Source organism: Tabrizicola thermarum, assembly GCF_003574395.1.
Lineage (GTDB): Bacteria > Pseudomonadota > Alphaproteobacteria > Rhodobacterales > Rhodobacteraceae > Tabrizicola > Tabrizicola thermarum.
The window spans coordinates 167,779-211,634 of sequence record NZ_QMJY01000082.1; the positions used below are offsets into that span (position 1 = coordinate 167,779).

A 43,856-nucleotide genomic window follows, 5' to 3' on the forward strand; every position below is an offset into this window, starting at 1 on the left:
CCCGCGCTGATGATCCTCGACATCTGGCTCAAGGACAGCCGGATGGACGGGATAGACATCCTCAAGACCGTCAAGCGCGACAATCCCGACATTCCGGTGGTGATTATCTCGGGCCACGGCAACATTGAAATCGCCGTCGCCGCCATCAAGCAGGGCGCCTACGATTTCATCGAAAAGCCGTTCAACATCGACCAGCTGATGGTCGTCGTCGCCCGCGCGATGGAAGCCAGCCGCCTGCGCCGCGAAAACCAGGAACTGCGCCGCCGCGATGTCACTTCGGCGGAAATGGTCGGCTCCTCGCTGGCCTTCAAGACGCTGAAGGCCAATCTCGACAAGGTGACGAAGTCGAACGCCCGGGTGATGCTGACCGGCGAGCCCGGCACCGGCAAGGAAATGGCCGCGCGCTACATCCACATGCATTCCAACCGCGCCGCCGCGCCCTTCATCACCGTCTCCTCCGCCTCGATCGAGCCCGAACGGATGGAAGAGGTGCTCTTCGGCCGCGAAACCCCCGAACGCGGGGTCGAGCCCGGCCTTCTGGAACAGGCGCATGGCGGCATCGTCTATTTCGACGAGGTCGCCGACATGCCCCTTGGCACGCAAGGCAAGATCCTGCGGGTGCTCACCGAACAGCAGTTCACCCGCGTCGGCGGCGCCGACAAGGTCCGCGTCGATCTGCGCGTCATCTCCTCCACCTGCCGCGACCTGCGGGCCGAGATCGGCCTGGGGCGCTTCCGTCAGGAACTCTACGACCGGCTGAACGTGGTGCCGATCGCCGTGCCCTCGCTGGCCGCGCGGCGCGAGGATGTGCCGGAACTCACCCGGCATTTCATCGACTGGTTCCACAGGACGCAGGGCCTGCCGAACCGCAGCCTGTCGGAAGAGGCCGAGACCGTCCTTCAGACCCTGCCCTGGCCGGGCAACATCCGCCAGCTGCGCAACGTGATCGAACGTATCCTGATCCTGGGCGACGGCACCGGCCCGATCGAGCCGTCCGAAATCCCCGGCACCGAGCCGAAGGTCGAAGCCGAAAGCCCGCTCTCGCTGTCCGGCACCATCGCCACGCTGCCCCTGCGCGAGGCGCGCGAGCTGTTCGAACGCGAATACCTGCTGACCCAGATCAACCGCTTCGGCGGCAACATCAGCCGCACGGCCAGTTTCGTCGGCATGGAGCGGTCCGCCCTGCACCGCAAGCTGAAGTCGCTTGGCGTGGTCGGCTCGACCCGCGGGGGCCGAGGGACGGGCGAATTCGAGGACTGACCGCGCCTCCCCCCGAACATTGACCCTTCCGCGCCGATCTGACATTCAGGCGCAGACGACGGGTCGCGGAGAATCTGATGAAGGTCATCATCTGCGGGGCGGGTCAGGTCGGCTGGCAGATCGCCCGCCACCTGTCCGGCGAAAAGAACGACGTCACCCTTGTCGACACGAACGCCGATCTTGTCCGCCGGGCGACCGATACGCTGGATGTGCAGGGCGTGGTAGGCTTTGCCAGCCACCCGGACGTGCTGGAAAAGGCAGGTGCCCGCGACGCCGACATGCTGATCGCCGCCACCCATTCCGACGAGGTGAACATGGTCACCTGCCAGGTGGCCCATACCGTCTTCGACATCACCCGCAAGATCGCCCGCATCCGCGCGCAGAACTACCTCGACCCGCTCTATGGCAAGCTGACCAACCAGGACGGCCTGGCGATCGACGTCGTCATCTCTCCCGAACGCGAGGTCGCCGAGGCCGCCTTGCAGCGCCTTGCCGCGCCTGCCACCTTCGACACCGAAAGTTTCATGGGCGGGCGCGCGCAGTTGCTGGGCCTTGCGTTGACCGAGGACTGTCCCGTCCTCAACACGCCGCTGCGGCAGCTGAACGACCTGTTCCACACCCTGCGCGCCATCGTCGTCGGCATCCGGCGCGAGGGTCGGCTGTTCGCTCCCGACCCCGGCGACCAGCTTTACGCCGAGGACCAGATCTATGTCTTCACCCATGTCGAGGACGTGAACCGCGCCCTGGAAATCTTTGGCAAGAAAACGAAAAAAAAGGAACGTGTCGTCATCATCGGGGGGGGCAACGTCGGGTTGGCGGTGGCGCGCGCGCTGGAAGCCCGCACCGACCGCATCCGCGCCAAGATCATCGAGAAGGACCGCGCCACCGCCGAGATCGCCGCCGATTCCCTGGAACGCACCATCGTGCTGCATGGCGACGGGATGGATGCCGACCTCCTGATGGAGGCCTCGGTCGACCGCGCCGATGCGATCCTCGCCGTGACCGACGACGACAAGACCAACCTCCTCGTCTCGGTGCGCGCCAAGCAGGCCGGCTGCCAGATGACCATCGCGCTGGTGAACGACCCCACGCTTGCACCCCTGATGGCGCCGCTCGACATCGACGCCTACATCAACCCGCGCGCCACCACCGTCTCGTCGATCCTGCGCCATATCCGTCACGGCCGGGTCCGCGCGGTCTATTCCATCGGCGATGCCGAGGCCGAGATGATCGAGGCCCAGGTCCTCTCCACCTCGCCGCTCTCCGGCCGCCTGATCCGCGACATCGAGTTTCCCGAGGGCGTGCTGGTCGGCGCGGTGATGAAGTGCGACAAGGTGCTGAAACCGACCGGCGATCTGCGGATCGAGACGGGCGACGTGATCGCGCTTTTCGCCATGGCCAAGGACGTGCCCGAGGTCGAACGCCTTCTGCAAGTCTCGATCGACTTCTTCTGATGCTGACGCGGCTTGCCGAACTGCCGCTGCTTGTCGTCCTTCTGGGCTTCTCCGGGCTCATGGCGCTGGTCCCGGCGCTGTTCGCGGTCGGGGCGAATGACCACGAACATGCCCGCAACTTTCTCTATTCCGCGCTGATCCTGCTGGTCATCACCGTGATGCTGGGCATCGCCACCGCCGCCTACAGCCCGCGCGACCCGGCGCGCAGTCACCTCGGGGCGCTGGTGATGGCCTATGCCGTCCTGCCCTTCGCCATGGCCCTGCCGCTGGCCGAGGCGCTGCCGGACACGACCCTCGTCAATGCCTGGTTCGAGATGGTGTCCTCCTTCACCACCACCGGGGCCAGCGTCTACCAACCCGACCGGCTGGCCGACTCGATCCATCTCTGGCGCGCCACGGTCGGCTGGTTCGGCGGCTTCCTCACGCTCCTGGCGGCCTATGCGATCCTCGCACCGCTGAACCTTGGCGGAACCGAGGTCATCTCGGGCCGGGTGCCCGGACGTGGCGCGGTCGGCACGGCGCAGGTCACGCGCACCGCCGACCCGGCGCAGCGCCTGACCCGCTTTGCGCTGACGCTGTTCCCGGTCTACACCGCCCTGACGGTCCTGCTCTGGGGCGTGCTGATGATCCTTGGCGAAACCGGCATCTCGGCCTTGATCCATGCGATGGGAACGCTCTCCACTTCCGGCATCAGCGGCCAGCAGGCCTTTCAGGCGTCACAGGCCGGGATCCCGGGTGAAGTGGCGGTCTTCCTTTTCCTGATCTTCGCCATCACCCGCCGCGCGCTGCCCGGTATCCGCCTGGCCGATAACCGGCGACCGCTCTTGCAGGATCATGAGCTTCGCCACGCCGCCTTCCTGCTTGTGTCGGTCACGACGCTGCTGTTCCTGCGGCACTGGTATGCCGAGGACCGGGTCGGCCTTCTGTCCGAAGCAGATGCCATCGGCTCGATCTGGGGCATCCTTTTCACCGCCGCCTCGTTCCTGACCACCACGGGCTATGTCTCGTCGGACTGGCAGGCTGCGGCCGACTGGTCCGGGGTCGGCTCCTCGGGCCTTGTGCTTCTGGGTCTGGCGATGATCGGCGGCGGCACGGCGACCACGGCGGGCGGGGTCAAGCTTTTGCGGGTCCACGCCCTTCTGCGCCACGGCGAGCGCGAGCTGGAAAAGATCATCCACCCGAACTCGATCGGGCGGGGCGGGGCCGAGGCGCGCCGGATGCGACGCGAAGGCGCACAACTGGCCTGGGTCTTCTTCATGCTCTTCGCCATCTCGATTGCGATCGTGATGGCCGCTCTGCTTCTGGCCGGGGTCGATTTCGAACCGGCGATGGTTCTGGCCATCGCCAGCCTCACCACAACCGGACAGCTGGCCGAAGTCGGCGCGCCCCAGCCGATTGCCTATGCGATCCTGTCCGACCCGGTGAAGCTCATCCTTGGCGTGGCCATGGTGGTCGGCCGTCTGGAAACCCTGGCGCTTCTGGCCCTGATCCTGCCGGGGAACCGGGGCCGCTAGGCCGCTACCCTTCGGGCAAGCCGCCGCATAACAGGCTGATTTTTGCGCTGGAAACTCCCGCGCCGCCACGACATACTTGACCTGCCGTGCAAGCCGGCAGCGACAGGGCTCAACGACAAACGACCACGACGCGACAGTGAAGCGCTAGAAAAACAAGGCACACCAACGATGGCCGCTGACAAGCAAAACCTGCAAGACGCCTTTCTCAACCATGTTCGCAAGGCCAAGGTTCCGGTGACGATCTTCCTGATCAACGGCGTCAAGCTGCAGGGTGTCATCACATGGTTCGACAATTTCTGCGTGCTTCTGCGCCGCGACGGGCAATCCCAGCTTGTCTACAAGCATGCCATCTCGACGATCATGCCCGGCGCGCCGATCAGCCTCTATGAAGGGGAAGACTGATCTCCAGCGACCCGCAGGATGACGCCGACCTCCTGTCCGAAAGGGCGGGGAACCGGCTGCGAGATACCGCCGCAGCGGCCACCCGCACCTGGGTGCTGCATCCGGCGCTGAAATCCGCCAACACCCGCCGCCTGCCCGAACACGGCCTGGCCGAGGCCGTGGCCCTTGCCGCCGCCTTGCCCGAGCTTGAGGTCCGCGGCGCCGAAGTCGTCCGGCTGTCGCGCACCCATCCCGGCACGCTTCTCGGTTCGGGCAAGGTCCGGGAGCTGGGGCAGAAGTTCAAGGCGGAAGACATCGGCCTTGTCCTGGTCGACGGCGCCGTCTCGCCCATCCAGCAGCGCAACCTGGAAAAGGAATGGGGCGTCAAGCTTCTGGATCGCACCTCGCTGATCCTGGAAATCTTCGCCGACCGCGCCCGCACCCGGGAAGGCGTGCTTCAGGTGGAACTCGCCGCACTCAGCTACCAGCGCACCCGCCTTGTCCGCGCCTGGACCCACCTCGAACGCCAGCGCGGCGGCTTCGGCTTTGTCGGCGGCCCGGGCGAGACGCAGATCGAAAGCGACCGCCGCGCCATCGACGATCAGGTGATCCGGCTGAAACGCCAGCTCGACCGCGTGGTCAGAACGCGCGAGCTGCATCGCGCCGCCCGCCGCAAGGTGCCGTTCCCGCTGGTGGCTCTGGTCGGCTATACCAACGCCGGGAAGTCCACCCTTTTCAACCGCATGACCGGGGCCGAGGTTCTGGCCAAGGACATGCTCTTCGCCACGCTCGACCCCACGATGCGCGGCGTCGTCCTGCCGTCAGGGCGCAAGATCATCGCCTCCGACACCGTGGGCTTCATCTCGGACCTGCCCACCCAACTCGTCGCCGCCTTCCGCGCCACGCTGGAAGAGGTGCTCGAGGCCGATCTCATCCTCCATGTCCGCGACATCAGCCACCCCGAGACGGTCGAACAGGCCGCCGATGTGACCGAAATCCTGACCAGCCTCGGCGTGCGGGAAGACACCCCGGTTTTCGAGGTCTGGAACAAGCTCGACCTCGTCGATGCCTCGCAGCGCAGCGCCCTTGTCGCCCAGGCCGCGCAGCGCCCGACGGTGCTGCCCGTCTCGGCGCTGACCGGCGAAGGCGTGGAGGCGCTGCTGGCGCTGGTCGCGGCCACGCTGGACAGCGAACGCACCGAGACGGTGCTGCACCTCGGCTTTGACCAGGGCCGCCGCCGCGCCTGGCTGCACGACCAGAACCTCGTGCAGCACGAGACCCAGGGCGAGGACGGCTGGCAGATCACCGTCCGCTGGACCGCGCGACAGGAACTGCGCTTCCGCTCGCTCTAGACCGCCGCCACCACGCCCGCCGCCACCAGCCGCCCGATCTGTCCCGTCGTCAGGCCCAGGACATCGGCCAGCACGGCCTCGGTGTGCTGCCCCAGGCGCGGTGCCGGGGCAGGGGGCGTGCGCGGGCAGGCGCCCCAGTTCACCGGCGAGCCGGGCGCCGGATAGGGTCCGATCCCCGGTTGGTCCAGCAGGGTGAACATCGGATTGTCCGGCGACAGGTCGGGGTCCTCGCGCACCGCCTCGGCAAAGCTGCGAAAGACCGACCAGGTCAGCCCCGTCGCATCGAACAGCGGTGCGACGTCCTCCAGCCGGCGCGCGGCGAACCAGGGGGCGAACAGCGCCGTGATCGCCTCGCGTCCGTGCCAGCGGTCGCCTTCGCGGGCGAAGTCCAGCCCCAGCCGCGCGGCCAGCTCGGCCAGCGGCGCCTCCATCCCCAGCACCCGCACCAGTTCGCGCCATTGGCGGTCGGTCAGGCCGACGACCATGACCCGCCGCCCGCAGGCCAGCAGGAAATCCTGCCCGTAGGCCCCGTAAAGCGCATTGCCGACCTTGGGTCGGTCCACGCCGTTGACCGCCACTTCGCCGATGATGCCCAGATGGCCCAGCAGGGCCGCCGCCACGTCCTTCAGCGCCAGTTCCGCCAGCTGGCCCCTGCCGTTGCGCAGCCGCAGCCGCTCGGCCGCCAGCAGCGTGCCCACCAGCATCTGCCCGGCGATGCAGTCGAAGGCGGGCAGCACATGCGCCACCGGCGCGCTGCCCGGACTGCCGGTCGCCATCGGAAAGCCGATGCCGGGGTTGACCGTGTAATCCACCGCCGGCTCGCCCCGGCGCGTGCCGGTCAGGCTGACCATGATCAGGTCGGGCCTCTGCGTGACCAGCGCCGGGTAATCCATCCAGCCGCGCACCCGCAGATTGGTCAGGAACAGCCCCGCATCGGGACCGGGCGCGGTGATGAGCGCAGTCACGATCTCGCGGCCCTCGGGGCGGGACAGGTCCACCGCCACCGACCGCTTGCCCTTGTTCAACCCGGCCCAGAACAGGCTTTCGCCGCTGGCCGTCACCGGCCACCGTCTTGCGTCAAGCCCGCCCTGGATCCGGTCGAAGCGGATCACGTCGGCGCCCATCTCGGCCAGGGTCATCCCGGCGAAGGGCACCGCCACGAAGGCAGAACCCTCGATCACCCGCAGTCCCGCCAGAGGCTTCATGCCGCCCACCCGATCTCGGCTTGCATGCAGACCCAGCCGTCCTCCGTGACCGTGCACAGCCGGTTGCCCGCGCCCTGCAGGCGCAGCCGGTCGTGCAGGAAGGCCGGCCGGACGCCGCGGAAGCGGTAGCTCTGCGGCAGGGTATGCTTCCGCGCCAGGGCCGCCTGCATCAGCAGCATCGCCTGCAACGGACCATGCACGACCAGACCCGGATAGCGTTCGACCTCCGTTGCATAGGGCAGGTCGAAATGAATCCGGTGCGCGTTGAAGGTCACGGCCGAAAAGCGGAACAGCCGCACCGTGTCGATGGCCACCGTCTCCTGCCAGTCGGGCGCTTCGGCCGCGACGGGCGTCGGCGGCACATAGGTCTCGGGAATGGCGACATAGACGATGTCCTGTTCCTCGCGGATCGCCAGCCCTGCCGCTCCGTGCACCTCGTGGCCCACCGTGACAAAGACCATGCGCCCGGTGCTGCCGGCCTTTTCGGCCACTTTCAGGATGGTCGAGCGCCGCCGCATCGTCTCGCCGACATGCAGGGGGGCGAGGAACTCCAGCCGCCCGCCCGCCCACATCCGCCGTTCCAGCGGCACCGGCGGCAGAAAGCCTCCGCGCGCCGGATGCCCGTCGCGGTCCATGCCCGACATCGGCGTCTCCGGCGTCCAGCCGATCCAGTGCCACAGGGGCGGCAGCGGATCGCCCGCTGCCACAGGCCGCGCCGCCTCCAGTGTTGCCGCCAGCTGCAAGGCCTGACGCGGCGTGACGCAGTCCTCGGCCTCTTCGGTGCGCCCCACCCAGTCGCCGTATGTGTCGGTCATTTTATTTCCACCCGCCGTCGCATTTTGAAATATGCTGTCGCGTATGGAATATCGATTGCGCCCCGGGTCAAGCGGCAATCAGGGGATGGGCGCTTCCGTCGCAGGGCTCAGCTCCATCACCCCCGCCGCCGCCGCGCGGGCAAGGTTGGGGTCCAGCGACATCGGGATGTACTCCCCCCGCCGCCACAACTCGCCCAGATCGTCATAGTGGCGGCTCAAGGGATGCCCCGACTGCCCCGTCGCCGTGATGAAGACCGAACTGTCGGGGTCCGCGAAATCATAGACCCCGCGATAGCCCGCCGAATGCACGTTCTGATAGGGCTCCGGCCCCTCGCCCCGCGTCACACCCCGCATCAACGTGTCATCCCCGCCGCTGGTCGATTGCCGGATGTTCACGAAATACTTGATGAAGGGCACATCCCCCAGCACCGGGTGGTCGTGCACCGCCTGGTGCGCATCCCCCCAGCGCCAGCTTTCCAGGTTCGGCCCGTACTTTTCCGTCAACTCCAGCAGCGCATCGTCCAGCGCCATCCGCGCGATGTCGGTGCAGGTCTCCACCGCCGCCGACTGGATCACATCGCACCACACGCTCGCGCCCCCCACGTTGCGATAGACCCGCTCGATGAACACCGGAGAGATATGGGTGAAGCTGTCCGCCATCGCCCCCAGCTCGTCGCGGATCAGCCGCTCCTGCACCGCGCGCAGCCAGGCCTCGGCGATAAGAGGCTCGGGCAGATGCTCGTTCATCTCGCCGTTCCATTCCGCCAGAAGGATCAGCGCCCGTTGCCGCAGCCGCTCGGGCGAGCCCTCCGCCGCCGCCTCGCCGGTGAACCACAGATCCGCCCCGATCAGCGGCAAGAGCGCCCGCGCGGTCGGGTTCACCGTATCCAGCTGCGCTTCGATGAAACTTTCCCGCGTATGCACCTCGCGTGCCTGCATCAGGGTCAGCCAGCGCTGGATGCGCTGCGTGTCGCCCCAGTCGAAACTCACATGCTTGGGGAAGGGCCGGTCCACCGTCTTGTTGTTGGTGTTGCCCAGCAGGCCCGAGCCCGGATTGCGGAACACCGGGTTGTCCTCATAGGGCAGCACGCCGCGAAAACCCACATGCGGGTCCGACCCCAGCGCCGGAAGCCGGCCTTTCGACGGATGCTCCGGGTCGCGCGCGGGGATCGCCCCCATCACCTGCATCGCGATCCCGGTCTTGTCCGCCAGCATCACGTTCTGCGCCGGGGCCACGACCAGCTTTCCCGCCTCCAGCGCCTGAGGAATGTCCTGCGCCCGCATCAGCGCCATCGCTCCGCTGATCGAGGTGTCGGCCCCCGACAGCGCGGTCCAGCTGATCGCCGCCACATGACCTGCGGGCGTGATCGTGCCCAGACTGTAGTGCCCGCCCGGCAGGATCGGCCCGTTCCGCGACCAGCGCAGCGTCAGGGTCACCGGCTCGGCCCCCTTGACCTTGATGATCGACTGTCGGCTCTCGAACCGGGCCCAGCCCTCGGGCGTCCGGTATTCTTCCGGGTTTGCCGGGTTGACCTCCTCGATCACCACGTCCTGATCGTCGACATAGGCCGTCGTCAGGCCCCAGCCCAGCTGATCGGACCGGCCGACCAGCACCACCGGCACCCCCGGGATCGTCCCGCCGATCACGCCGCCCGTCTGCAACTCCAGCCGCGCCAGATACCAGATCGTCGGCGCGGTCAGTCCAAGATGCGGATCGTTCGCCAGAAGGCTTCCGCCCGCCGCCGACCGTCCCGGCATCGCCGCCCAGGCGTTCGACGCTCCCGTCATGCCCGGTTCGGCCACCGGCGAGAAGGGACCCTCGGCAAAATCGACCGGCTCCATCAGGGGTGCCACCCCCGGCACCAGACTGGCATAGTCGGGCAGGGCCGCGACCCCCTGGCTCGGGTCGTCGGGCAGGATGTCGGCCAGCCGCGCGGGCGACAACAGAAGCGACACCCGCGCCCGCAACACCTCGGTCTGCAGGGACCCCGACAGCTGCAAGGCCATCAGCTTCAGGATCGCGATCGAATCCGCCGGGGCCCAGGCCGAAATCTCGGGCTCGAACAGGAAGAACTCGGGCGCCCCCCGGCCGCGCGCGCCCTTGTTCACCTCGCCGATCCAGGCATTGACCCCGGCGGCATAGGCCTCCAGCGCGCGGCGCGTCCGGGCGTCCTGCGCCTCGACCGATTGCAGCGCCAGACCGTAAAGATCATAGCGCCGCATCAGCTCGTCGACTTTCACCGTGGCGGGACCGAACAGCTCGGACAGCCGCCCCTGCGCGGTCCGGCGCAACATGGTCATCTGCCACAGCCGGTCCTGCGCATGGGCGAAGCCCAGGGCGAAGAACACATCCTCATCCGTCGCGCCGAAGATATGCGGCACATCGTCGTTGTTGCGCACGATCTCGACCGGGGCCGAGATGCCCGCGACCGTGAAATCCTCATTATAGTCGATCAGCGACCGCGACAGGATGTAATAGACCAGCAAAGCTGCCAGCACGCCCAGGGCGATCAGTCCGGTGGCGATCCGGATCAGCCAGCGAAAGACGGTCAGCATGTGGGCCTGTCCATGGGGGCCTGTCCTTGACGGCGGGGGGCGGATCGGTTCCTAGTCCATGCACCGGGCAAGGGCAACACGCGGGGGGCGCATATGGCGAAAGTGGCATTTCTTGGCTTGGGAGTCATGGGTTTCCCGATGGCAGGTCACCTGATGGCCAAGGGACACGAGGTGACGGTCTACAACCGCACGCCCGCCAAGGCCGAGGCCTGGGTTGCGCGCCACGGCGGCAGGTCCGCAGCCACTCCGGGCCTTGCCGCCAGCGGGGCCGAATTCGTGATGGCCTGCGTCGGCAACGACAATGACCTCGCCCAGGTCTGCACCGGCCCTGACGGCGCCTTTTCGACCATGGCGCCGGGGGCGGTCTTCGTCGACCACACCACGGTCTCCGCCACCATCACCCGCAAACTTGCCGCCGAGGCCGCAGCCCGCAAGCTCGGTTTCGTCGATGCGCCGGTCTCGGGCGGGCAGGCGGGGGCGGAAAACGGCCAGCTGTCGATCATGTGCGGCGGCGATCCGGCCGACTATGCAAGGGCCGAGCCGGTGATGGCGGCTTACGCCCGCATCTGCCGCCTGATCGGGGTCAGCGGGGCCGGGCAGCTGGCCAAGATGATGAACCAGATCTGCATCGCGGGTCTGTTGCAGGGCCTGTCCGAGGCGCTCGCCTTCGGCCAGAAGGCGGGCCTCGACGGCGAGAAGGTGGTCGAGGTCATCAGCCAGGGCGCTGCCGGCAGCTGGCAGATGGTCAACCGCCACAAGACCATGCTGGCGGACCAGTTCGACTTCGGCTTCGCGGTGGACTGGATGCGCAAGGACCTCGGCATCTGCCTGGCCGCCGCCGACGAGATCGGCGCCCGCCTGCCGGTGACGGCGCTGGTGGACCAGTTCTACAAGGATGTGCAGCTGATGGGCGGGGGGCGGAACGACACCTCCAGCCTGATCCGTCGGCTGAAATGAACCCGCGTCCAGTGCCCCTGCTCTTTTCGCAAATACTCCCGCCGGAGGCTTGAACCCTGTCCGCCTGGCGCCAGGCCGGAACCGAAGCGCCGGGGTAGGGTGGGCGAAGCGCCCACCTTCCCGTCACCGGGCAAAGATTGACAAATCCTGAACGTCCACAGCGAAGCCCTTGATTTCAAAGGGCTGCTCGAAGTGACCGCGCGCGGTCACCCCTCAGGGGATGATCCGGGTATACTTGACCCCGGCCAGCGAGGCCCCGGCGATCAACCCCTGCTGCCCGAAGACGAGCGCGATCACATCGTTCAGCTCGGTCGTTTCCTTGCCGATCGAGGCGCCATCCTCCGGGCTCGCATAGCGGATGTCCGCCCCCACCGCCCAACCCGAGGACCTGCGGAACTTCTCCAGCGCCTCGGGGGTCATGAAGAACAGGGCGTGGGCATATTGCTGCGCCCCGATCTGCAACCCGAAGGACCCCTTTGCCGCGGCATAGTAGTCCACTGTCGCCCCCTGGATCCGCAGCGCCCCGCGTCCGAAGGCCCCGCCGAACCCAGCGCCGACCTCGGTCATCAGCGGCATGTACAGCACCCCCGCCGCCCGCGAGGCCAGATCGCGGGTGCCGGGGTAGGTGTTGAACAGATAGTCCTGGGTCGCGGCGACGCGTGCCTCGATCTGAGCCGCCCCGTTCGAGCCGATCCCGTTGTTGCAGGCCGCCAGCCCGAACGCCCCCGCGCCAAGCATCAGCCCGCGCCGCGTCATCATCATCTCGGTCCTCATGTCCGCCCTTTCATGCCTCACGGGGTCTCGTCCGCCCCTTGGCGTGCAAACTATCCGCTTTCCGTCTGCCTGTCATGCCCGAAACCCCGACCCGGCAACCCTGCGCCTAAGGGCTCAGCGACCGATACAAAGCGAAATCCTCGGCCGCAAAGTCCCGCAAGAGCGCCGCCGTCTCTGCCGACAGTTCCGTTGCGCCGGGGGGGGAAACGTTCAGGCGGGGCAGGATGATCTCGCAGTCCAGCCGCTCTTCCAGAAAATGCACGAAGGTTCCGATTTCCTCGTAGCGGAACAGCCGGTCCACCCCCTGTCCCTGCCGCGGCCGCAGGAACCTGGCCTGGCTGCCGACATCGGCAAAGTCGGGCCGGTCGTCCCGGCACCAGGCGCGAACGAAGTCGTCGAAGGTCATCCCTCGCGTCGACTTGCCGGGCTCGGTCTCCTCGCGCTGGCGGAACCTATACCACGAGCCCAGCCAGTCCGTCGGCTCGCGCATCAGGGCCACCAGGGTGAATGTGTCCTTCGAAGCCGCTTCCAGATAGGGCCCGATGAAACGCCGATAGCGATGGACCGTGGTGTGCTTCAACAGGGGCGGCCGCTGTATCGACACCGCCGCCAGCGATTCGAGAGCGGCAGCAATCGCGGTCGAGCCGGTCTTCGGCGTGGCAAGAAAGGCGAGCCTCTGCTCGAAGAACACCAGCATTTCCCGTCTCCCGCCCCGATTTTCCTGGTCGCGAGCCGCTGATCCCGCAGCATCGTCAACATTCCCTTAACCAAACCGCGCTCAAACTGCCACTGCTAGAATTGAGTTGAATTGTTCTCACTTTGTACGCATAAGCGTGAGAACACTTGGGGAACATCAGGCAGGTTGCCGCTTTGAAGCGGCTATGAAATAAGGAGTACGACATGGCGGTGGCTAACCTTCTGGACCTCGGGGGCAAGCGGGATATGGACAAGGCGAAGGCTCTGGAATCGGCGCTCGCGCAGATCGAGCGGCAGTTCGGCAAGGGCTCGATCATGCGCCTGGGGGCAGACAGCCCGGCGATGGATATCGAGGCGACCTCGACAGGGTCGCTGGGCCTGGACATCGCGCTGGGGATCGGCGGGTTGCCGAAGGGCCGGATCATCGAGATCTACGGGCCGGAAAGTTCGGGCAAGACCACGCTTACCCTGCATGTGGTGGCCGAGGAGCAGAAGAAGGGCGGCGTCTGCGCCTTCGTCGATGCCGAACACGCGCTTGATCCGCAGTACGCCAAGAAACTGGGTGTGAATCTGGATGAGCTTCTGATCTCGCAGCCCGACACCGGCGAACAGGCGCTGGAGATCGTCGATACGCTTGTCCGTTCCGGCGCCGTGAGCCTGGTTGTCGTCGACTCCGTGGCCGCGCTGGTGCCGAAGTCGGAAATCGAAGGCGACATGGGCGACATGCAGATGGGGTCGCAGGCCCGGCTGATGAGCCAGGCGATGCGCAAGCTGACGGCCTCGATCGGGCGGTCGAACTGCATGGTGATCTTCATCAACCAGATCCGCCAGAAGATCGGCGTGATGTTCGGCAACCCCGAAACCACCACCGGCGGCAATGCGCTGAAGTTCTACGCCTCGGTCCGTCTTGACATCCGCCGCATCGGCGCGATCAAGGACCGCGAGGAGGTCGTCGGCAATACCACCCGCGTCAAGGTGGTGAAGAACAAGGTGGCCCCGCCCTTCAAGCAGGTGGAATTCGACATCATGTATGGCGAAGGCATCTCGAAGATGGGCGAACTCGTCGATATCGGCGTCAAGGCCGGGGTCGTGGAAAAGTCCGGGGCCTGGTATTCCTTCAAGGACGAACGCATCGGCCAGGGCCGCGAGAATGCCAAGGCCTTCCTGAAGCAGAACCCCTCGGTGGCGCTGGAGATCGAGGACAAGATCCGTGCCGCCAACGGACTCGACTTCACCATGGCCGGGGAAGAGTCCGGCGACGTCCTGGACGAGTGACCGGCCACGTCACATACGATGAGTTGATGGCTGCGCTGCCGGGGGTGCTCTCTGCGCCGAAGACCGGCAGCGCGGTTGAATTGTTGTGCCTGCGCCCCGACTTTGGCCAGCGCCGTTTCGTCGACGAGGTCACGGTGACGAAGGCGCAAGGCATCCCCGGCGAACGCTGGGGCAGCGCGCCCTGGCTGAAGCTGCCCGATGGCAGCGGCCACCCCGGCATTCAGGTTTCCATCCTGCCGCGCCGGGTGCTGGATCTGGTCTGGCGGAATCGGGAGGCCGTCGTCCACCCGGGCGACACCTTTGTCTGCGATCTCGACATGACCGAGGCGAACCTTCCCGCCGGGCAGTTGCTGCGGGTGGGAACAGCCGTTCTTCGGGTTTCCGAGGTCTGGAATGACGCCTGCGCCAAGTGGAAGGTGCGCCACGGTGAGGCCGCATTCGACTGGGTGCGTGCGCATCCCGAACTGCGGCTGCGGGGCGTGCTTTGCTCGGTCGATCAGGACGGCGTGATCCGCAACGGCGACGCCGTCGAAGTGCTGCGCTAGACGGCTTTTTTCCGTTGGACATGGCCCGCCTGTGGACAGGCCCCGTACGGGGGGCTACATGGGGGACCGAATTCACGCATCCGTCCCAAGGACCGCCCTCACATGGCCTCGCTGAACGACATCCGCTCCACCTTCCTCGACTTCTTCCGCCGCAACGACCACCGGGTGGTGGAGTCAAGCCCCCTGGTGCCGCGGAACGACCCGACGCTGATGTTCACCAATTCGGGCATGGTGCAGTTCAAGAACCTCTTCACCGGGGTCGAGACGCGGGACTACAAGCGCGCCACCACCGCGCAGAAATGCGTCCGCGCCGGTGGCAAGCACAACGACCTCGACAACGTGGGCTATACCGCGCGGCACCATACCTTCTTCGAAATGCTGGGGAATTTCAGCTTCGGCGACTATTTCAAGGACCAGGCCATCGCCTTCGCCTGGGAGCTTCTGACCAAGGACTTCGGTCTGTCCAGGGACAAGCTGCTGGTCACGGTCTACCACACGGACGACGAGGCGGCGGCGATCTGGAAGAAGGTTTCGGGCCTTTCGGACGACAGGATCATCCGCATCGCCAGTGACGACAACTTCTGGCGCATGGGCCCGACAGGCCCCTGCGGCCCCTGCACGGAGATCTTCTACGACCATGGCCCGCACATCTGGGGCGGGCCTCCGGGCAGTGCCGAGGAAGACGGCGATCGCTTCATCGAGATCTGGAACAACGTCTTCATGCAGAACGAACAGTTCGCCGACGGGCGGCTGGTTCCGTTGGAGATGCAGTCGATCGACACCGGCATGGGGCTGGAGCGGATCGGGGCGCTCTTGCAGGGCAAGCACGACAACTATGACACCGACCTCATGCGCAGCCTGATCGAGGCCAGCGCGAATGTCACCTCGCAAGACCCTGACGGGCCGGGGAAAATCCACCACCGGGTGATCGCCGACCACTTGCGCTCGACCTCGTTCCTGATCGCCGACGGCGTGATGCCCTCGAACGAGGGGCGCGGCTATGTGCTGCGCCGGATCATGCGGCGCGCGATGCGCCATGCCCATATGCTGGGTGCGCAGGACCCGGTGATGCACCGCCTGGTCCCGGCGCTGGTGCGGCAGATGGGCGGGGCCTATCCGGAGCTGTCGCGGGCGCAGGCGCTGATCGAAGAGACGCTGCGGACGGAGGAGACGAAGTTCAAGCAGACGCTCGACCGTGGGTTGCGGCTTCTGGACGACGAGCTTGCGGGCCTTCCCGAAGGCGCCGCGCTGCCGGGCGCTGCGGCGTTCAAGCTGTATGATACCTACGGCTTCCCGCTGGACCTGACGCAGGATGCGCTGCGCGAGAAGGGGAGGGAGGTTGACGTTCAGGGCTTCGATGCGGCGATGGCGGAACAGAAGGCCAAGGCGCGGGCGGCCTGGTCGGGGACGGGCGCTGCGGGCGACGCGAAGATCTGGTTTGATCTGGCAGAGGAGCACGGGGTCACCGAATTCCTGGGCTATGACACCGAGACCGCCGAGGGCGTCATCACCGCGCTGGTCCGCGACGGGTCTGTCGTGGGGCAGGCCGAGACGGGCCAGTCCGTGCAGATCGTGGTGAACCAGACCCCGTTCTATGCCGAAAGCGGTGGCCAGGTAGGGGATGCGGGCCTGATCCGCACCCAGACCGGCCTTGCAGAAGTGACCGATGTGAAGAAGGCCGCAGGGGTCTTCATTCACATTGCAAAGGTCACGGAAGGCACTGTCATCAAGGGACAACCTGCGAAGCTGGAGGTGGCGCATGCCCGCCGCGCGGCGATCCGCGCCAACCATTCGGCGACGCACCTGCTGCACGAGGCGCTGCGGCGCCGGCTGGGCGAGCATGTCGCGCAGCGCGGTTCGCTGAACGCTGCCGACCGTCTGCGCTTTGACTTCAGCCATTCCGCGGCCATCGCCCCGGAGGACCTTCACGCCATCGAATCCGAGGTCAACGCCTTCATCCGCCAGAACGCGCCCGTCGAGACCCGGATCATGACCCCGGACGACGCCCGCGCCATCGGGGCGCAGGCACTCTTCGGCGAGAAATACGGCGAGGAAGTCCGGGTCGTCTCGATGGGCGTGCTGGAGGGCTCGGGCAAGGGCACCGATGGCAAGACCTACAGCCTGGAACTGTGCGGCGGCACGCATGTGCAGCGCACGGGTGACATCGGCGCGATGGTGATCCTGTCGGAAAGCGCCTCCAGCGCGGGCGTCCGCCGGATCGAGGCGCTGACCGGTCAGGCGGCGCTGGACCATCTGCGTCAGCAGGACGCGCGGCTGAACGATATCGCGGCGATCCTCAAGGCCCCGCCGGCAGAGCTTGCCGAGAGAGTCCGCGCGCTGTTCGAGGAACGCAAGGCGCTGGCGAACGAGGTCGCGCAATTGCGTCGCGAGCTGGCGATGGGTGGCAAGGCCGCAGGTCCGGAGCCAAAGGAAATCAATGGGGTGAAGTTCCTTGCTCAGGTGATTTCCGGCGTCTCGGGCAAGGATCTTCCGGCACTGATCGACGAGATGAAGGCCCGCCTCGGTTCAGGCGCGGTCCTCCTCATCGCCGACACGGGCGCGAAACCTGCCGTGGCGGCGGGCGTGACAGCGGACCTTACCGCGAAGCTGTCTGCCGTAACGCTTGTGAAGGCCGCAGCCGAGGCGCTTGGCGGCAAGGGAGGCGGTGGCCGTCCCGACCTGGCACAGGCGGGCGGCGCCGACATCTCGCAAGCCGATGCGGCGATCAAGGCGGCCGAAGCTGCGATCGGGGCCTCGTGATGCCGACTGCGCTCTGGATTGCCCATGTCCATGTGACCGATGCCGAAGCCTATGGCCGCTATGCCAGGGAAGCCGGTCCCGCCATTGCCGCTCATGGCGGGGTATTCCTGGCCCGCGGCGGGCGCTATGTGCAGCTGGAAGGCAACGACCGCGCCCGAAACGTCGTCGCGCGGTTTCCAAGCCTTGAGGCGGCGGTGGCCTGCTACAACTCTCCCGAGTATCAGGCCGCCCTTGCCCATGCAAAGGGCGCGTCCGTCCGCGATCTTATGGTCGTGGAGGAGATCGAGTAAGGTTTACCTTGAATTGATTGGATTATCTTTCCAGACCCTGCCGTTTTCTGCTAGACTCGCCAGAAAAAGAGGAACCGGGCAGATGATCCTTTCCATGCTTGGGGCACGCTGATGTGTCGCTGGGCCGCTTACACGGGTGCGCCGATCTTCCTTGAGGAGATCGTCAGCCGCCCCGGGCATTCGCTGATCCACCAATCGCACTGTGCCACGCAATGCCACACGGCGATCAACGCCGACGGGTTCGGCATCGCCTGGTATGGCGCAAAGCCCGAGCCGGGGCTTTTCCGCGATGTCCTTCCGGCCTGGTCGGATCCGAACCTGAAAAGCCTGACCGCGCAAGTCCAGTCGCATCTGTTCCTTGCGCATGTCCGCGCCAGCACCGGCACGGCGACCAGCCGCAACAACTGTCACCCGTTCACCCATGGGCGGTGGAGCTTCATGCACAACGGGCAGGTCGGCGGCTACGAAGCCTTCCGCCGCGATGCCGACATGATGATCCCGGAAAGCCTCTACCCGCATCGCAAGGGTGCGACCGACAGCGAAGCCCTGTTTCTTGTCGCGCTGGCCGAAGGGCTGGATGACGATCCGCGTGGCGCGCTGGAAAGGGCAGCGGCGCGGTTCATCGGGTTGGCCCGCCGGAAAGGTGCGGCGCCCTATCTGCGGATGACGGCGGCGCTGTCGGACGGCAAAAGGCTATATGCCGTGCGCTATGCGACCGATGACGCGGCACCGTCGCTGTATCACCGCTGGTCAGACAGCCGGCAGGGCCAGGCGGTCGTCTCCGAGCCTTTGGAAGCCGAAGAAGGCGGGTGGGAGGAAGTGCCCCCGTCCAGCTTCTGCACCTTCGACGGGGCAGAGGTCAGCGTCGAGGACTTCTTCCCCTGTCGACTGGCCGCCGCGGCGTGATCACGGTCTGAGACCGGTCTGGCCCCGACTCCTTACGATCCTGACGCCGCTTTCGCGTCCAGTCGGTCCAGAAAGACGCGCTGGACTTCCTCCATCAGGGCATCGATGTCGGCCCGGAAGTCGGTCATCGCCGCTTCTGCATCGCTGCGCACATAGGGTCGGGCTCTGGCCGCCTCGACGACGGCCTTGCGCGACTGGAGAAGGTCGCGCAGCAGGGGCCGCAGGCGTGGCAGCTCGGCGCGGAGGGCCTGGCGAAGGTCCTGGCGAAGGTCGTCCGGCAGCCGTGCCGCCGCCGCCTCGGGCCCGAGAAGATCGGCCCGTGCGTCGCGCAGTCTGGCCCAGGCCCCAAGGGCCACCGCATTGCCGAAAAGCGACAGGATCAGCGCACAGACCAGGGCGATGCGTCCCCAGGAACGGCGCGGTGTGACAGGAGCGGGCGATGTCATCCTAGTTCCCCAGACCAAGCAACTCGGCAATGACAGAGATCTCGTCCGGGGCCGCAGGAGCCGCCAGATAGCCCGATAGCGCGGCCAGCCCGAGGAGAAAGAGGAAGAGCGCCGCAACCGGCAAAGGCTGGACCAGAACCTCGGAAAGCGGCAGTCGAACCGGCTTCGAGGGCTCCACCAGCCGGGTGAGAACGGCCCGTGACAGCGGGGCGATATCCTCGGCGCCGGCATACAGCGCACGGGCGAGGGCTGCATCCATCGCATCGTCATCCGGTTGTGTCATTCCAATTCCCCCGATGTGATGTCTCTGAGCGCGGCACGGGCGCGGACCAGAAGCTGTTCGACCGCCCCGGGGCTGATGCCCAGTGTGGCGGCAATTTCGGCAGTCGTCAGCCCGCCGGCGGCGCGCAACAGAAGCGCCTGTCGCTGTCGGCCCGGCAGGGTGCTCAATGCCTGATGGGTCCGGGCCAGAACCTGCCGGGCGGCAAGGTCCCGTTCCGCGCCGGGTTGCGGGTCCTGCGGGTCGGGGACCGCCTCAAGCCCGAGGAAGCGGCGAAATCCGGTCCGGCGGTTGCGGTCGATCGCAAGGCGCAGGGCGATCCGGTAGAGCCAGGTCGCGGGCGATGCAAGCGCCGGATCGTATCGGGATGCCGCCGACCAGACCCGGAGGAAGGTTTCCTGGGCCAGGTCCTCTGCCTCGTGCGGGGTGGTCAGGACCCCGGTCAGGAAACGGCGCAGGCCCGGCCCGTGGCGGCGTATCAGAAGGGCCATCGCCTGCCTGTCACCAGCCGCAAGCGCAGCCATCGTCTGCCGATCCTCGTCCGCCGCCACCCGTGTCCTCGCCCGCCTTCGGTCTCAGCTTGGTCAATCTGCCCGGGGAAACAAGACCCGGCCCGGATCGGTCTGCCTGTTGCCATCAGTCGCCCCGCGTGAGGCTGCGGTCGCGGGTGCGGGTGTTGCCTTGCGGGCCGGTGACGGTGACATTGATTGCAAGATAGCCACGTTCGGCCGTCCGGATCCGGGTCCTGGAGGCGGTCTTGCCGTCAGGCCCGGTCAGAAGCGTCTGCCGCGTGCAGGTCGACTGACCCTCGGCCCGCGCACAGTCGCGCGAGATGACGGCGCTGCCGCCACGGTCGCCGGTTACGGTCACGTCGGCAAAGGCCGGGCTCATCGGAACAGTCAGGACGGCGATGAGGAGGAAACGGCGCATGGGGTTATCCTTGTTCGGGGCGGTTGGGCCGGAAGTGGGGCGACGCAAGACCATCCCGCGTCGTATCAGGCTTTACGCAGCTGCGGGACTGTCCCTACGCTGAGGAATGCAGCAAAGTTGAACCAGATGCGCGACACGCCACGAAGTATGCTGTCGCATGCTGATAAAACCATGGATTTCCACGAAAAATCTGGCTATGCGCGAAATTGACCTGCCCGAGACCGGACCCGAAACATGCCGATTCCCGACCATCCGCTCCGCTATGCCACCGTCAACGAACTGCATGCGCGGCCGTTCCCGTCCCTGGAGGTGCCCTCGACCGCAGTCTATGTGGCGATCAAGGAGCCGGTGCAGGCCCAGAACCGGGACCGGGGGAAGGACCTTGCCCATCTTCTGGCTTTGCTGGACCGCAACGGGTCGGCCCATCCACAACCCGGCGCCACGCATTTCCAGGGCCCGATCGGCCGGGCCGAGCTGAAATGGGAAAGTCACACCGAGTTCGTGACCTATACGGCCTTCACCAAGGGGGTCTCGGCGCGTCCGTTCGATCCGACTGAAGCCGAGGTTCTGCCGGAAGACTGGCTGTCGCAAGCCCCCGGCAAACGGCTCGCGTCGGTTCTGATCCGGATCGAGGCGATGCCGCCAAGCGAAGAGGATCTGCTGAACCGGCTGGACGCATGGTTCGTGCCCGAAAGCCTGGCGGTCAGCCGTGTAGTGGACGGCGCGGCAGTGGTGGCGGGGGATTTCCGGATAGATCCGGCGGGACACATGCGGTTCGCGGTGTTTGTCGCCCCTGGCACCGGGCCGCGGCGGGTCGGGCGGATCGTGCAGCGGCTGTGCGAGATCGAGACCTACCGGGCGATGTCCATGCTGGGGCTGATGCGGTCGCGGGATCTCTCCGCGCGGCTGAATGCGCTTGACCCCAGGCTTTCGGCCCTTGTCTCCGGCCTCGACAATCCCGAACCGGCCCCCGAGGTGGCGCTGCACGATCTGCTGACCATCTCGGCCGAACTGGAAAGTCTGGCGGTGCAGTTTTCGTTCCGCTTTGGCGCGACGGCGGCCTATGAGGCCATCGTCAACCAGCGGATCGAGGTTCTGCGCGAGCAGCGCATTCACGGGCGCCAGACCTTTGCCGAGTTCATGATGCGCCGCTATGACCCGGCGATGCGGACGGTGAAGTCGTCGGAAAGCCGGTTGAAGGCCATGGCCGAACGGGCCGAGCGTGCGGCCGAGCTGCTTCGGACGCGGGTGGACGTGGAGCGGTCGGCGCAGAACCAGAAGCTTCTGGAAAGCATGGACCAGCGGGCCGACCTGCAACTTCGTTTGCAGCGGACGGTCGAGGGACTGTCGACTGTGGCGATCAGCTATTACGCAGTCAACCTCGCCGCCTATCTGCTGGAGCCGGCGGCTTATGCGCTGCACATCAGCCATGGCGTGCTTCTGGCGGGGCTGGTGCCGGTGGTTGTGCTGGCAGTCTGGCTGATGGTCCGGCGGATACGGAAGACGCTGCACTGAAGCGTCTCCCCTTGCGCTGTCGGCTTCTCCTCGCCGCTGACCGGGCGAGGAGCGCCAGGCGGCGATCAGCGTTATCTGCCGCGAATCCGCGGGTCGAGGGCGTCGCGCAAGCCGTCGCCGATGTAGTTCACCGACAACACGGTCAGCGAGATGGCAAGGCCCGGCCAGACCACGCGCTCGGGGTAGACCTGCATGTATTGCAGGCCGTCGAACAGCAGGCGCCCCCAGGTCGGGAAGTCGGGTGGAAAGCCAAGACCCAGGAATGACAGCACGGATTCGGTGATGATCGCCTCGGCCACACCCAGGGTCGCGGCGACCATCACGGGCGAGACCACATTGGGCAGGATGTGGCGCAGGATGATCCGGTTGGGCTTTGCGCCGATCGACCGCGCGGCCAGAACATACTCCCGCTCTTTCAGCGTCAGGACTTCGCCCCTGACGATGCGGGCCGTCGCCATCCAGGACGTGATGCCGATGGCGAAGACGATCAGCGTGAAGGCCCCTAGTTCCGGACCGATGACCCCGGCGATGCGGTCACGAAACAGCATGACCATGACAAGAAGCAGAGGGATCAGCGGCAGCGCCAGGAACATGTCGGTCAGCCGCATCAGGGGGCTGTCGAGACGGCGGAAGTAGCCCGCAAGGATCCCGATGAAGGTCCCGAAGACGATGGCGATGACCATGGCGACCAGGCCCACGGCCAGCGAGACGCGACCGGCCAGCAGCATCCGCGCCAGCATGTCTCGGCCAAGCTGATCGGTCCCAAGCGGGAAGCGCAGGGAAGGGCCCTGATTCTTCAGCTTGATCGCCTCGGCCACCGAGAGTTTTTCGGGAATCCAGAGGTAGGGACCGATCAGCACGGCCGCGATCAGGATCCCAAGGGTGACAAGACCGAACAGCGCGCCCTTGTGCGTGCGGAACTGGTTCCAGATGTCGCGCATCTGGCTGCTCGGCTTCGGTTGCGTGGTGCTGACGTCAGTCATAGCGGATCCTGGGATCGAGAAGGCCATACAGGATGTCGGCGATCAGGTTGAAAAGGACGATCAGGACCGCGAAGATGAAGGCGATCGTCTGCACCATCGGGATGTCGTTGCCCTGGATCGCCCCGATCAGCGCCGCGCCGATGCCGTTCACGCCAAAGAGGTTCTCGGTGACGATGGCGCCTCCGAAGATGGCGGGAATGCCCAGGGCGATCACGGTGACAACCGGGATCAGCGAGTTGCGCAGGACGTGTTTCAGGACCACGGTGCGTTCCGACAAGCCCTTGGCCCGGGCGGTGCGCACATAGTCCATCCCCATGTTGTCCAGCATCGAGGATCGCATGTAGCGGCTGATCGCAGCGGCGTTTGCCAGGCCCAGGGTCATCACCGGCATGGCCATCTGCCGGACCTGCTTGAGGAAACTTTCCCAGTCGTTGACCACAAGCTGCGTGTCGTACTTTGTCGGGAACCAGCCCAGCCAGACCGCGAAGATGATGATGAGAAGCGTGCCGGAAAAGAAGGTAGGCACGGAAAAGCCGATCATCGCGAACATCGTTCCGGCCTGGTCGAACCAGGAATACTGACGGTAGGCGGAATAGATGCCGATCGGGACCGCGATCAGGACGCCGACAAGATAGGCGGTCCCGATGACCGTCAGGGTCTGCGGCAGACGCTGGCCGATGATGGTGAAGACGGGGCTGCGCGACTGCCAGGACAGGATGCGCAGCTCGCCTTCGGACCAGGTGGTGCCGAACCAGCTGTCGAACAGGTAGGCGGGCTCGACCCAGAAGAACTGCCGGAGCCACAGGAAATAGCGGACAAAGACGGGTTGATCGGCGCCCATGGCCTCGATCATCTTCTGACGGACGTCAGGGGGCACGGTCAGAGGAATGTCGGACAGCGGCGATCCGGGCGCCAGATCGACCAGCAGGAAGATCACCAGGCTGATGACCAGAAGGGTCGGAATAGCCAGCATCAGCCTGCGAAGCGTGAAGGTAAGCATGCGCGGGGCGCCCCGGATCGAAGGAAGGAAAAGGTCGCGGGGCCGGATCGCTCCGGCCCCGCGGGATCAGGTCACTTGACGCGGAACCAGTCCGCGACGTTCCAGGTTTCCATGTCCCAGGCGTTGATCCGGACACCGCCAAGCGAGTTGGAGTGTGCCGACAACGTGCCACGATGGACCAGAGGAACGACGATCATGGAGTCCTTCGTCACCATGTCGTTCAGTTTCCGCGCGATTTCCTGACGCTTGGCCAGCTCGGTGGTTTTCGTCAGTTCCGCATAGAGGGCATCATAGGCCGGGTCGCAGAAGCGGTTGATGTTTTCGCCCTGCCACTGGGTTTCCGGGGTCGGCGCGTTCTTGCACTGGTACTGGCCCAGATAGCTTTCCGGGTCAGGGGTTTCCGAGTTGTTGGCATACATCTCGACATCGGCATAGAACTTCTGGAACGTGTCGGGCGAGCCCGGATCACCGCCGAAGAACACGCCCGGGTCGATGGCCTTCAGCTCGACCTCGACGCCCAGCTCGGTCCACCAATCCTTGATGAGAGCCTGGAAGTCCTGGCGGATCGGGTTGACGGTGGTCTGGTAGAGCAGCTTCAGCTTCTTGCCATCCTTGTCGCGGATGCCGTCGCCGTCCGAGTCCTTCCAACCGGCTTCATCCAGCAGCGCCTTGGCGCCTTCCATGTCCTGCGCGATGCAGCCGTCGTTGTCCGAGGCCCATTCCGCCGGTCCGGGGATCACGTTGCAGGTCGGCTTGCCGCCCGCGCCGTAGCCCACTTCGACCAGGATCGAACGGTCGATGGCTTTCGACAGCGCGGTGCGCACCCGGATGTCCGACAGGATCGGATGCGGATGCTTGGCCGTGGACCGCTCGCCTTCCGGCAGGGCCGGGTCGGGGTCGGTCGTGTTCATCTCAAGCCGCTCGACCAGCGTGCCGAAGGCGACGACGAACTGCCCCTTGCCGGCAGCCGACATCGCAGCCTGGCTGTCCGGCGGGATCTGGGTGTTCCAGGCGTAATCGAATTCGCCCGTTTCCATCACCGCGCGGGCCGAGCTTTCGGCATCGCCACCGCCCTTGATGATGGCCTTTGCGAAGGCGGGCTTGGCCGGATCGCGGTAATTCGGGTTGGCTTCCATCGTGACGGTATCGTTCACCGTGAAGCCGGTCACCTTGAAAGGTCCCGTGCCGATCGGCATGTTGTTCGCATCCGTGCAGGTCGGTGCGGCGGCGCCAAGGCAGTTGGCGAACTGCGCCTTTTGCAGGATCGGCGACAGGCCGCTGACGAAGGCCGTGTAGGGATTGGGCTTGGGTGCGGTGAAGGTCACCTTGATGGTCGAGGGATCGACCGCCTCGACCGAGGCCACGCCTTCGTATTTGGTCGCCTGGCTGCAGCCGCCTTCGGGATGGGTGCAGTACTGCCAGGTGAACACCGCGTCATCGGCGGTGACCGGCGTGCCATCCGACCACTTCAGGTCCGGCAGCAGCTTCCAGGTGATCGAGGTCAGGTCCGGCGACACGCCGCCGTTTTCCACCGTGGGAATTTCGACGGCGAGACGCGGGACGAGAACGCCGTCCGGATCCGTCACCGCAAGCGGCTCCAGCACCATTGCTGCGGCGAGAATGTCCTTGGTGCCCCCCGAAAGGTAGGGGTTCATGATCGACACGGCCTGCGGGAAGGTGAGCTTCACCTCACCATCGGTGCCGCGTTCGGCAAAGGCGGCGGGTGCCAGCCCTGCAACGGCCACTGCGCCCAGAAGGGCGGCTCTGAGTTTCATTGGGTCTCTCCTTGTTGGTTACGCTCGTACGCCTCGGACGCGCCGGTTGATCCGGCGGCGGGATATAGGTGGCAGGCGACCATGCGGCCCGGTTCAACCTCGACAAGGTCGGGCTTCACGGTCTTGCAGATGTCCATGACCTTGGGGCAGCGGGTGCAGAAGTTGCATCCCTGCGGCGGATTGGCCGGGGAGGGGACGTCGCCCTTCAGGATGATGCGCTTGCGCCGGGCAGCGAGCACCGGGTCGGGCTCGTTGACGGCAGAGAGGAGCGCCTCGGCATAGGGATGCAACGGGCGGGCATAAAGGTCCCGGGAGGGGGACAGTTCCGCGATCCGGCCCAGATACATGACGGCCACGCGCTGTGCGAGGTGGCGGACCATCGACAGGTCATGGCTGATGAACAGATAGGTCAGACCCAGCTTTTCCTGCAGGTCTTCCAGAAGGTTGACCACCTGCGCCTGGATCGAAACGTCGAGGGCCGCGATGGGTTCGTCGCAGACGATGAAACGCGGTTTCAGCGCCAAGGCGCGGGCGATGCCGATCCGCTGGCGCTGGCCACCGGAAAACTCGTGCGGGAAGCGGTTGACGAAGCGGCGGTTGAGGCCGACCTGATCCATCAGCTCGTAGACCCTCTCCAGCTTCTGGTCGCGGGTCCAGTCGGTGTGCTCATCCAGCGGTTCGCTGACGATTTCTGCCAGGGTCATCCGGGGGTTGAGACTGGCCTGCGGGTCCTGGAACACCATCTGCATGGTTGGCCGCTTTTTCCGCAGCGCCTCGGACGGCATACTGGCAACATCCTCGCCATCGATCACGACGCGCCCCGCGGTCGGCTCGTACAGGCGCAGCATCGCCCGACCGACCGTGGACTTGCCGCAACCGGATTCGCCGACCAGACCCAGCGTCTGTCCCGCCATGATCTGGAACGACACCCCGTCCACGGCCTTCACATCGCCGGTGTGCCTGCGGAAGATCCCGGTATAGATCGGGAAGTGCATCTTCAGGTTCTCGACCTGAACCAGCGGTCGGCCCGCGGCATCAAGCATGAGCGGCCTCCGCAGCGACGGGGGCGTTCCAATGGCAGGCGACGTCGTGGCCCTGACCCAGCGGCAGTCCGTCGATGGCCCGGCGCGACGGGTTGATCCTGTCGCAGGTGTCGTGGCGATATTCGCAGCGCGCCCGGAAGGGGCAGGCCGTCAGCGGGCCCGTCAGGATCGGCGGCTGGCCCTCGATCACCTTAAGCCGGGTTTCCCGCTCGCCGGTGATCCTCGGGATCGTCTGGAGCAGCGCGCGCGTGTAGGGATGCTGCGGGTTGGCGAACAGCTCGCGCACCGGCGCCTGCTCGACGATCTGGCCGCCATACATCACCATGACCCGGTCGGCGATCCCGGCAATGACGCCCAGATCATGCGTGATCCAGATGATCGCCATGCCCAGTTTCTGGCGAAGCTCTTTCACAAGTTCCAGGATCTGAGCCTGGATCGTGACGTCCAGCGCCGTTGTCGGCTCGTCCGCGATCAGCACGTCGGGATCGCAAGCCAGTGCAATCGCGATCATCACCCGCTGCCGCATCCCGCCGGAAAACTGGTGCGGGTACTGGTACAGGCGCTGCCTGGCACCCGGGATGCCGACCAGCTCCAGCAGTTCGAGGGCCCGCGCTTCGGCCTGGGCCTTCGACATCTTCAGGTGCTTGATCAGCGGCTCCATGATCTGGTTGCCCAGCGTGAAGACCGGGTTGAGGCTGGTCATCGGATCCTGAAACACGAAACCGACCTTGGCCCCCCGGACGGCGCGCAATTCGTCATCGCCCATCGCGATCAGATCGCGGCCGTTCAGGATGGCCTGCCCCCCCCGGATCTCGGCAGGCGGCATGGGCAGCAGGCGCAACAGCGACATCATCGTCACCGATTTGCCCGAGCCGCTTTCGCCCACGACACCCAGCAGCTCACCCCGACGAAGGTGAAAGCTGACATCGTTCACGGCATGAATTTCGCCGCCGCGGGTGCGGAAAACGGTCTTCAGGTCCCTGACTTCAAGGACGGACTCGGCCGGTTCGGCCATTCAGTACTCCCCGCGACGTTCTTTGGTCTTGTTATTGTTGGCCGTTTTCTCGGCCATGCAGCTTGTGGTTGCCGCCCTTCGATCAACTCTTTCCGATTCTCGGCCTTCTATCAATCCCGATTTGGCGCGCGATTCCAGACTGTTCATCGGGCAAAATGACTGGACCTTGCGTCACTTTGCCAGATATTGACTTGGGTCAGACAGGAAGACAGGCTGGCTACCAAATGTAGTCATGGCAAGGGAAATCTCGATGACCGTGCTGACGCCGCGTCAGATTCTGGATCAGTTGGTCAGGTTTCCGACGGTCAGCAGCGACTCGAATCTCGCCCTGGTGGATTGGCTTGAGACCTACCTGACCGGACACGGGGTTCGCTGTGCGCGTCACTGGAACGAGGACCGGCAGAAGGCGGCGCTGATGGCTCATGCCGGGCCGTGGATCGAGGGGGCGGTGGTGCTTTCGGGGCATTCCGATGTGGTGCCAGTCACCGGACAAAGCTGGACCTCGGACCCCTGGACAGTGGTGGAACGGGACGGGCGGCTTTACGGTCGCGGGACCTGCGACATGAAGGGCTATGTCGCTCTTGCGGTGTGGGCGGTGGTCGAAGCCCAACGCAGCGGGGTGTCGCGTCCGCTGCAACTGGCGCTGTCCTATGACGAGGAAGTGGGCTGCACCGGGGCGCCGCCGATGATCGAGACCCTTCGCCGGGTGTTTCCCCAAGGGTCAATTGCGCTGATCGGCGAGCCGTCGCGGATGAAGGTCATCACCGGGCACAAGGGCGGCACCGGCTTTGCCGTGCATGTGAAGGGCTACGAGGTGCATTCCTCGCTCTTGCCCGAAGGCGTCTCGGCGGTGATGGAGGCGGCAAGGCTGATCGACTGGATCAACACCCGTAACGACGAAATTCAGTCGCGTCCCCGCAGTGTGATTGCGGAACGGTTCCATCCACCTTTCACGACCTTGCATGTGGGGCGGATTGCCGGGGGGACTGCCGACAACATCACCGCCGCCGACTGCCGGTTCGCGGTCGAGATGCGTTGCGTGCCCGATGACGACGCGAACGCCCATGCCGATGCCTTCCGGGCCGAAGCGATGCGGCTGGATGCTGCGCTGAAGGCCCGGCGCCCCGAAGCGGGGGTCAGACTGACAAAGTTCTTCGACGTCTCGCCCCTTCGGCCCGAGATGGACGGTGCGGCCGAGGCGCTGGCCCGGGCGCTTACCGGGGACAACGCGACCGGCGTGGTGTCCTACGGCACCGAGGCCGGGCAATTCCAGGACGCAGGCTATTCGGCCATTGTCTGCGGCCCGGGCGACATTGCCCAGGCACACCAGCCGGACGAATACCTTGAGATCACCGAGTTCGCGGCGGGTCATCAGTTCATGCTAAGGTTGCTGGAGCGGCTGGCGTGAATTTTCCGATCTCCGAGCAGACGCCCGTCCGGTTCCGGGCAGACCTGCCTGGTCGCGCCGATGTCGTCGTGGTCGGCGGAGGCGTGATCGGCGTCATGACCGCCTGGTTCCTGAAGGATCGCGGGCTTTCCGTGGTGCTGTGCGAAAAGGGCCGGATCGCCGCGGAACAGTCGGGGCGCAACTGGGGCTGGGTGCGCCAGCAGGGCAGGGACCCCGCCGAACTGCCGATCATGGTGGAAAGCCTGTCGATCTGGAAAGACCTGGCGGCCCGCACCGGCAACGCCCTTGGTTTTCGGCAGACGGGCGTATTGTATCTGGCAAAGACCGAGGCCGAGATCGCGGGGTTCGAGGCCTGGACCGAACACGCCCGCGCACATCAGCTGGACACGCGGCTTCTGACTGCCGACGAGACCGCAGGCCTGCTCAAGGGCGCGGCGGCCCCGTGGAAGGGCGGGCTGTTCACCGCATCGGACGCGCGGGCCGAGCCCTGGGTTGCGGTTCCGACCCTGGCGGCGCTGGCCGAAGAGAAGGGCGTGATCCTGCGCGAGGCCTGCGCGGTGCGCGGGTTGGACCTGGCGGGCGGGAGGGTCGCGGGCGTGGTGACCGAGGCCGGGCGGATCGCGTGCGACCATGTCGTCGTCGCGGCGGGGGCCTGGTCGCGGCTGTTCCTGGGCCAGCACGGGATCGGTATTCCGCAGCTCTCCGTCCTCGCCTCCGTGGCCGCGACCGTGCCGATGCCCGAGGTGTTTGCCGGCAATGCGGCCGACGATGACTTTGCCTTCCGGCGGCGCGAGGATGGGGGTTATTCCATTGCCCCCGGCTCTCGGCACGACTTTTTCATCGGTCGCGACGCATTTGCCAGCCTTGGCGTCTATCTGCCTGTTTTGAAAAAGGATTTCCGGTCTACCAACTTCCGGCTCGCAGCCCCGAAAGGCTTCCCCGACGCCTGGACCACACCCCGCCGCTGGTCGATGGAGGCTCCCAGCCCCTTCGAACGGCAACGCGTGCTGACCCCCCCGCCGAACCTGGGCACGCTGTCCGAGGTGCAGGACAGCTTTGCGCGGGCCTTCCCCTCTCTGGGCCGACCGAAGCTCAAGGCCGCCTGGGCGGGCATGATCGACAGCCTGCCGGACGTGGTGCCGATCGTGGACCATGCGGGGCTTGCCGGTCTGACCATCGCCACCGGGATGAGCGGGCACGGCTTCGGCATCGGGCCGGGGATGGGGCGCGTTGTGGCCGACCTCGTGACGGGCCGACCCCTCGGCCACGACCTGAGCCGCTTTCGCCTGTCGCGGTTCAGCGACGGCAGCCGGATCGAGCCGGGACCGAGCCTCTAGACAACGGTGGCCGGGTAGCCTGCGGCTTCCAGCGCCTTCAAGAGGTCTGCCACGGGGGCGGTGCCGGTCACCTCGACCTTGCGCGCCTCAAGGTCGACCCGGACCTCGCCGGTCTGCGGCACGGCGCCAAGCGCGGATTCGATCGCAGCCTTGCAATGGCCGCAGCTCATGTCGGGAACAGATAGCGTGGTCATGAACGGATCCTCTTTCATCCTGATTGGGACCCAGCCTTGCAGCCGCGTCAAGAGGGTGCCTTGCAGGTGCGACATCTCTGCCGTCCTGCTGTCAAATTCAACGAATCATGTTCTCAAACCGCTTTAAATCACTTAGATGGATTTAATGTTTGCGGTAACAGAGGCTTTCTGCCCATAGCCCCGAAAGCCCGCTTGACCGCCGCCCCCCGGCGCTTAGGCTTTCTCAGGAGACGATCTTGCTGGACAGACCCGTGACCGATCTGAGCGTGACCCCGAACCTGTTGCAGGCCGACATCCTGCGCCACCTGACCTTTACGGTCGGCAAGGACGCCCCGCATGCATCGGTGCATGACTGGCGCCTGGCCTTGTCTCATGCCATCCGCGACCGGATCGTCGAACCGTGGTTCGCCTCGACCAAGCGCACCTGGGCCGAGGACAGGAAGCGGGTCTACTACCTGTCGATGGAATTCCTGATCGGCCGCATCCTTGAGGATGCCACGATCAACCTTGGCCTCTATGACGCCGCGAACGAGGCGATGGCAGCGGTGGGTGTCGACCTTCGCGCCGTGATCGACGACGAACCGGACGCGGCATTGGGCAACGGCGGCCTGGGACGGCTTGCGGCTTGTTTCATGGAGTCGATGGCGACGCTGGGCTGCCCGGCCTATGGCTATGGCATCCGCTATGAACACGGCCTGTTCCGGCAACACTTCGACCACGGCCGCCAGGTCGAGACGCCCGAGAACTGGCTGGCGCAGGCCCATCCCTGGGAATTCGCCCGGCCCGAAAGCGCCTACACCATCGGTTTCAAGGGCCATGTCGAAAGCCGCGACGGCAAGGACATCTGGTATCCGCAGGAAACCGTGACGGCCGAGGCCTATGACACTCCGGTCGTCGGCTGGCAGGGGAAATGGGCGAACACGCTGCGGCTCTGGGGCGCGAAGGGGACGACGAACTTCGACCTCGAACGCTTCAACCGGGGCGATTACACGGCCGCCGCAGAGCCGGAGACCCTGGCCCGGACCTTGTCACGGGTGCTCTACCCGGACGACACCACCTATCAGGGCAAGGAACTGCGGCTGAAGCAGGAATTCTTCCTGACCTCGGCAGCCCTGCAGGACATCCTGCGGCGGTATCTGTCGAACCACAGCGACCTGCGCGCCCTACCGCGGCATGTGGCGATCCAGATGAACGACACCCATCCGGCCATCGCCGGGCCGGAACTGATCCGGCTTCTGTCGGACGAACACGGGCTGCCCTTCGATGAGGCGTTGACCATCGCTCGGGCCTGCCTGGGCTACACCAATCACACCTTGTTGCCGGAAGCTCTTGAACGATGGGCGACCTTCACCTTCGGCAACGTCCTGCCGCGGCACATGCAGATCGTCGAGCGGATCGACAGCTGGCATCGCCGGACCTATCCGAGCCGGCCGCATTATGTGGGCATCGTCAAGCACCAGGAAGTGCGGATGGGCGAACTGGCCTTCATCATGTCGCACAAGGTGAACGGGGTATCCGCCCTGCATACCGACCTGGTCAGGAAGACGCTTTTCCCGGAGCTGAGCGCCCTTCATCCCGGGCGGATCATCAACCAGACCAATGGCGTGACCCCGCGCCGTTGGCTGCGGATGGCGAACCGGCCCTTGTCGAAGCTGATCACCGAGAGCATCGGCCCGGGCTGGGAGGCGGACCTTGACCGTCTGCGCGAGCTTGAGCCGCATGTGGCCGACGCGGGTTTCCGGGCGGACTTCGCGGCGGCCAAGCGCGCGAACAAGGTCGTGCTGTCGAACTGGATCGGGCGGGAAATGGGGGTGCCGGTTTCGCCCGATGCCTTGTTCGACGTGCAGATCAAGCGCATCCATGAATACAAGCGCCAGCTACTGAACATTCTTGAAACGATTGCCCATTGGCACAAGCTGCGGGCAGACCCGAAGGGACCCTGGGTGCCGCGTGTGAAGATCTTCGGCGGCAAGGCAGCGCCGGGCTATGCAGTAGCAAAGGAAATCATTCGCCTTATCAACGATGTGGCCGAGGTTGTTAACAACGACCCGGTGACCGGGGACCTGCTGAAGATCATCTACCCGCCGAATTACAACGTCACGATGGCCGAACGCGTGATCCCGGCCTCGGACCTGTCCGAACAGATATCGACCGCCGGGAAAGAGGCCTCGGGCACGGGCAACATGAAGTTCATGATGAACGGTGCGCCGACCATCGGGACCCTTGACGGGGCGAACGTCGAGATCCTTCAGGAAGTCGGGGCCGAGAACTTCTTTCTCTTCGGCCTGACCGCCGAAGAGGTGGCCAGGCGCCGCGAAGACCCCGATCATGCCAGGAAGGCGATCGAGGCCAGCCAGCCGCTGATGGATGTGCTGCAGATGATCGCCGAGGGGCGCTTTTCGCCCGAAGAACCGGAGCGGTACCATCAATCGGTGCACCGGGTCTGGCACCATGACTATTTTCTCGTGGCAAGCGACTTCGCCGCGTATCATGCCGCACAGGCCGAGGTGGACAGGGCCTATCTCGACCCGGACCGCTGGTGGAAGATGGCGGCGATGAACACGGCCCGAAGCGGCTTCTTCTCGTCCGACCGCACGATCCGCGGCTACATGGCAGAGATCTGGCAGGCGACGTCCGGGCTATAGGCGCTCCGGCAGGCTTTCGGGGAGGAGAGCATGGCTGAGACGACACTCGACAGGGGCGCAGCCGAGGCGATCGCCGGGGGCTGGCACGGCGATCCGTTCGGTGTGCTGGGGCCGCACAAGGTGGCGAAGGGCTGGGAAATCCGGGCCTTCGTGCCGGGGGCCGAGCGGCTTTGGCTGGTCACCGGCAGGACCGAGGTCGAGGCGGTGCCCTATCCGGGCCTGCCGGGCCTGTTCACCTGCGCCCTGGCGCGGAAGGCGACTTACAGGTTCCGCGCGGAAGGCCATGGAACTACGTGGGAATTCGACGATCCCTATCGCTTTGGCCCGGTCTTGGGTGAACTGGACGAATACCTGCTGGGCGAGGGCAGCCATCGGCGGTTGTGGCAGGCGCTTGGCGCGCATGTGATGACGCACGAAGGGGTGGACGGTGTGCATTTCGCGGTCTGGGCACCCAATGCCGAGCGGGTCAGCGTCGTCGGCGATTTCAACGTCTGGGACGGCCGCCGCAACCCGATGCGCCGCCGCGGCGCGACCGGTGTCTGGGAGATCTTCATGCCCGACCTCGCCGAGGGTGTCGCCTACAAATACGAGATCAGGGGGCCGGGTGGCGCGATCCTGCCGCTCAAGGCCGATCCGGTCGGTTTCGGATCTGAACATCCGCCCGCAACGGCCTCAGTTGTCAGGACAATCCGGGGTGACTGGCACGATGAGGGCTGGATGGACAGCCGGGCTGCCAGACACGGCATCGACGCGCCGATTTCCGTCTACGAGGTCCATCTCGGCTCGTGGCGGCGCGCGCCCGGAAACCGGATGCTGAGCTATCTGGAACTGGCCGACCAGCTGGTGGACTACGCCGCCGACATGGGCTTTACCCACATCGAATGCCTGCCGGTCAGCGAATACCCGTTCGACGGGTCCTGGGGCTATCAGCCGGTGGGACTCTATGCCCCCACCATCCGCCACGGCACACCGTCGGAATTCCGCGCCTTTGTCGACGCGGCGCACCGCAAGGGGCTGGGGGTGATCCTCGACTGGGTGCCAGGGCATTTCCCCACGGACCCCCATGGCCTGGGCCGGTTCGACGGCACCGCGCTTTATGAACACGAGGACCCGCGCGAGGGGTTCCATCAGGACTGGAACACGCTGATCTACAACTACGGCCGGGTCGAGGTGAAGAACTACCTCGTCAGCAACGCCTTGTATTGGCTTGAGGAATACCACATCGACGGGCTGCGGGTGGATGCGGTGGCGTCCATGCTCTACCGCGACTACAGCCGCAAGCCTGGCGAATGGATCCCGAACAAGGACGGCGGCCGCGAAAACTATGAGGCGATCGATGTGCTTCGCAGCATGAACATCACGGCCTATGGCGAAGTGCCGGGGATCATGACGATTGCCGAGGAATCGACGGCCTTTCCGGGCGTGTCCCGGCCCGCGAACTGGGGCGGGCTGGGCTTCGGGTTCAAGTGGAACATGGGGTGGATGAACGACACCCTCAGCTACATGCAGAAGGACCCGATCTACCGCAAATACCACCACCACCAGATGACCTTCGGCCTGGTCTACGCCTGGTCGGAAAACTACGTCCTGCCGATTTCCCATGACGAGGTCGTGCACGGCAAGGGCTCGATGCTGTCGAAGATGCCGGGCAACGCCTGGGAAAAGTTCGCCAACCTGCGCGCCTACTACGGTTTCATGTGGGCGCATCCCGGCAAGAAACTCTTGTTCATGGGGCAGGAGTTCGCGCAGGGCGCCGAGTGGAACCACAACCAGAGCCTCGACTGGCATCAGCTTGATGTTGCGGAACATCGTGGGATGCAGCGGTTGGTGCGCGATCTGAACCGGGTCTACCGCGAAACCCGCGCCTTGCATGTGAACGACACGCGGCCCGAGGGCTTTGCCTGGATCGAGTCGAACGATGCCGAGGCCGGGGTCTATGCCTGGGTCCGCAAGGGCGAGGAGGGCGACAGGCCGGTGGTGGCGGTGGTCAACATGACCCCGCTGGAGCGGCAGTATCGGCTGGGTCTGCCGCATCCCGGCAAATGGACCGAGATCCTGAACACCGACGCCGAAATCTACGGCGGGGGCAACCGTGGCAACCTGGGAGGGGTGACCACGGAGAAGACGCCCTGGCACGGCCTGCCGCAATCGGCGCTTGTCACGCTGCCGCCGCTCTCGGCAGTGTATCTGCAACAGGGATGAGAACCGGCGGTTGCACCGCCTAGGGGGAGGGACGTCGATGAAAGCAAGACCGAACCAGCGCCTGTCGTCGCAGGCCATGGCCTTTGTCCTGGCAGGCGGTCGGGGGTCGCGGCTGAAGGAACTGACCGATCGCCGCGCTAAGCCGGCGGTCTATTTCGGCGGCAAGACCCGGATCATCGACTTTGCGCTCTCGAACGCGCTGAACTCGGGCATCCGCAAGATGGCGATTGCGACGCAGTACAAGGCCCACTCCCTCATCCGTCATGTCCAGCGCGGCTGGGGCTTCTTCCGGGCGGAACGCAACGAATACCTGGACATCCTGCCTGCCAGCCAGCGGATGGACGAGGTGAACTGGTATCGCGGCACCGCCGACGCCATCGCGCAGAACATCGACATCGTCGACAGCTACGGCGTGAAGTATGTGATCGTCCTGGCGGGCGACCACATCTACAAGATGGATTACGAGGTGATGCTGCACCAGCACGTCGAGGCGGAGGCCGACGTGACCATCGGCTGCCTGACCGTGCCAAGGAAAGAGGCCTCGGCTTTCGGCGTGATGCATGTGGACAAGACCATGCGGATCACCGATTTCCTGGAAAAACCCAAGGACCCGCCGGCCATTCCGGGGGACCCCGACCATGCGCTGGCCTCGATGGGGATCTATGTCTTCGACTGGGCCTTCCTGCGCGACCTGCTGATCCGCGACATGCAGGACGACAATTCCAGCCACGACTTCGGCTTCGACCTGATCCCGCATATCGTGAAGAACGGCAAGGCCGTCGCCCACAGGTTTTCCGACAGCTGCGTGACCAGCGGGCTGGAAACCGAACCCTACTGGCGCGACGTGGGCACCATCGACGCCTTCTGGCAGGCGAACATCGACCTGACCGATTTCGTCCCCAAGCTGGACCTCTACGACAGTTCCTGGCCGATCTGGACCTATGCCGAGATCGTGCCGCCCGCCAAGTTCATCCACGACGAGGACGGCCGCCGGGGCAGCGCGGTATCGTCCCTGGTCTCGGGCGATTGCATCGTCTCGGGTTCGGCCGTGTCGAACAGCCTGCTGTTCACCGGTTGCCGGACGCACAGCTATTCCACGCTGGAATATGTGGTGGCCCTGCCGCAGGTAGAGGTGGGCCGGAAGGCCCGGTTGAAGAATTGCGTGATCGACCGGGGCGTGGTGATCCCGGAAGGTCTGGTGATCGGTGAGGACCCGGAGGAGGATGCCAGGTGGTTCCGCCGGTCCGAGGGCGGCATTGTGCTCATCACCCAGGACATGCTGGATGCCCGCGCCAGGGCTTTGGGCTGACAGTCTGGACCTTGCGCGGGGTTTACTTTAGCCCCGGGCGGGAAGTTACGGAAAGGCAAGGCAAATGGGCGGTCGGGTTCTGTCGGTGGCCTCTGAATGCGTCCCCCTGGTCAAGACCGGGGGGCTGGCCGATGTCGTCGGAGCGCTGCCCTCTGCCCTGGCAAGGACCGGCTGGGAGATGCGGGTGCTTCTGCCGGCCTACCGTGCCTTGCGCGCCCAGGCCTCTGGTTGGCCGGTCGTCTGGCAGGAAGCCGATCTCTGGGGCGGGCCGGGCCGCGTTGTGGCCGGTGAGGTGGCGGGCGTCCCCCTGCTGCTTCTCGACGCGCCGCATCTTTATGACCGCGAAGGCGGCCCCTATTCCGGGCCGACGGGCGAACATCCCGACAATGCGGTGCGCTTTGCGGCCCTGTCCTGGGTCGCCGCCCGTATCGCGCGCGAGGGGCTTGAGGGTTGGAAACCCGATATCCTGCACGCGCATGACTGGCAGGCCGGGCTGGCGCCTGCCTATCTGGCCTATCATGGCAACGGCGGGGTGAAATCGGTCATCACGGTTCACAACATCGCCTTCCAGGGCTGGTCTCCGGCGCACATGCTGGGCGTGCTGCGCTTGCCGGGCCACGCTTTCCACCCCGAGGCGCTGGAATATTACGGCGGACTCTCCAGCCTGAAGGCGGCGCTGGTGACGTCCGACTGGATCACCACCGTGTCGCCGACCTACGCGGCAGAGCTCATGCGACCGGAATTCGGGATGGGCCTGCAGGGCGTGATTGCCGCGCGCGGGCCGGTCGTGTCCGGCATCCTGAACGGTGTCGATACCGACCTCTGGAACCCCGAAGCAGAGGATCCTCCCTTCAGTCGCAAGGCGATGGCAGGCAAGGCCAGGGCGCGGGCAAGGCTGTGCGAGGACTTCGGGCTGGAGGTGCCGGGCCCGCTGGCGATCGTCGTCAGTCGGTTGACCGACCAGAAGGGCATCGACCTGCTGCCGGCCGTCATCCCCGATTTCGTGCTGGGCGGGGGCGGGCTGATCGTGCTTGGCAGCGGCGATCCGGGGCTGGAAGCCGCGGTGCGCAATCTTGCGGCGCGGTTCCCGGGTCGGGTTGCGGTGCAGATCGGCTATGACGAGGCGCTCAGCCACCGCCTGTTTGCGGGGGCGGATGCCGTGCTGGTGCCCAGCCGGTTCGAGCCTTGTGGCCTGACCCAGATGTATGGCCTGCGCTACGGCACGCTGCCGGTCGTGTCGCTGGTCGGCGGGCTGGCCGACACGGTCATCGGGGCCTCGCCCGCGGCGCTGTCGGTCGGGGTGGCAACCGGAATCACCTTTCACCCGGTCGATGCCCTGGCCTTCGGCCGCGCCATGGCGCAGCTGCTGGACCTGCATCGTCAGCCGAAGCTCTGGGCGAAACTGCGGGCGAATGCGATGGCGCAGCCGGTCGGCTGGGAATCCTCGGCCGGTGCCTATGCCGATCTTTACGAAAGGCTGACCGCGTGACACCGCAGTCGATCTCGCCGCCTATGCGGCTTTCGGGTCACGCGGTCAGCCCCGGCCGTCCCTGGCCGATGGGGGCAAGTCTGACGGGCGACGGGGTGAACTTCGCGATCTTCTCGGCCCATGCGGAACGGATCGAGCTTTGCCTCTTTACCCCCGACGGCCGCAAAGAACTGGCCCGCCTGCCGATCGTCGAGCGCGATGGAGACATCTGGCACATCCATGTCGGCGGGCTGACGGTGGGCACCGTCTATGGCTTTCGCGCCTACGGACCCTACGCTCCGGAACAGGGGCACAGGTTCAACCCGCACAAGCTGCTGCTCGACCCTTACGCCCGCGCGCTGGAGGGCCGTCTGAAATGGTCCGACGCGCTGATGGGCTACAAGATCGGATCCCCCCGCGGCGATCTCAGCTTTGACACCCGCGACAGTGCCTTTGCGGTGCCGAAGGCGGTTGTCATCGACACGTCGTTCACCTGGGGCAACGACCGCGCCCCCAGCACCCCGCGCGCCGAAACGCTGATCTACGAGGCCCATGTCAAGTCGATGACGGCGCTGCATCCCGGCGTCGACAAGGGCCTGCGCGGCACCTACCTTGGCCTCTCGTCGGACCCGGTCATCGACCATCTGCAAAGGCTGGGCGTCACCGCGATAGAACTGCTTCCGGTCCAGTCCTACATCGACGACCGGTTTCTGGTGTCCAGGGGCCTGCGAAACCACTGGGGCTACAACACGCTGTGCTTCTTCGCGCCCGAAGCCCGCTACATGAGCCAGGGCGCGCTGTGGGAATTCCAGACGATGGTCCGCCGCTTTCACGCAGCCGGAATCGAGGTCATCCTGGACGTGGTCTACAACCACACCGCCGAGGGCGACGAATGGGGCCCGACCGTCTGCTACCGGGGTCTCGACAATGCCAGCTACTACCGCCTGACGGGCGGCGGCCGGTACTATGTCAACGACGCGGGCACCGGCAACACGCTGAACATCACTCACCCCATGGTCCTGCGGATGGTGATGGACAGCTTGCGCTACTGGGTCGAGGCCGCCCATGTCGACGGCTTCCGCTTCGACCTTGCGACGGCTCTGGGACGCGAGCAGCACGGATTTGACCCCAACGGCGGTTTCTTCGACGCGATCCGCCAGGACCCTGTCCTCAGCCGCGTCAAGCTGATCGCCGAGCCCTGGGACATCGGTCCCGGAGGCTATCAGCTGGGCGCCTATCCGCATCCCTTCCTCGAATGGAACGACAAGTTCCGCGACGGTGTGCGCCGGTTCTGGAAGGGTGACGCCGGGATGACCCGCGACCTCGCCGCCCGGCTTCTGGGCAGCGCGGAACGCTTCGACCATTCGGGCCGCGCGGCGACCTCGTCGATCAACTATGTCACCAGCCACGACGGCTTCACGCTTGAGGACCTCGTCAGCTATACCGTCAAGCGCAACTTCGCCAATGGCGAGGACAACCGCGACGGCCACCACGAGAACCATTCCGACAACCTTGGTGTCGAAGGCCCGACCACGGACCCGAAGGTTCTGGCCGCCCGCGCCCTGCGCAAGCGCAACCTTCTGGCCACCCTGATGCTCAGCCAGGGCGTGCCCATGCTTCTGGCCGGAGACGAGATCGGCCACAGCCAGGGCGGCAACAACAACGCTTACGCTCAGGACAACGAGACCACCTGGCTCGACTGGTCCAGGGCCGATCCGGGCCTGCTTGCCTTCGTCCAGCGCCTCAGTGCGCTTCGCAGATCCCTGCCGGTCTTGCGCCAGCGTCGGTTCCTGCATGCGCGCCCGCGTCCCTCGGACGGGATCCCAGACGTGATCTGGCGCCGCGCGAACGGCACTGTGCCGCACAACGAGGACTGGCATGATCCGGCCTTCCGCTGTCTCTGCGTCGAGTTGCGCATGGCCGCCGAAGGCGGGGATCCGAACCCCGAAGCCGTCTTTGCCGTGTTCAACACCGGCTCTGCCACGACGCTGCACCTGCCCGATACTGCGCCGGGCTGGACGCTGCTTCTGGATACCACCCGCCCGGACTTGCCCGAGGCCGGTCTTCCCGCCCAAGGCTTCGCCGAGGCTCCGGCCCATTCCGTCCTGCTTTTCCGCTCTGTGACCGACGCACCAAGGGAAACCGCGCCATGACCCAGATCACGACTGTCCTGACCGAGGCCATCGCCGGGCAAAAGCCGGGCACCTCTGGCCTGCGCAAGAAGACGCCCGTGTTCATGGGGCGGCATTATCTGGAGAACTTCGTCCAGTCGATCTTCGACGTGGTGGGGGCGGCGGGAAAGACCTTCGTTCTCGGCGGCGACGGGCGCTATTTCAACGACCGCGCCGCGCAGGTGATCCTGCGGATGGCGGCGGCGAACGGGGCGGCCCGGGTGATCGTGGGGCAGGGGGCGATCCTGTCAACTCCGGCCGCCAGCCATCTGATAAGGTTGAATAAAACCGATGGCGGGATCATCATGTCGGCCAGTCACAACCCCGGCGGTCCGAATGAGGATTTCGGGGTCAAGTTCAACATGCCGAACGGCGGACCCGCGCCGGAAGGCGTGACCGAGGCGATGTATCGGCGGACGACCGAAATCACCGAATACAAGGTGCTCGAGGCGCAGGACGTGGATCTGGGTCGCATCGGTCGGCACCAGCTGGGGGCAATGGTGGTCGATGTGGTCGATCCGGTCGCCGACTACGCGGCACTGATGGAGACGCTCTTCGACTTTCCCGCGATCCGCGCGATGTTCGCGGGCGGCTTCCGGATGCGGATGGACTCGATGTGTGCAGTCACCGGGCCCTATGCCGTTGAAATCCTTGAAAACCGTCTCGGGGCGCCGAAGGGAACCTGCGTCAACGCAACCCCGCTGCCGGACTTCGGCGGCATGCATCCTGACCCGAACCCGACCTGGGCCAAGGCGCTGATGGACGAGATGTTCGGCCCGGACGCCCCCGATTTCGGCGCGGCTTCGGACGGAGACGGCGACCGCAACATGGTGGTCGGGCGGGGGATCTATGTCTCGCCGTCCGACAGCCTCGCCGTTTTGGCCGCGAATGCGCAGCTCGCGCCGGGCTACAAGGCGGGGCTGAAGGGCGTCGCGCGGTCGATGCCGACTTCGGCGGCGGTGGACCGGGTGGCCGAGGCTCTGGGGATCGCAGGTTTCGAGACCCCGACGGGCTGGAAGTTCTTCGGCAACCTGCTCGACGCGGGCCGCGCCACGATCTGTGGCGAGGAATCCTTCGGCACCGGCTCCGACCATGTCCGCGAGAAGGACGGGCTCTGGGCGATCCTGTTGTGGCTGAACATCCTTGCGGTGCGCCGGCAGTCGGTGGCCGAGATCCTGCGCGAACACTGGGCGAAATACGGTCGCAACTACTATAGCCGCCACGACTTCGAGGCGATCGAGACGGCCAAGGCCGACGCGATGATGGCCGCGCTGCGCGGTGCGCTGGCCGGTCTGCCGGGACAGCAGATCGAAGGGATGACGGTCTCGACCGCGGACGATTTCGCCTACACCGATCCGGTCGATGGCTCGGTCAGCCAGAAACAGGGCGTGCGGGTCCTGTTCCACGATGGCAGCCGCATCGTCTATCGTCTGTCGGGAACAGGCACCGAAGGCGCGACCCTGCGGGTCTATCTGGAGCGCTACGCGGCGGGTCCCGACGGCCTTGACCTTGACGCCCAGGCGGCCCTTGCCCCGGTGATCCGTGCGGCTCACCGGATTGCCGACATCGCAACCCATACCGGCCGCAGCGCGCCGGATGTCGTGACCTGAAGGCGTTCGGGCGTTTCCCGACCTTCAGAGGTCGCGGTTTGACCAGACCCGTCGCCCGAAAGCGACAAACCTGACACATATGTCGAGTTTCGGGGGGCGGCGATGGGCGAAGTCAGGGTCAGGGCGGGACGCCAGGCACGGCAGGCCGAGCGGGCGCACAAGGGGCAGGGCGTCGGGCGTCCCTATATCCTGCGCAACATCCCGACCTATGATGTCCTGTCCGAGGAGAACCTGATCCGCATCGAGGCTGCCGCCGACCGTGTGCTGGCCGAGACCGGGATCGAGTTCCGCGACGATCCGGTGGCACTGGACCACTGGAAGACGGCCGGGGCCAAGGTGGAGGGGGTGCGTGTCCGGTTCGAGCCGGGGATGCTGCGCGAGATCCTGAAGTCCGCGCCCGCCGAGTTCACCCAGCACGCGCGGAACCCGGCCAAGTCGGTGCGGATCGGGGGGCGGAACGTGGTGTTCTCTCCCGCCTACGGCAGCCCCTTCGTGATGGACCTCGACCGCGGCCGCCGGTTCGGGACCATCGAGGACTTCCGCAACTTCATCCGGTTGGCGCAATCAAGCCCCAACTTCCACCACTCCGGCGGCACGATCTGCGAGCCGACGGATGTGGCGGTGAACAAGCGGCATCTCGACATGGTGCTGGCCCATATCGAACTCAGCGACCGGCCCTTCATGGGGTCGGTGACGGCCGAGGAGCGGTCGGAGGACAGCATCGAGATGGCCCGCATCCTGTTCGGCGCCGACTTCGTGGATCGGAACTGCGTGATCCTGGGCAACGTCAACGTCAACTCGCCCCTGGTCTGGGACGGGACGATGACCCGGTCCCTGCGGGCCTATGCCCGGGCGAACCAGGCGGCGGTGGTGGTGCCCTTCATCCTTGGCGGGGCGATGGGGCCGGTCACGAACGCGGGCGGGATCGTGCAGAGCCTGGCCGAGACGATGGCCGGCTGCGCGCTGACCCAGCTGGAGCGGAAGGGGGCTCCGGTCATCTTCGGGAACTTCCTGTCCTCGATGTCGCTGCGGTCGGGGTCGCCGACCTTCGGGACGCCGGAGCCGGCCATCGGGTCGCAGGTGATCGGCCAGCTTGCCCGCCGGCTGAACCTGCCGCTGCGCTGTTCGGGGAACTTCACCACCTCCAAGCTGCCGGACGGGCAGGCGATGATGGAGGGGACGATGTCGATGCTGGCGGCCATCCATTGCGGGGCCAATTTCATCCTGCATTCGGCGGGGTTTCTGGATGGGCTTCTGTCGATGTCCTACGAGAAGTTCATGCTGGATGCCGACCTCTGCGGGGCCTTGCATGCCTATCTGGACGGGATCAGGATCGACGACGATCAGCTGGCCGTGGAGGCCTTCGCCGAGGTGGGGCCGGGGAACCATTTCTTCGGCTGTTCCCACACGATGCGGCACTATGAGACCGCCTTCTGGGACAGCGAATTGTCGGACAACGAGCCCTTCGAAAAATGGGAGGCGGCGGGGTCGGCGGACGCGGCGATCCGGGCCAACCGGCTCTGGAAGAAGCGGCTGGCGGAGTATGAGGCCCCGCCTCTGGATGCGGGGGTCAGGGAGGCCCTGCATGACTTCGTGGGGCGGAAGAAGGCCGGGGTGGCGGATGCCTGGTACTGAGGTGCGCCGCGCGTGGTCGGTTTTTCGGACCAAATGAAATCAATAGGTTGGCTGTGGGCGTTCAGATTAGGTTAACTCAAGTTCCAAGTGCAACGGTTGTTGGTGTTTTTTCGAGTTCCTCGGCGAGGGCCTGTGCTGGTGTTTTCCAGC

The 43,856-nt window shown here is 65.9% G+C and carries 36 protein-coding genes (1 of these 36 running past the window's edge); 21 read left to right on the forward strand and 15 right to left on the reverse strand.

What is annotated here, in order from left to right:
- The 5 genes from ntrX to hflX all read left to right on the forward strand — a co-directional run.
- A protein-coding gene (ntrX, locus tag D5084_RS16110) for a nitrogen assimilation response regulator NtrX (RefSeq protein WP_128516523.1) crosses the window boundary here: on the forward strand, positions 1 to 1,260 show its 3' portion. It extends 132 nt beyond the left edge of the window; the window shows 1,260 of its 1,392 coding nt (coding positions 133–1,392); its start codon lies beyond the left edge, outside the window; it ends in the stop codon at positions 1,258 to 1,260.
- 77 nt (positions 1,261 to 1,337) lie between these two features.
- Entirely contained in the window at positions 1,338 to 2,714 is a 1,377-nt protein-coding gene (gene trkA, locus D5084_RS16115) for a Trk system potassium transporter TrkA (protein WP_128516524.1), read from the forward strand.
- A complete protein-coding gene (locus D5084_RS16120; RefSeq protein WP_238382684.1) occupies positions 2,714 to 4,228 on the forward strand; it encodes a TrkH family potassium uptake protein in 1,515 nt (504 codons plus the stop codon). Before trkA ends, D5084_RS16120 begins: the two co-directional genes overlap by 1 nt.
- Before the next feature lie 168 nt (positions 4,229 to 4,396).
- On the forward strand, positions 4,397 to 4,630 hold the full coding sequence (gene hfq / locus D5084_RS16125; RefSeq protein WP_008028786.1) for an RNA chaperone Hfq: 234 nt from the start codon (positions 4,397 to 4,399) through the stop codon (positions 4,628 to 4,630).
- 56 nt (positions 4,631 to 4,686) lie between these two features.
- Complete coding sequence (hflX, locus tag D5084_RS16130) at positions 4,687 to 5,961, forward strand: GTPase HflX (RefSeq protein WP_435532682.1); 1,275 nt, start codon at positions 4,687 to 4,689, stop codon at positions 5,959 to 5,961.
- Here the strand turns inward: hflX and D5084_RS16135 are convergent.
- From D5084_RS16135 to D5084_RS16145, 3 genes are all read right to left on the reverse strand, one after another.
- Positions 5,958 to 7,166: a CoA transferase gene (locus D5084_RS16135; RefSeq protein ID WP_128516526.1), complete on the reverse strand. Its 1,209-nt coding sequence runs from the start codon at positions 7,164 to 7,166 to the stop codon at positions 5,958 to 5,960. The two genes, hflX and D5084_RS16135, sit on opposite strands and share 4 nt — an antisense overlap.
- Positions 7,163 to 7,981, reverse strand: coding sequence for an HTD2 family dehydratase (locus D5084_RS16140; RefSeq protein ID WP_128516527.1), 819 nt, complete (start codon positions 7,979 to 7,981; stop codon positions 7,163 to 7,165). The genes D5084_RS16135 and D5084_RS16140 overlap by 4 nt, the downstream gene beginning before the upstream one ends.
- A 78-nt stretch (positions 7,982 to 8,059) precedes the next feature.
- Positions 8,060 to 10,537 carry a penicillin acylase family protein gene (locus D5084_RS16145; protein WP_128516528.1) on the reverse strand — a complete coding sequence of 826 codons (2,478 nt, stop codon included), beginning with the start codon at positions 10,535 to 10,537 and terminating at the stop codon, positions 8,060 to 8,062.
- Positions 10,538 to 10,630: 93 nt separating this feature from the next.
- Here D5084_RS16145 and D5084_RS16150 point away from each other — a divergent pair, with 93 nt between their 5' ends.
- Positions 10,631 to 11,494, forward strand: a complete 864-nt coding sequence (locus D5084_RS16150; RefSeq protein ID WP_128516529.1) for an NAD(P)-dependent oxidoreductase — start codon at positions 10,631 to 10,633, stop codon at positions 11,492 to 11,494.
- Between the two features lie 213 nt (positions 11,495 to 11,707).
- On the opposite strand, the gene D5084_RS16155 is transcribed toward D5084_RS16150, so the two are convergent.
- Both D5084_RS16155 and D5084_RS16160 read right to left on the reverse strand, forming a co-directional pair.
- Positions 11,708 to 12,256 (reverse strand): lipid-binding SYLF domain-containing protein, encoded by a 549-nt coding sequence (locus D5084_RS16155; protein WP_128516565.1) that lies wholly within the window; start codon positions 12,254 to 12,256, stop codon positions 11,708 to 11,710.
- Positions 12,257 to 12,374: 118 nt separating this feature from the next.
- Positions 12,375 to 12,965, reverse strand: coding sequence for a sulfotransferase family 2 domain-containing protein (locus D5084_RS16160; protein ID WP_128516530.1), 591 nt, complete (start codon positions 12,963 to 12,965; stop codon positions 12,375 to 12,377).
- Between the two features lie 203 nt (positions 12,966 to 13,168).
- Between D5084_RS16160 and recA the strand changes: the two genes are divergently transcribed.
- The 5 genes from recA (at position 13,169) to D5084_RS16185 (ending at position 18,740) form a co-directional block, all read left to right on the forward strand.
- On the forward strand, positions 13,169 to 14,239 hold the full coding sequence (gene recA, locus D5084_RS16165) for a recombinase RecA (RefSeq protein WP_128516531.1): 1,071 nt from the start codon (positions 13,169 to 13,171) through the stop codon (positions 14,237 to 14,239).
- Between the two features lie 26 nt (positions 14,240 to 14,265).
- Positions 14,266 to 14,784: an MOSC domain-containing protein gene (locus D5084_RS16170; protein WP_128516532.1), complete on the forward strand. Its 519-nt coding sequence runs from the start codon at positions 14,266 to 14,268 to the stop codon at positions 14,782 to 14,784.
- Positions 14,785 to 14,886: 102 nt separating this feature from the next.
- Entirely contained in the window at positions 14,887 to 17,544 is a 2,658-nt protein-coding gene (gene alaS / locus D5084_RS16175) for an alanine--tRNA ligase (protein WP_128516533.1), read from the forward strand.
- A complete protein-coding gene (locus D5084_RS16180; protein ID WP_128516534.1) occupies positions 17,544 to 17,834 on the forward strand; it encodes a DUF1330 domain-containing protein in 291 nt (96 codons plus the stop codon). Before alaS ends, D5084_RS16180 begins: the two co-directional genes overlap by 1 nt.
- A 111-nt stretch (positions 17,835 to 17,945) precedes the next feature.
- Entirely contained in the window at positions 17,946 to 18,740 is a 795-nt protein-coding gene (locus D5084_RS16185; protein WP_128516535.1) for a class II glutamine amidotransferase, read from the forward strand.
- A gap of 32 nt (positions 18,741 to 18,772) precedes the next feature.
- Here D5084_RS16185 and D5084_RS18480 read toward each other — a convergent pair whose 3' ends face one another.
- The 4 genes from D5084_RS18480 to D5084_RS16200 all read right to left on the reverse strand — a co-directional run bounded on the left by D5084_RS18480 (position 18,773) and on the right by D5084_RS16200 (position 20,396).
- Positions 18,773 to 19,186 (reverse strand): periplasmic heavy metal sensor, encoded by a 414-nt coding sequence (locus D5084_RS18480; RefSeq protein WP_162302456.1) that lies wholly within the window; start codon positions 19,184 to 19,186, stop codon positions 18,773 to 18,775.
- Position 19,187: 1 nt separating this feature from the next.
- Positions 19,188 to 19,469, reverse strand: a complete 282-nt coding sequence (locus tag D5084_RS18485) for a hypothetical protein (protein ID WP_162302457.1) — start codon at positions 19,467 to 19,469, stop codon at positions 19,188 to 19,190.
- On the reverse strand, positions 19,466 to 19,990 hold the full coding sequence (locus D5084_RS16195) for an RNA polymerase sigma factor (protein ID WP_128516537.1): 525 nt from the start codon (positions 19,988 to 19,990) through the stop codon (positions 19,466 to 19,468). The genes D5084_RS18485 and D5084_RS16195 overlap by 4 nt, the downstream gene beginning before the upstream one ends.
- A gap of 112 nt (positions 19,991 to 20,102) precedes the next feature.
- A complete protein-coding gene (locus D5084_RS16200; RefSeq protein ID WP_128516538.1) occupies positions 20,103 to 20,396 on the reverse strand; it encodes a hypothetical protein in 294 nt (97 codons plus the stop codon).
- Positions 20,397 to 20,630: 234 nt separating this feature from the next.
- On the opposite strand from D5084_RS16200, the gene D5084_RS16205 reads away from it, so the two are divergent.
- Positions 20,631 to 21,911, forward strand: a complete 1,281-nt coding sequence (locus D5084_RS16205; RefSeq protein ID WP_128516539.1) for a DUF3422 family protein — start codon at positions 20,631 to 20,633, stop codon at positions 21,909 to 21,911.
- Positions 21,912 to 21,982: 71 nt separating this feature from the next.
- Here D5084_RS16205 and D5084_RS16210 read toward each other — a convergent pair whose 3' ends face one another.
- The 5 genes from D5084_RS16210 to D5084_RS16230 all read right to left on the reverse strand — a co-directional run bounded on the left by D5084_RS16210 (position 21,983) and on the right by D5084_RS16230 (position 27,727).
- Positions 21,983 to 22,894, reverse strand: a complete 912-nt coding sequence (locus tag D5084_RS16210) for an ABC transporter permease (protein ID WP_128516540.1) — start codon at positions 22,892 to 22,894, stop codon at positions 21,983 to 21,985.
- On the reverse strand, positions 22,887 to 23,894 hold the full coding sequence (locus D5084_RS16215; protein ID WP_128516541.1) for an ABC transporter permease: 1,008 nt from the start codon (positions 23,892 to 23,894) through the stop codon (positions 22,887 to 22,889). Before D5084_RS16215 ends, D5084_RS16210 begins: the two co-directional genes overlap by 8 nt.
- Positions 23,895 to 23,965: 71 nt before the next feature.
- Entirely contained in the window at positions 23,966 to 25,669 is a 1,704-nt protein-coding gene (locus D5084_RS16220) for a peptide ABC transporter substrate-binding protein (RefSeq protein ID WP_128516542.1), read from the reverse strand.
- Positions 25,666 to 26,712 carry an ABC transporter ATP-binding protein gene (locus tag D5084_RS16225; protein ID WP_128516543.1) on the reverse strand — a complete coding sequence of 349 codons (1,047 nt, stop codon included), beginning with the start codon at positions 26,710 to 26,712 and terminating at the stop codon, positions 25,666 to 25,668. The genes D5084_RS16220 and D5084_RS16225 overlap by 4 nt, the downstream gene beginning before the upstream one ends.
- On the reverse strand, positions 26,705 to 27,727 hold the full coding sequence (locus tag D5084_RS16230; protein ID WP_128516544.1) for an ABC transporter ATP-binding protein: 1,023 nt from the start codon (positions 27,725 to 27,727) through the stop codon (positions 26,705 to 26,707). Before D5084_RS16230 ends, D5084_RS16225 begins: the two co-directional genes overlap by 8 nt.
- A gap of 232 nt (positions 27,728 to 27,959) precedes the next feature.
- On the opposite strand from D5084_RS16230, the gene argE reads away from it, so the two are divergent.
- Together argE and D5084_RS16240 are read left to right on the forward strand one after the other, a co-directional pair.
- Positions 27,960 to 29,135 carry an acetylornithine deacetylase gene (gene argE, locus D5084_RS16235; RefSeq protein WP_162302458.1) on the forward strand — a complete coding sequence of 392 codons (1,176 nt, stop codon included), beginning with the start codon at positions 27,960 to 27,962 and terminating at the stop codon, positions 29,133 to 29,135.
- Positions 29,132 to 30,472, forward strand: coding sequence for an NAD(P)/FAD-dependent oxidoreductase (locus tag D5084_RS16240; protein WP_128516545.1), 1,341 nt, complete (start codon positions 29,132 to 29,134; stop codon positions 30,470 to 30,472). Before argE ends, D5084_RS16240 begins: the two co-directional genes overlap by 4 nt.
- Here the strand turns inward: D5084_RS16240 and D5084_RS16245 are convergent.
- Positions 30,469 to 30,666 carry a heavy-metal-associated domain-containing protein gene (locus tag D5084_RS16245; RefSeq protein ID WP_128516546.1) on the reverse strand — a complete coding sequence of 66 codons (198 nt, stop codon included), beginning with the start codon at positions 30,664 to 30,666 and terminating at the stop codon, positions 30,469 to 30,471. The two genes, D5084_RS16240 and D5084_RS16245, sit on opposite strands and share 4 nt — an antisense overlap.
- A gap of 236 nt (positions 30,667 to 30,902) precedes the next feature.
- Here D5084_RS16245 and D5084_RS16250 point away from each other — a divergent pair, with 236 nt between their 5' ends.
- The 7 genes from D5084_RS16250 (at position 30,903) to D5084_RS16280 (ending at position 43,706) form a co-directional block, all read left to right on the forward strand.
- Positions 30,903 to 33,311, forward strand: coding sequence for a glycogen/starch/alpha-glucan phosphorylase (locus D5084_RS16250; protein WP_238382685.1), 2,409 nt, complete (start codon positions 30,903 to 30,905; stop codon positions 33,309 to 33,311).
- A gap of 30 nt (positions 33,312 to 33,341) precedes the next feature.
- Positions 33,342 to 35,513, forward strand: a complete 2,172-nt coding sequence (glgB, locus tag D5084_RS16255; protein ID WP_128516547.1) for a 1,4-alpha-glucan branching protein GlgB — start codon at positions 33,342 to 33,344, stop codon at positions 35,511 to 35,513.
- Between the two features lie 37 nt (positions 35,514 to 35,550).
- The gene (glgC, locus tag D5084_RS16260; RefSeq protein ID WP_128516548.1) at positions 35,551 to 36,822 is read left to right on the forward strand and encodes a glucose-1-phosphate adenylyltransferase; all 1,272 of its coding nucleotides are present in this window, start codon (positions 35,551 to 35,553) and stop codon (positions 36,820 to 36,822) included.
- 64 nt (positions 36,823 to 36,886) lie between these two features.
- Complete coding sequence (glgA, locus tag D5084_RS16265) at positions 36,887 to 38,311, forward strand: glycogen synthase GlgA (RefSeq protein WP_128516549.1); 1,425 nt, start codon at positions 36,887 to 36,889, stop codon at positions 38,309 to 38,311.
- A 23-nt stretch (positions 38,312 to 38,334) separates the two neighbouring features.
- Positions 38,335 to 40,443, forward strand: coding sequence for a glycogen debranching protein GlgX (glgX, locus tag D5084_RS16270; RefSeq protein WP_128516550.1), 2,109 nt, complete (start codon positions 38,335 to 38,337; stop codon positions 40,441 to 40,443).
- Entirely contained in the window at positions 40,440 to 42,071 is a 1,632-nt protein-coding gene (locus tag D5084_RS16275; RefSeq protein WP_128516551.1) for an alpha-D-glucose phosphate-specific phosphoglucomutase, read from the forward strand. The genes glgX and D5084_RS16275 overlap by 4 nt, the downstream gene beginning before the upstream one ends.
- A gap of 102 nt (positions 42,072 to 42,173) precedes the next feature.
- Complete coding sequence (locus tag D5084_RS16280) at positions 42,174 to 43,706, forward strand: trimethylamine methyltransferase family protein (protein ID WP_128516552.1); 1,533 nt, start codon at positions 42,174 to 42,176, stop codon at positions 43,704 to 43,706.
- The last annotated feature ends 150 nt before the right edge of the window (positions 43,707 to 43,856 follow it).

Excerpts from the sequence above, each read along its gene's own strand:
- D5084_RS16180 (WP_128516534.1), top strand. The coding sequence starts at position 17,544 with ATGCCGACTGCGCTCTGGATTGCCCATGTCCATGTGACCGATGCCGAA.
- D5084_RS16120 (WP_238382684.1), top strand. The coding sequence starts at position 2,714 with ATGCTGACGCGGCTTGCCGAACTGCCGCTGCTTGTCGTCCTTCTGGGC.
- glgC (WP_128516548.1), top strand. The coding sequence starts at position 35,551 with ATGAAAGCAAGACCGAACCAGCGCCTGTCGTCGCAGGCCATGGCCTTT.
- D5084_RS16215 (WP_128516541.1), bottom strand. The coding sequence starts at position 23,894 with ATGCTTACCTTCACGCTTCGCAGGCTGATGCTGGCTATTCCGACCCTT.
- D5084_RS16155 (WP_128516565.1), bottom strand. The coding sequence starts at position 12,256 with ATGATGATGACGCGGCGCGGGCTGATGCTTGGCGCGGGGGCGTTCGGG.
- D5084_RS16210 (WP_128516540.1), bottom strand. The coding sequence starts at position 22,894 with ATGACTGACGTCAGCACCACGCAACCGAAGCCGAGCAGCCAGATGCGC.
- D5084_RS16205 (WP_128516539.1), top strand. The coding sequence starts at position 20,631 with ATGCCGATTCCCGACCATCCGCTCCGCTATGCCACCGTCAACGAACTG.
- D5084_RS18485 (WP_162302457.1), bottom strand. The coding sequence starts at position 19,469 with ATGACACAACCGGATGACGATGCGATGGATGCAGCCCTCGCCCGTGCG.
- glgA (WP_128516549.1), top strand. The coding sequence starts at position 36,887 with ATGGGCGGTCGGGTTCTGTCGGTGGCCTCTGAATGCGTCCCCCTGGTC.
- D5084_RS16140 (WP_128516527.1), bottom strand. The coding sequence starts at position 7,981 with ATGACCGACACATACGGCGACTGGGTGGGGCGCACCGAAGAGGCCGAG.
- hfq (WP_008028786.1), top strand. The coding sequence starts at position 4,397 with ATGGCCGCTGACAAGCAAAACCTGCAAGACGCCTTTCTCAACCATGTT.
- D5084_RS16170 (WP_128516532.1), top strand. The coding sequence starts at position 14,266 with ATGGCTGCGCTGCCGGGGGTGCTCTCTGCGCCGAAGACCGGCAGCGCG.
- D5084_RS16230 (WP_128516544.1), bottom strand. The coding sequence starts at position 27,727 with ATGGCCGAACCGGCCGAGTCCGTCCTTGAAGTCAGGGACCTGAAGACC.
- recA (WP_128516531.1), top strand. The coding sequence starts at position 13,169 with ATGGCGGTGGCTAACCTTCTGGACCTCGGGGGCAAGCGGGATATGGAC.
- D5084_RS16225 (WP_128516543.1), bottom strand. The coding sequence starts at position 26,712 with ATGCTTGATGCCGCGGGCCGACCGCTGGTTCAGGTCGAGAACCTGAAG.
- D5084_RS16220 (WP_128516542.1), bottom strand. The coding sequence starts at position 25,669 with ATGAAACTCAGAGCCGCCCTTCTGGGCGCAGTGGCCGTTGCAGGGCTG.
- alaS (WP_128516533.1), top strand. The coding sequence starts at position 14,887 with ATGGCCTCGCTGAACGACATCCGCTCCACCTTCCTCGACTTCTTCCGC.
- argE (WP_162302458.1), top strand. The coding sequence starts at position 27,960 with ATGGCAAGGGAAATCTCGATGACCGTGCTGACGCCGCGTCAGATTCTG.
- D5084_RS16160 (WP_128516530.1), bottom strand. The coding sequence starts at position 12,965 with ATGCTGGTGTTCTTCGAGCAGAGGCTCGCCTTTCTTGCCACGCCGAAG.
- D5084_RS16280 (WP_128516552.1), top strand. The coding sequence starts at position 42,174 with ATGGGCGAAGTCAGGGTCAGGGCGGGACGCCAGGCACGGCAGGCCGAG.
- D5084_RS16195 (WP_128516537.1), bottom strand. The coding sequence starts at position 19,990 with ATGGCTGCGCTTGCGGCTGGTGACAGGCAGGCGATGGCCCTTCTGATA.
- trkA (WP_128516524.1), top strand. The coding sequence starts at position 1,338 with ATGAAGGTCATCATCTGCGGGGCGGGTCAGGTCGGCTGGCAGATCGCC.
- D5084_RS16245 (WP_128516546.1), bottom strand. The coding sequence starts at position 30,666 with ATGACCACGCTATCTGTTCCCGACATGAGCTGCGGCCATTGCAAGGCT.
- D5084_RS16145 (WP_128516528.1), bottom strand. The coding sequence starts at position 10,537 with ATGCTGACCGTCTTTCGCTGGCTGATCCGGATCGCCACCGGACTGATC.
- D5084_RS18480 (WP_162302456.1), bottom strand. The coding sequence starts at position 19,186 with ATGACATCGCCCGCTCCTGTCACACCGCGCCGTTCCTGGGGACGCATC.
- glgB (WP_128516547.1), top strand. The coding sequence starts at position 33,342 with ATGGCTGAGACGACACTCGACAGGGGCGCAGCCGAGGCGATCGCCGGG.
- D5084_RS16275 (WP_128516551.1), top strand. The coding sequence starts at position 40,440 with ATGACCCAGATCACGACTGTCCTGACCGAGGCCATCGCCGGGCAAAAG.
- D5084_RS16185 (WP_128516535.1), top strand. The coding sequence starts at position 17,946 with ATGTGTCGCTGGGCCGCTTACACGGGTGCGCCGATCTTCCTTGAGGAG.
- D5084_RS16135 (WP_128516526.1), bottom strand. The coding sequence starts at position 7,166 with ATGAAGCCTCTGGCGGGACTGCGGGTGATCGAGGGTTCTGCCTTCGTG.
- glgX (WP_128516550.1), top strand. The coding sequence starts at position 38,335 with ATGCGGCTTTCGGGTCACGCGGTCAGCCCCGGCCGTCCCTGGCCGATG.
- D5084_RS16200 (WP_128516538.1), bottom strand. The coding sequence starts at position 20,396 with ATGCGCCGTTTCCTCCTCATCGCCGTCCTGACTGTTCCGATGAGCCCG.
- D5084_RS16150 (WP_128516529.1), top strand. The coding sequence starts at position 10,631 with ATGGCGAAAGTGGCATTTCTTGGCTTGGGAGTCATGGGTTTCCCGATG.